This is a genomic window from Roseateles violae (assembly GCF_030410485.1).
Classification (GTDB): Bacteria; Pseudomonadota; Gammaproteobacteria; order Burkholderiales; family Burkholderiaceae_C; genus Roseateles_D; species Roseateles_D violae.
The window spans coordinates 1-57,671 of sequence record NZ_JAUHHC010000008.1 but is presented as its reverse complement, the minus strand read 5'-3'; the positions used below and the strand labels follow the sequence as shown (position 1 = coordinate 57,671).

Sequence of the window (57,671 nt, the reverse complement as noted above, 5' to 3'; positions counted from 1 at the left end):
GCGCGATGCTGGGCGCGCCGGAGCTGCCGGCCGGCAAGACCAAGTTCGACGAGACCTTCCAGAAGACCGTCGAGATCTACCGCGAGCAGTTGCGCGTGCGCGTGCCGGTCGAGCAGGCCAGCGGCGCCTTCACGCTCAGCGTGACCGGCCAGGGCTGCGCCGACAAGGGTCTGTGCTACCCACCGATGACCAGCCGCTACGAGGTCCGCCTGGTCGGCTTCGGCGGCAGCGCCGCGGTCAAGCGGCTGGAGGCCGTCGATCCGCTGTCGGCCGGCACGGCGCCGTCGGCGGTCGCCGAGGCCGCGGCGCCGCTGAGCGAATCGGGCCGCCTCGATGCCGCCCTGCAATCGGGCCGCTTCTGGACCATCGTCGGCGTGTTCTTCGTCGCCGGCCTGCTGCTGTCGCTGACGCCCTGCGTGCTGCCGATGCTGCCCATCCTGTCCTCCATCATCGTCGGCAGCGGCGGCAAGGCCACGCGCAGCCGCGGCCTGCTGCTGGCCGCCAGCTATTCCCTGGGCATGGCGCTGATCTACACCGCGTTGGGCGTCGCCGCCGGCCTGGCCGGCGAGGGCCTGGCCGCCGCGCTGCAGAAGCCCTGGGTGCTGACCCTGTTCGCCCTGGCGCTGGTGCTGTTCTCGCTGTCCATGTTCGGCGCCTACGAGCTGCAGCTGCCTTCGGGCCTGAGCGGTGGCCTGTCCAATGCCTCCCAACGCCTGCCTGCCGGCCGCATCGGCGGCGTGTTCCTGATGGGCGGCGTTTCGGCACTGATCGTCAGCCCCTGCGTCGCCGCGCCGCTGGCCGGCGCCCTGGTCTATCTGAGCCAGACCCGCGACGTGCTGCTGGGCGGCAGCGCGCTGTTTGCGCTGGCCTGCGGCATGAGCGTGCCGCTGTTGCTGCTCGGCGCCTCCGCCGGCGCGCTGTTGCCCAAGGCCGGTGCCTGGATGGAGGGCGTCAAGCAGTTCTTCGGCCTGTTGCTACTGGGCGTGGCGCTGTGGATGGTGCAGCCGCTGTTGCCGGCCGCGCTGGCGCAGGCGCTGTGGGGCGCGCTCTTGATCGCCATCGCCGCGCTGCTGGGCCTGTTCCGCGCTGCCGGCGGCCCCGGCGCGCAGGCCTGGCTCGGCAAGACGGTGGCCATCGTCGCGCTGGTCTATGGCCTGCTGCAACTGGTCGGGGCGGCCGCCGGCGGTACCGATCTGCTGAAGCCGCTGGCCGGTGTGATGCTGACCCAGGGCGGCGTGGCCAAGGGCGAGGCGGCCGGCGGCGGCGCCGAGTTGCGTTTCCAGACGGTGCGCAGCGTCGCCGAGCTCGACGCGGCGCTGGCCGGCGCCGGCCGGCCGGTGATGCTGGATTTCTACGCCGACTGGTGCGTGTCCTGCAAGGAGATGGAACGCTTCACCTTCAGCGATCCGGCGGTGCGCGAGCGCCTGGCCAAGGTGGTCCTGCTGAAGGCCGATGTGACGGCCAACAGCCCCGCGGATCGCGAACTGCTGAAGCGCTTCAAGCTGTTCGGCCCGCCGGGAACGATCTTCTTCGACGCGCATGGACGCGAGCTCGAGGGCGTGCGGGTGATCGGCTTCCAGGACGCGCCGCGCTTTCTTTCTTCGCTTTCCGCGGCGGGGATCTGACGAGCGACGTGAAAATGTACTATACTGCCAGCTTCAGTCGCGGGGTGGAGCAGTCTGGTAGCTCGTTGGGCTCATAACCCAAAGGTCGTAGGTTCAAATCCTGCCCCCGCAACCACCGAATAAAGTAATGAAATCAACGACTTAGGTCGTTAAGAAAGCCAGCCGAAAGGTTGGCTTTTTGCATTCTGTGCCCAATTTGTGCCCTTCTCGTGCCCAGGCCGTGCCCAGCAGGATTGAGAGATGCGCCGATCGACCATTGGGTTCCGTGCCCCTTGGCGAGATGTGGTGCAAATAAGCAACGGTCTATAAAGCTTGATGACCATTAGGCAGAAAGTTGGGCACGGTACTCGGTGCCCAAGCTGTGCCTATGCTGAGTTCCACCGGACCAGACAGCCGGCCAATGGGATCGCTGTACTGAGGCCTTGTCGCTGCCGCGCCGAAGTTGCGGTCGTTGCCGAGCGCGACGGCCCGTCCGGTTGCCTGAAGTGCCCGGACAACGGCGTAGCGCTTTGCAGCGATTCTGTTGAAAAACTCGATCGAGTAACGACGTTGAGCTGAGCCGATTTGGCGGCAACGAATCATCGCTCAGGCATGCATGACCTTCGGCGCCATGCCCGCGCAGTACTGCCAATCGACTTCGCTTAGAACCTGCGCTCACTACGCGACAAAGGGCGAGTCAGCGCCTTCGCCGGGCAAGAGAACCTCGTACCTGAAGGTACGCCTGCTCAGCGGGGATTAGCTGAACGGCGCCGCGTTCGAACTCGTCAATTCGGCGGCGAAGCTCGACATACCACGCTGACCCTCCGTCGGTGTCGTGAGGATCGAGGCGGGCCAGCAGTGCTTCGGCGAGCCGTACTCTTTCTTCCGGCTGAAGCGCCATTGCTTGGGCCAACAGTTCGGCGACGGGGTCGGACATGCGCTGTAAGGGGATTGCCCCGCTAGTCTAGGCCGACAAGTCAGATCGCGCAGCAGGTAGCGCCAGGCGGACCGGGGCGGAGGACTGGGGCATCGTGTACCGATGTATTGTCGGAAGCTTGCTCTGCAGCGACAGATGACGTCGGACACGAAACCCCAGCCGGCTGCTTTTTACGCACAAGCCGACGCTCACAGTTAGCTACCTGCGGCGAGTTGCGACCTCAGGCTCATTGCCTGGCCAAGCAACTGATCCATCTGCCGGTACTGAAGATCTCCGCTGCAGAGGTCCTTTGCTCTTCTCAGGTCCGACACCGCCAGGTCAACCTCTCGAATGGCAGAGTCAATCGAGACCCTCGAATCCGACCTGCGAGCAAGGGCGACGTGGATTTGCGCACTCTTCTCGTACCAGCGGTACACATCCCCGACGTCGTGGTCGATTGCCTTCTTCGTGACTTCCAGCGCGGACTCAAGGCTGCCGCGACCGTACTCGGCCTCGAACCAGAGCTCGAAAAGAAGTTGTTTGCGCTGCCCGAGCACATAAGACTCGGTGAAGGCCTTACTTGCTTGATCTCGAAGGGGCGGCCTTTGCTTGAGACTGAATCGGCCAATGGCCAGGAGGAGGTCAGCATTGGGCTTCGTAAGCTGCTTATCTGCCGAGACCACCGCCTCAAGAGCTGCCTTCGGGTCATCCTCCTTGAGGAACGCAATTGCTTGAGCAATAGCCAGGCCAACTATCCCGGATCGCTTCTGGATGCTGAGCCCGACCGCGTCAGTACGAGCCCTCTTTGCGGCGCCAACGAGAGCCGCGTGATCAATACCCAAGCTTTGTGCGAGCTCGAGGACAAGCAGTCCGGTGTTGGGCTCAACGGTATATCGAGCCTCCCGGCCGATTGAAGGGGCGCTCACCAAGAACAGTCCTGCGAGCTCTTGAAGCGCGTCGCCCAGCGTTTGCTCCGCGTAGTCCAGGATACGCAAAAGCTCGACGTAGCTAGCGCTCTTCACGTGGCTGATCACGTACAGGGTTCGCTTCGCTTCGCGACTGAGCTGCTGGATTTCACGTTGCAGCGCCGCCTTTCTTGCCTCCAAGCCCTTTTCGCCTCTCCATTGGTTGATGGCCTGGTCCAGAGTAAGGCCGCGCCGCTCAAGACGCAGCAGTGAGTCCGTAAAGAGCGGCGAGCCTCCACTTACCTCTCGGAGATGCTCGATCTTGGAATCTTTCACTGCAGGAAGGCAATAGCGGTCTCTGACGACCTTCACATACTCTTTGAACTCATCGCTCTCCAGGCCGTCCAGCTTCAAGACGTTGTCGGGGGAGTACGAGAAATTCACCCGCGTAGTCAGCAGCATTTTGGTTTTGGCCGGGGTGCGCATGCCGAGCTCAAGCGCGCGTTGCTGATCCTCTGGCGTCAAGGAGTCAACGTCGTCTATCACCAGGAAGCTGGGTATAGTTGAACAACTTTCCAGTGCAAGCTGAAGCAGTTCCCGCGCATCGAGTCCTTCGAAGTCCGAGTCGACGCAACCATGTGCTGTTGCGATCGCTTTTAGAAGTGAATTAGCGTCCTCGAAGTTGGTGTGGTAGTTCTCTCGATGAGCATCCTCAGCGGGAATGAACTGGCGCTTTTTAGCCGTCAACCAGACAACCTGCTCGAATGGCTTAACGCGGCGCGATGCAACTTCTTCGGCAAACCGATAGGCCAGGCTCGTCTTTCCAAGCCCTCCTTCGCCAGCGATCAGCCGCACGCGCGAGAAGTCATCCGCGAGCCATGTCCAGAGGTCACCAAGGACCTCTCGGCGTCCGACGAATTTAGAGCAAACCAGGACTCGATCTGGCAGATTGTGTTCGAGAGGATCTTCGTCAGAAAAGTCTGTGGCTGACAGCTCGATGGATGGCGGGCGCCTGGGCGAGTACAAGAAGTCGTAATCGTCCGGAAGCTGCGCTACTGCATTGCTCTCGATTCTTCGAAAGACGACGTCACCGCGCTTGAAGCACAGTTTGCCGGGCTTTTCCTCAGGGCCATTCTTCGTGAACTTGACCGGGCTCTCACCCACGGACCGCTTCGCGATCCAAACAATCTCCAAGCATTTGCCATCGAGCACCTTGGAACTCGCTTGGATCCTCAGCTCGCTGCCTGTGTATGCGCGGGCTAGGTCCCTCAGCTTGCCGATCTGGACACTTCCGGGAACAACGCCAATGAGCTCAAACGCGCGGTCCCTTTCGATCTCTCGAACGCCGAAAACCAAGAAGCCGCCGTAAGAATTGTGCAGCGCCACCAGGTCGCGTGCAGTCTTCGCATATTCAAGATCTGTGGTAGGCGCCTGTTGCTTGAAGTCGAGGACTTCGCACTCTTGAAGGGCAGTCGCATCAACCTGAACGGCGCTAAGGATTGATGAATCCAGTACGCCTGCAAGGACGCACTTGTGCAATCGAATCACGTTTTCGCTCATTTATTTGTTCCTCTTGCTGCTGACTTGGCGCGTTCAATCTGCCCGCTGTTATGCAGCCCCTTCCTTAGGGTCGTTTGACTTTTTATGGGCACAGTGTGGCATGCCGTTCAGGTGCCCTTGTGAGTGAAAATCCCGAGCCAGGCTCAAACGTGAGTGGCGCGCGCCTGCGGCCATGCCAGACGCCATTCTTGCCAGCACTTCTCAGCCGATTTGATTCGCCCCGGGGCTGGCTAGATACCGCTGCGCAGTCGACGCTATCGACGCAGTTCTGCACGTGAAGAGGTGATTCCGCCAGTTTTACCGTCTGGCTCGGAGCCGTCTGCCTCGCTACTTTCCGGGTCATCGAACACGAGATGCAATGCAAACGGGACCGACCGGGGCCGGGTAGCTCCTGCGAACATCACCATGAGCCGCTGCACCTCATGGCGGAAGAAGCCCGCCGGCGGTACATGCAGCTCCAGACGCGCGTTGAGCACATTGCCGTCGTCCGTGGGTATCGCCATACGCTCGACCTTGCCGCGCGCTTGGCGCAGCTGTTTGGCCAACACATCGGGAGTTGGGCCGGTGCCTGGCGCAGAGACCGATTCGGCCAGGCGTCGCAGCAGCGAGCGGATTGGCGGCCGATCGCCGATGGACAGCCGTTCGGCCACCCGACGCGAATCGAGGTCCACCGGGAACCTAATCTCAGCCAGGGCCTGTCGTACGGGCGCCCAGACGCGCTGCGACGGCACGCCAGCGGGTTGCGCGTCCATAAGGAGTTGCTCCCAGTGCGCCTCGGTGTCGACATGGATAACCGAGCCGGTCAGCGTTGCCAGATACATCGCGGACTCCAAGCTAAGGCCCTTGTAGATCTGGAACTGCGCGCCGGCGTCTCCAAGGGGTAGCGGTTGCAGCAACGTGTACGGATCGGCCTCGGCTTGGCGCTTGAAGTAGGCGATGACCCGATCCGTCATTGCGGCGTCGGCCTCCGGCATGTGCTTGGCGATGTAGTGTCGCAGTGATGCCTCTGGCAGCATCCAGATGAACCGGCGGTGCTCTTCCTCCCCGAGCTTCAGGAGGCTGTGGAGCCCACCCTTGGGAGGCTTCCAGCCGGCGGTGCGACGGGTCAGGACGTCACGGACATGCTTGCCGAGCGGCGCGCTGACCTCGCCGGGGTCGGGCACGAGATGAACGAGGCCGGCGCGTATGAACGGCTCCAGCTTCAGCAGCAGCAAGACGTTCTTGAGCGTCTGCATCTTGTGGCCGGCCGGTGAGTCGATGGGGCTGTACTCGGGCTTCATGCGCGTGCCCAGGAAAAATGGGTTAACGAGCACGATCTCGTCGACATAGGGCAACCAGCCCAGCACGGTGGCGTCGACCGTGCGCGGATCGGCGATGCCGATGTAGACGGAGCGCAGCCTCTTGGGATTCGGTCGCGGCAGCAGCAAGGCCAGATCCGTGTCCTCGGGCCACAGTGTCGAGAAGGCGACATGGATGCGCCGGACCTGGTCGTCGCTCAGGGTGCGGCGTACGTCCTCCCAGGACGCACGCTCATGCAGGCCCAGGATGCCCTGGATGGCATTGCAGAACATCATGTTGCGCTCGCGCAAGCCGTAGACCTCCCACGGCGGTCGCTCGGCGGCCGGCACCTGCTGACAACAGTCCTTGTACGCGTAGGCGCTGCCGCAGCCGCAAAAGTCGTTGGCCGCGATGTTCTTGCGCGGCGACCTGCGGATCAGGAACTCATGAGCCTTAGACGTGCGGCCATGTTCGTCCCAGTACCCGGAGCTGCCGTCCTTGTAGCCGACGTAGATCTCCCCGCCGAAGCGCCAGAGGTCCGCTGTGGGCCGAAGTACCTTGGCGATCTGTGCCCACGAGCCGCTGAAGTGCCGCTCCGGGTAGAGCCAGTCCTTGTTGGCTGCTGCGATGTAGCGCCTCGCGCGCGACTTGAGCAGGTGGTTGATCGCGATCACCTCGTCTCGGCTCAGGCGTCGGTCGCGGATGAACGCATCCGTGCGGGTCATGCCCACGCCGTGGTGCCTGGCGTTCGTGCGCAGCCGGGTCAAATCTTGCCGGTCGGGCTCATTGGCGTATTCCAGGTGGGTGAAGATCAAACAGGTGTTGGCGTCCAGCGCGAACACGGTCTGCGTGCCCAGAGACGCCACCATCGGGTCCAGCGGATATGCGCAATCCGGTGACATGGGGTCGGTCTGCGGGTTGTAGACCGTCACCGGGTGGTCTGTCACGATGAACTTTACATCTGAGGCCGCCGCAGAGACGATCTCCCGAACGCCCTCAGCCCACATCGTGCAGTGCATGAGCCGCAAGGCCTGCATCTCCACCATCAGGTCGATCTGGTCCAGTGGGCCGTAGCACGAACGGATCCAGTCCAGACCCTTAGGCGTGCGCAGCTTCTGCGCGGCCATGTGCTCGAAGAAGTCCTGGAAGGACTCATGCATCTCGTTGGCGTCGCCGCGCGCGAAAGCGCGTACGGCCTTGGCACCTTGGTCGTCGATGGCGCCGAACAGGTGCTTCTCGATGTCGTCGTTGACGATGGGGCCGAATTGCGTGGTGTACAGGTCGTACTCGACGAAGCAGTTCTTGGTGCCCCATTCGTGCAAAGCCGTGCGCGGCACCTGCCGCCCGTCGGCCAGCGTCTTGCGGTCCGGATCGAGGTTCAGGTGAAAGAGACGAGACTGACCCGGGGCGAGGAAGCCACGCTGGTACCACTGCGGGACGAAATGGTTGTTCCGGGTCTTGGGGTCGGTCATCCGCTCACTTGGGTGGTTCGGAGCGCTAATTGTGCAGCCTTCCTCAAGCGCCGGCCCGACACCGCCACTGAGACAATCTCCGCCGCTTTCAGCTGTACCTAGTCAACCAGCGCACCCCGGCAACCATAATCAACACCACCATCGTCGGGTGAAGTTCTTCTTCGACGGCAGGATGCCAGGAAAAAAAGGAAATACAGCGGATCGGCATGCTCTGATGGGACCGCCGCTCGACCCGAGCAAGTAAAACAAGGGGGATCAGATGGACGTGGCGTGGAAGAATGGCTTCGACATTCCCGTAGTGCTCGATAGGCTCTTCAGCCTCTCTAAGGAACATCACATCCATTCGCTTGATGCCGACTCGCTTGTCATCTTTACGGTGCTTCGGTCGATGCTGAATTTCCCCCAGGATTTTTCCTCGGAAACGCGTCTCGAGTTGGTCTCTAAAGGGTGCGAAGCGGCCGTCAAAGCCAAGGCGAAAGATCCAGAGGCTTTTATCCGTCACGTGCGCGCCGCCGTTAAGGTCTACGGAAAAAGGTCGTTAGTAACGCACGTGATGTACACATCGATCACCGTCACGAGTGACAGCTTGCTCACCAGCACCATGGTCGGCGATGTCTCCATCAAGTTTCTCAAGGCGATGCCCAAGGTCGTCAAAGCGCAGCGTCAACGGTTCTTTGACCGGAATGGCCACTGGCTAGCGGTAGCCCATGAACCCAAGATGAAGGCTGTTAGAGCCGAGGTCGAGGCCAGATCCATGGAGGACGCCGCCGAAAAGTGCTTGGCGGCCGTCGACCTCTTGCGCGGCATCTGGAATTTCCTCAAGACCCCTCCGTGGCGCATCACTTTCGGCGGGCCGAGGAAGCCCATCAATGCCGTTTTTCTGGGGCCGATTCATACATTCCACAACTCAGCGGGAGAACTTGAGTCCGAGCAGTTCTGGTACGAGCCATCGCTGCAACGCGACACGCCACTGCTGCAGTTGGACGCCAAGGCGGCGGAGACGTTGAAGACGGGCGCCAAGATCCGAGCCATGCTACGCAAGCACGCTTACCGGGACGCTATGGAGAGTGCCTTCGTACGGTATGCGCGAGCAATGGATTCCATCGACCTTGACATGACCATCCAGAAACTATGGAGCCTTCTTGAGTTCTTGACGGACACCGGTATGGCTTCTTATGACAAGACTATCCGGCGAGTCCGGTTCTTGTCTGGGGACGAGCGCTTTACGGGCCAGGTCCTTGAGCACCTCAGGCGCTACCGAAATCGTTCAGTTCATGGAGGCCACTCTGAGGGCGATGTCGAGTCCGAGGTTTATCAGGTTAAGCGATATGTGGACGCGATGATCCGGTATCACCTAGTGAATCAGTTCAAGTTTTCCAGCATGGCGCAAGCCTGCGAGATGCTTGATCTTCCGCCCGATGAGACACAGCTGAAGAGCAAATTGGGCGTGACCCTGAACGCCATGAAGTTCAGGAAGGTGCCGCGTTGACCCGTTGGCCGCCCCGTTCGATTTAATGGACGGACTCCGAGTGGCGCTTCACCGACTGGACACACGAATCTGATCCGGCCAGGTCGATTAAGAGCCCATCCAGTCACGAAATGCTCAAGGACCGGTATCGGCCATAGCAGTCAGACGCAAGAGAAATCTGGCCGGCCGCAACCAGCCTATACCGGCCCTGTACACCCCACGTTTGTCGTAGCGCCGGCTCAGTTGGCGTTGTCGGGCATTCGCTCAAGTAACTCGCCGACGCTAATTCCAAATAGATCGCACAACTTGTCTATGGCGTCTATATCCACTCGCACAGCAGTTTCGTCATAGAGCAGGGTAATCGTGTTGCGATGCAGCCCCGTTTCGCGCGCGACGTCAGCGATCTTCATCTTGCGCTCGCCCATCAGTCTGGACAAATGGCACTTGATCACGTCGTTCCCTAAGAAAAAAAGTCATTCAGAACGACAAAAAGCACTTGCAAATGTCTTTCTTTGCCCTAAGATGTCATTCAGAACGACAAAAGTACCGGTGGAATGGAAATTTGTCGTCCTCATTGTCGCAACTTTGGCAAGGAGAGAGAAGTGCCCGAAACCACCTATCTGACGACTGACGAGCTGTCGGCCCGAATCAAATACGACGTTAGGACAATCCGAGAGCGGCTAAAGGACAGTGTTCTCCTTGAGGGGATTCACTACATTCGCCCGTTTGGTGGCCGCAAGATTCTGTTCGTCTGGGAGACGATCGCAAGGGACATCGGCGCAGCCGCCGCCGTGGACCGTTCCGCAATCCCAATGGCCAATGGCGGAGTCCTCCATGGGTAGCATTCGAGCGCGAGTAGACAACAAATTGTTGTTCTTCGACTTCCGGTTCAATGGGCAACGGTGTCGAGAACAAACGATGCTGCTCGACTCTGCATCCAACCGCAAGCGCCTTCAAAAAGCCCTCGACAAGATCGAAGAGCAAATCGCCGCCGGCACGTTCGACTACGCCGCAACCTTCCCTGGCAGCAAGCACCTGTCAAAGATGGCTGCTCCGGCGAATGGGTCGTCTGCATTGCCCGGTGTGGCACCGACGACACCGCCGGCCGGCGATGCCAACGCGTCCCCGCCGACACCAACCTTCGCGGAGTTCACCAAGCAGTGGCTCGCCGAGCACCAGGTCGAGTGGCGCCGCTCGCACATCAAGATCTTGAAGTCGACCCTGGATGGCCATCTGATACCCGAGTTCGGCCAGAAGCAAATCGGCCGCATCACCAAGGCCGAGGTGCTGGCCTTTCGGGCCAAACTCGCCGAGCTGCCGGGCAGGGTGCGGGACAAGATGAGCAACAAGCGCATCAACGGCATCTTGTCGCCACTGCGCCAGATCCTCAACGATGCCGGTGAAGCGCACGGCTTCAGCTCGCCGATCGCCACGCTCAAGCCGCTCAAGAACCGCAAGGGTGATGTGCAGCCCTTCTCGCTCGACGAGGTGCAAAAGCTGCTGTCGACGGTGCGTGTCGACTACCGCGACTATTTCACTGTGCGCTTCTTCACCGGCATGCGCACCGGCGAATGCCACGGGCTCAAGTGGAAGTACATCGACTTCGAGAACCGCCTGATCCTGATCCGCGAAACCATCGTGCTCGGCGAGGACGAGTACACCAAGACCGATTCGAGTCAGCGCGACATCCAGATGACGCAAGTCGTCTACGAGGCGCTGAAGCGCCAGTACGAAGCGACCGGCAAGATGAGCGCCTATGTCTTCTGCAACAGCGAAGGCATGCCGCTCGACAACAAGAACTTCTCGGACCGCGTCTGGTATCCGATCCTGCGGCATCTCGGCTTCGAGCGCCGCCGGCCGTACCAAATGCGGCACACCGCCGCGACCCTGTGGCTGGCCTCCGGCGAAGCGCCCGAATGGATCGCCCGCCAACTCGGCCACGCCAGCACCGAGATGCTGTTCCGTGTCTACAGCCGCTTCGTGCCCAACCTGACCCGGCGCGATGGCTCGGCCATCGACCGGCTGCTGGCGACCCGCTTCTCCAGCGGCAATGCCGGCAGGGAGTCACCCCCGTCGGCGGCCAACGACTCGGCGCAGCCGGGACAGCCTCCGCCGAGCGCGCTGAAGCACGCGGCATAAAGCCGCCCCCTCTCATCCATCCATCAACGCGCGACCGCCAAGGCGGCCGTGCTGGGCGAACTCACGCCTGCCGTTTCGACAGGCCTTGAATGCCGCCCGCCAAGGAGAGCTTCATGACTGATTCCCAGAACCCCTTGGTGCATCTGCGCACCGAGATCCTTTGGCTCCATGTGCTCCTGGCATCGGGCCTGGATGCGCCCGGCCGTGGACACCTGGCGCGGGCGCCTCAAAGCCTATCTGCGCGCTCACGGGCTGATCGCCGCAATCGCGCCGTCGCGCATCGCCGTGCTGCCCTTCAACCGGCCGCTGGCGCCGTCCGATCGCGGCGTGGTCCTGGGCTGGCTGATCTGCCAGCGCGAAGTCGTCTTCGTTCGCATCGAATGCTGCCGCGCCGAGTGGATCGCGGACTTGCAAGACATGACACCGGTCGGAGGCCTGCAATGAGCGTCGCTGCTAAAGCACCCAAAGCAGCCAAGGGATTCTGGCTGTGGGTTGAACCGCGGCCGGACACCGACGTCACGGACGAGGTCCGCTTTGCCCGGGCCTTCGAAGACTACGTCGGAGGGCAGGGACTGTGCTTATCCGGCGGACCGCTGCTCAGTCAGATCACCGGACAGACCCGCAGCCTCTCGCTGCAGGACCAGGTGAACCTGATCGACTGGATGCTGCTCCAACCGCAGGTGAGGGCGGTGTCCGTCACGCCGCTCGCCGCAGAGCTCGAGCCCACCCTGAACTCCGATGTAGGCCTGCTGCGAGTTCCGGCCCTCGATCTCGGCGTCATCGCCGTCTGCCTGCTGTACCGCATGGGCCGCCTGAAGCCGGAGCAGTACATCGAGATCCTGGGCGGCTACGTCCGGCGAGTTCATTGAGGACCAGCCATGACCAATACCAGAATCACGCTACCCCTCGCGCGCAAGCCTGCTGCCGTTTACCTGCTGCAGCGCCTCGACCGACGCCGCTTCAAGCTCGGCTGGGCGGTGAACCCCATCCAGCGCCTGCGGAGCCTGCCGGAGTACGACGCCCAGCAACTGGACCTCGAGGCCTCGCGCGTCTTGTGGCTGCCGAGCGCTCGGCGCGCCTGGGACTTGGAGCGCGCCATGCATCGCACACTGGCGCCGTTCAAGACACCCGCGTCGCATCGCGGGGATGGGCATACCGAATGGTTCCAGGGATCTGCCACCATACCGGCGCTCGAGCTTCTCTCGCGGTTTCCCCACCCGCCGGGTGAGCGACCGGCGCTCCTTGTGCCGCTTCTGGTCTCTCCGGTCGCGCCCGAACCGGTGAGCCTGCAAGACACCTGGAGCGCGGTCGAAGACGTGCTGCTGCGTCTGCAGGTCTGCACGGAAGTCCAGGTCTGCTCGGGTGAGCCGCTGGCCTTGCGCGTCAAGGATTTCAAGGTGCGCGTGCAGGGGCCGCTCCAGGACTTGCGCTCGGCCGCGATGGACACGGAGCTATACCTCTGCCGCGAGGGCGAGAACCTGCGACCGATTGCCCGCCTGATCGACTACGAAGGCAACGACCTGCTGGTGATCTTGACGCCCCTGAATATTCTGCGTCGGTGGCCGGGTGGCGGCGATGTGGCGCTTCAGATCCAGGCATTCCTGGCGCGGCTCCCGGTCGGCGCTTAGGGCAGGCCATGAAATGGTGTCGGGACTACGCCCTTACGGTACCTGGCCCCTGGCCTGGGCAGTCATCGCGCAACGCGTCCTCGCGATGGGCGCGCCGAAGCCTTGGGTCTTGCAACGGGCGCGCTCGCGTCGAACAGGGCGGTGATATGAACGCCCAGGCTGTCGGCCAAGGCGTGAATGATAGTCAACGTTGGATTGGCCTGGCCGGTTTCGATGCGGCTCATATAGGTCCGGAACAGCCCGCACCGGCTCGCCAGGTCCTCCTGCGTCAGGTTCGCGGCCTGACGCAGCTCCCGGATTCGCTCGCCGAAGACTTGTTGCGGGTGTTTGCGCACCGCCGCACTGTCTCGAAAGTACACTCATTCATACACACACTAATTCGCACATTTGCTGCGTTATGTGGTCGGGCAGATGTGAGGGGTCAACTCTTTCGGAGGAACTCATGCTGAAACGATGGATGCGGGTCTTGGTGTTGGCCTGTGCGGCCGTGCTGCAGGCGGGGTGCGCAATTGATCGGTCGCCGCCGCCTGAGAACGACCTGGTGGCGCTGGGTCGCTACTTCGGAGAGCACCTCCAAGCAACCGGAGACGAACCCCGATTGGTGGACTACGACGTGATTCGTGGCGGCCGAATGCGGGGCAAGTACAAGGAGGAGGCTGGATATCGCACGGCGAGCGCCTGGTGGTGCCGCGACGACAAGGGCGGCGATCCTTGGCTGTACGTGAAGCGCGCCTATTCCGAAATCTGCCAACGTCGCGGTGGCGTCTATGACGACGGCTTTTGCTCCGCGCGCGACGAGCATGACCGGGTCCTGTTCATGGCCAAGGTGACGCGCTTCAACGATATGTGCCAGCAGGTCGAGGTCTTGGTCGCTGAGCCGACGACAGCGGTTGCAACGCCGGCCTACACCGCCTTCCTGCGCGACCGTGGCTTCAAGAATGCGAGTCAGCTGGCGGCCGCAAGCGCGGCGAAGGAGGCTGCCGCGCAAAGTGCCAGACAGCGCGCCGACGATGCCAGGGGCGCTGAGCAATCCCGGCTTGCGAGAGAATGGCCGATGATGCAGCGCCGCGGCACCACCGTGTGTCGAACCGCGAACGGCATCCGCTATGTTGCGTACGTCGAAGACGCAACGGCAGATAAGCTCAAGCTGCTAGTGAGCCGCGCCTACTTGGTCCGGGCCACGTCGTTGTCTCCCGGCGATTTCCGGCAAGAGGTGATCTGGTCGGACCCGATCAACTGGTCGCTCTGCGCAGAAAAGTAGTTGCGGATCGAGTCGTCGAACTCGACGAGGCCTTGCAACGATGCATTGAGATCAGCGATCGACTGCGGTGATGGGCAGGTCACTAATGAATTGCGTTCATTGCACGCGCGGCGCATGCACATGGTTGCCTGCCGTAAGCGGCTAGACTGCCCGGGCAACTGCATTGGAGCTACTACATGGCCAAGTCTCTATCCCGAATCATGATCCAGATCGAGAAACTTCAAAAGGAAGCTGCGCAGATCCAGTCGGTCGTCATTGCTCGCATCAGGAAGGAAATCGCTCAGTTCGGTCTGACAGCCGAGCACCTCTTCGGAACAATTGGCGGCGACATCGTTGGCGGCGGGCGTCGGACAAGGGCGAAGGCGACAAAGCCAAAAACGGCGCCTGGTGCGAAGTCGCCGAAGTTCGCAGACAACCAAGGCAATACATGGGGCGGCATGGGCAAGCGTCCTCAGTGGATTCGCGATGCTCTCGCCGCAGGCCGTTCGCTCGATGAGTTCTTGCTCGTCAAGAAGAAGGCGACTGCTGAAGAGAAGAGCACCTCGAAGCCGAGTCGCAAGACTGCCGCAGCGAAGAAGGCCGTGCCCAAGAAGGTTGGTGCCAAGAAGGCTGGTGCCAAGAAGACGTCCGCAGCGAAGGTTGCGGCGCGCCCAGGGGCCGCCGTGACTGGGAAGGCTCCTGCGACGAAGCGAGCTTTGGCGGCCAAAGTCGTCAAGGCTGTTGGCAAGGCCCCTTCAAAGAAGAAGATACCGGCCAAGAAGCGAGTCAAGACCGCTGCCGAGCCGGCATCGGCTGCCAGCATCAAGGCTGAGTCGCCGCAGGTCTGAGTGACTGCCGGCCAAGGTGCGAGACCACGCCCTAGGGAACCGGGCGATCAGCAGGGCAGAGCTTGACCGAAATGCCATAAAGCGCGAGCAAGCCCATCATGTGACTGATGGCGACGCCGGGTTCGCCGGCTTCAATCCGGCCAATCGTCTGGACATGAACGCCGAGTCGGGCGGCCGCTGAGGCCTGCCCCTCGCCGGCCTGCACGCGCGCCTGTTTGGCTGCCGCGCCCATCTCCTTGATCGCCTGCAAGGCGTCGTTGTCTATCTCCGCAGAAATTCGTTTGCCTTGGGCCATGAGGCGATTGTCAAGCAATTGAGCCGTGGAGGCAGCCGCCGTCAGCGGGACCAAGGACTCCGGGCATCCAGTTGCGCAAGAAACCTTGCCGCTAGATCTTTTGAGCGCGGGCTGCGGGCAGGCCCAGGCGCGCAAACGCTTCGAGCAACGGGGCGGTATCGGGGACGCTCTTGAAGCGCATGACCTTGTAGCCAGCCGCAGTCAACAGAGCGGCTCTTTTTGCATCCTGTGACTCGCGACCTCGGTGCGAGGCGTCGTCCAGCTCAACCACGGCGATGACTTCGAAGGCCTTCGAGCAGACGACGAAGTCGGCCATCTTTCGGTTGAACGTTGCGCGGGTTGGCCGGTCCTTGGTGTCGAGCAGTGCAGAGAACGCCACTTGGGCCAGTACGACCGAGTCTGGCATCGCTTGCGACAGCCGGAAATACATGGCTTGCTCTCGCTCGGTCAGCGGTGGCCGCTTCCACGCATTGCCCGTGGCTTTGCGCCCCTTCCGCCCTGTGGCAGCACGGCCCAGGATCAGGATGGCGACGAAGGCAATGGCGCACAGCGCGATCAATGTCAGCGGAAATTTCAAGGGAGGCATCCTGTGGATGTGCCTGGTTCGGCGGTGGGAGAGCATAGACACCGGGCGCGAAGAAAGTCCCGTCCAACTCCTCGCGTGCCGTGAATTCCTCGACGTCTTCCTGAGCCGCCGAGAACGAACCGGATGGAATCCTCGCCGTGTGCGCACCGGTCCGAGTTGCGGGCGCAGGATGTGAGTCAAGGCTCGCCCAGCCTCCTCATTCAAGTGGTTAGGGTGGCTTTCCGGCGGCACGGCCCTGCTGGTGGGACGTCGCGATCTTCAATAGGGGAGGTGCCGGTCCGACTGTGGAGCGTCGAAATCGAACAGTTCTTGGAAACCTGTTGGCGCGGCAGTAAGCTGGCCGGCAGCCATCGGCGAGCGCGCCGACCGGGCGGTCGCGGCGACAAGCGGCTGTCAGTGAGAGGCAGGTTCTGTCCGTTCAAGATCCAAGTACGGGTCAGTCGTATCGGAGCTTCACATGAGCAAGGAAGGCAAACAGGTCTTTGGGCTGATCGAGTTCGATCCGACCAGGAATGTATTCGTTGGCCGGATCGTCGGATTTCCGCATATTGAATTCGAAGCCAAGGCGTTCGGAGACGTCGAAAGAAGGCTTCGCGAAAGCGTTCTCGCCATGATCGAAAGTGATTCGTTGGTCATGGAAACCGAGTTCTGCGCGCTTGTTCATCTCGCAGGCGGCGCCCGAGACGTCGCAGATTTGCCGGCGTCCAACGGTTAGTGGCCCGACACGGCAGTGCGTGCGCATTTCACGCCGCGGCATTGCGTCCATGCGGCTGCATGGGGCGTAACGGGGGGACGTCGTGGCCCAAGCCTGCGGGAGGTAGGCTGACGACGTGCAGTTGGCTGGTGCACCGGTGTCCGCCAAAGCGCTCTAGCTCGCGCCTGTGCGGCTGCTACTGCGCGGCACTTGAGCGGCAGATGCGCGCATGCTGCCTTTGGCGCGATCGCTGTGATGCGCGACGAGAGCGATTGCCGCAATGAAGATGCTGGGTGTCAGGCCTAGTTGAGCCGATTCGCGATTGTCGAGATCGCCGCAACGTGAATGGCGGCTTGTGAATCTCGTGGTTTTCCGGTCGCGACCCATCTGCGACATCCGCCAAGCCGATCTCGATGCCGCAAAGCGGTCCTCCGCGGTCTAATGATTCGAGCTTGTTCCGAAGAGCTCCGCCGCCAATGCCTTGGCCCTCGACATTCCCTCATCGGTCAGGCGGACAGACTCTGCGCGCCCGTGAGGATCGCTGATCAGGCCTTGGCTATGTAGCGCTTCCATTACTGCGAAGTCATAGCGCTTCCACGCGCGGCCGCCGTCGAACTCGAAAACGCCGAGCAATGCGAGGACGGTTTCCTGCACCTTCAGTTCCGCGTATTCCATACAGACCTCGCTCAACGTTCGAGCTGAGCCGACCGCGACGGCAGGACGCGGAAGGCCGAGAGTGAAATGTTGGCCTGCAGCGGCATGCCGTTGCGGGTCGGATCGAGCGAATACGAAGGGACTTCCCACCTTCGGGCAAACGGCGTCAGTGCGCCAGGATTGGGGGTTCTCGAAGTCATCAATCTGCAGCCATATGAAAGGGGAAGTCCATGGACAAGATTACCCGAGTCGGGGTGGATTTGGCCAAGCGTGCTTACCAGGTCCACGCCGTGGATCGCGCCGAGCGGCCGGTGCTGGCGCGACCGATGTCGCCGCAGCGCTTTGAGCAGTGGGCCGCCACGCTGCCGACCGGCTGCGTGGTTGCCATGGAGAGTTGCTCCGGCGCTCATCACCTGGCCCGGCGGCTGCGGCTGATGGGGCTGGACGCTCGGTTGATCGCTGCTCACTTCATCACCTCATTCCGGGTTCAGGGTGCCAGCGGCAAGAACGACGCCAACGACGCCGCCGCCATCTGCGAAGCTGCCTCTCGCACCCGCACGCGCTGCGTGACGGTGAAGACGCCAGAGCAGCAGGGCTGGCAAGGCATCCATCGCTTGCGCGAGGGCTACAAGGAAGAGCGCACGGCCTGCATCAACCGCATCCGTGGCCTGCTGGCAGAGTTCGGCCTCGTGTTCCCACAGAGCCCTGATGCGCTGCGCCGCGTGCTCAGCGACGTGCTGGAGGATGCGAGCAACGAACTGCCCGGCGTGATGCGCTTGGGCCTGCAGCGCTCGCAAGCGCACTGGCGGGTGCTGGATGATGAGATCGCCTGGTGCGATCAGCAGGTGAAGCTGCATGTCCGCCAAGATCGTGCTGCGACTCGTGCAGCCCAGTTGCATGGCGTGGGCGAACTCACTGCCTCAGCCCTGGTGGCCGCAGTCGGCGACATGAGCCAGTTCAAGAGCGCACGCCAGTTCGGTGCCTGGCTCGGCCTCGTGCCCAGCCAGAACTCCAGCGGTGGCAAGCACCGGCTGGGTCGCATCACCAAACGCGGCGACGACTACCTGCGCACCTTGCTGATCCAGGGCGCCAAGTCTGCGTTGCTGGCCGCGCCTAAGCGCAGCGACCGCATCTCGCAATGGCTGCAGCAACTGCGCGAGCGCGTGGGCTGGCAGAAGGCTCTGGTGGCCCTGGCCAACAAGAACGCCCGCATTCTGTGGGCGGTGCTGACACGGGAGATCGACTTCGATCCCGAGCATGTCCCGCCCATCCCGCAATGCAAGCTGCCCATGCTGAAAGCGCCACTGCCGGTCTGAAATTGACGATCCAGATTCACTTCGCAGACCCACATTCGTAGAGGCAAAGCACAGGTCAGACCGGCAGCAGGTGAGCCCGATAACCCGTCCGTTGCACGCCCGGCACGCCGAGTCAACAACGCCGAGCGAATGGGGTCCTGCTGAGCGGTTCGTATCTGGGGCCGCGGCAGTGCGCCGCTTCAAGCCCGTCTGTAGATGTTCAGTCTGTTCCTCGTTGCGATGCCGCTCAAAAAAACACAAGTCTTGAATGTCGGAAACTACAAGGGTCAGGCGTTGCTATGACTTGATCGAATTGTGATTGACCCGGTGGGAAGTCCCTGTAGATCGGTTAGGCAATAGCGAACAGATCGATTTGGTGGCTGCCATGTGAAACACGGTCACTTACTCCCCCGAACCTTCTCGCGATCCTCTTTGTATGTTTCGTAGGACTTGCCGTTCTGGCGATGGCACTCGGAACGCTCGATCGACGTAGCGAATTGATCGCAGCGTCGCGAAGCGGAATCTTGACCAAGATCGTAGATGTATGACATGCAGCCGGAAAGACTCGCCACGAATACAAGAAATACAAGGCGATGAAAATTCATATAGATGATTCGATTGAATCGTGCGAGATGTGTCAAACGATAGAACTCGGAAGATTCACTCTGGAGTCGCCCGCTGAACGTGAGTGCTACTGGTACCGTTGCCTAACGAATGAAAGGGACTTCCCCGTCCTGAGGTAGCCGCAGTGCGGCAGTCGGCAACCAAGTGCCACGATGGGAAGTGCGCTCTCTCATCAACTCGCTCAGAAGGGGAAGTCCATGGCCATTTTGTACGTCGGCATCGATCTCGCCAAGAACGTGTTTGCCCTGCATGGGGTGGATGAGGCCGGCCGGGCCGCCCTAGTGCGCCCGAGCATCGCGCGCGCCAAGCTGCTGGAGCTGGTCGCCTCGCTGCCGCCCTGCGTGATCGGCATGGAGGCCTGCTCCGGTGCCCACCATTGGGCTCGGCTGTTCGTCGCGCATGGCCATACGGTGCGCCTGATGGCCCCGAAGTTCGTCATCCCCTACCGCCTCTCGGGCCGGCGAGGCAAGAACGACGCCGCGGACGCCGCCGCCATCTGCGAAGCACTGCAGCGGCCGAGCATGCGCTTCGTGCCGGTCAAGAGTCTGGAGCAGCAAGGACAGCTCAGCGTGCACCGGGTGCGCCAGGGCTTCATCGAGCAGCGCACCGGACGATCAACCGCATCCGCGGACTGCTCAGCGAGTTCGGCATCGTGCTGCCGCTCAAGGCCGCCACCGTGCGCCGCCAGGCCGCTGCGTGCCTGGAGGACCTGCCCGGCTGGGCCAACACCGCTATCGGCGACCTGCTCAGCGAGTTGCATCACCTGGACGAGCGCATCGCCGGCTACGACCGGCACATGGCCCAGATGGCTCGCGAGGACACACGAGCCCGACAGTTGATGCGCCTGGCTGGCATCGGCGAGACCACGGCCTCGGCGTTGGTGGCCATGATCGGCAATGGGCATGAGTTCAAGTGCGGCCGCCAGTTCGCCGCCTGGCTCGGGCTGACGCCGGGCCAGTACAGCTCAGGCGGCAAGAGCCGGCTCGGGCACATCACCAAGGCCGGCGATCCCTACCTGCGCTCGCTGCTGATCCCGGGCGCCCGCGCCGTGCTCGTCAGCGCGAAGAACAAGACCGACGGTGTCAGCCGATGGGCTGTGGCGCTGGCCGAGCGTCGCGGCTACTGGAAGGCGATCGTCGGCATCGCGGCCAAGAACGCCAGGATGTGCTGGGCGATGCTCAGCAACGGCGAGCAGTTCGCGATGCCAGCTTGATCACCAGGGCACTGAATTCAACGACTTCTTCCGCCGCGTGACGGCGTGCGTCGATGGAACAAGGTTGGACCTGCGCGGGGTGTGCCTGATCACTTCAAGGGGAAGGCAATGCTTCTTCCCGGCTAACGATTGAGGCCCCCGCGTGCGTCTTGCATCAGGGTCCGCAGCATGTGAAGCGCTGCACCGATGACCGTTTGTAGTTTCGCCAGTCCGCACCTTGTTCGTTGCCTTGATGCCAGCGCCGGTGGTTGGAGCCAAGTCTTGCCTGTCACACCAGCAGCTCGCGCTGCGAGCTACGGAATTCATTTGCTTGACTCTTGGGGAAGCCCTTGTAGTAGAGGTGACCGACACGTTGCGGCAAGGGGCCGCGCGGTGCACGATTTCCAACGGCGCCGTGCGGCCCCTTGCCGCAACGTGTCCGAGTCGACCGCCCTGTTAGGGCGCATGCTCGTTGCGAAGAGGAGGCTTCGGCTCACGATGACTCCCGGCCTTGCAGCTTGAGATAAGCATCTACCGTTCCGCTCTTCGCGGAAGCCACAGCTTCTGCCCAGTCCTGCCCGACTGCTGGGTCCACCGTCTGCCCATCGGCCAGGAGCGACATTGAGCCCAGAAGTCCGCCGAGCTCCTCGCAACCCAACTCGTACTGCCTGCTCAAAAAGGCGTACATCGCGAGGTAGGCCTGACGCGTCGTGAGAGAAGTGTCTTCCATGCGCTCTAACGTCAAAGCTCAGAGGCCGCCGGGGCGGTCCGATGGAGCGGTTGGTTAGAGCGCATGGCTCTCAGTAGAAACCAGAGCGCACCGCCTGAAGCAAGGCCGGTGACCAACGCCAACGATATGTTCAGCAACCAAGTGCGTTGGAAGTACATGGAATTGTCAGGCGCGAGGAAGAAGCACAGCCCCGGAATCGTGCTGGCGAGACCGCCGGCAGCGCACTGCCAAAGCGTTGGTTCGCGCCATAAACGCTTGACCAGCAAATACAGAGGCAAGCCGACAACCAGAGCGCAGGGGTAGCTGAAGCGCGGGCAATTGGCGCTGGGCAACGCCTGATCGGCCGGGCCGGGGCGGCCGAACCGGACGGCGGTCTCAGAAGCGCAGCGGCGAGAAGGGTGTGGTCGGCACGCAGCTGGGGCGACCCTCCATCAGCTCGGCCAGCAAGCGGCCGCTGACCGGCCCGAGCGTGAAGCCCTGATGCCCATGGCCGCAGTTCACCCACAGCCCGGGATGCTGCGGCAGCGCGCCGATGACCGGCTTCATGTCGGCGCTGCAGGGGCGGCTGCCCATCCAGGGCTGGGCTTCGACGGCCTGGCCCAGATCGAGCAGCTGGCGCGCCTCGCGCTCGGCACCGTGCAGCTGGCGCGGCGCCGGCGGCGCATCGATGCGGGCGATCTGGGCGCCGCTGGTGAGCCGCAGCCCGCGGCACTGCGGGGCCAGCACATAGCCGCGCTCGGCATCCAGGGCGGCGACGTTCAGCGTCGCGCCGCCGGCATAGTGGCGGTGATAGCCGCGCTTGACGAACAGCGGCCAGCGGTAGCCCAGGCGCCGCAGCGCCTCGCCGGACCAGGGGCCCAGGGCCAGCACGGCCTGGGCCGCGCTGACGCGACCCTCCTCCGTATCGACCTGCCAGCCCGGGCCCGCGGCCCTGAGGCTGAGCGCGTCGCCCTTCAGCAGCCGCCCACCCTTTTGACGGAACAGCGCCGCGTAGCGCTCGACCAGCGCGCCCGGATCGCTGACACACCAGGTGTCCAGCCAGTGCACGGCGCCGGCCAGTCGCGGCCGCAGGGCCGGCTCGGCCGCCGCCAGCGCGGGCCCGTCCAGCAGCGCGACGCCCAGCCCATGTTCGGCCCGCAGCCGCTCGGCCTGACGGCTTGCCGCCTCCAGCGCCGCCGCCGTGCGGAAGAGGAAGCGCAGACCGCTTTCGCGGACCAGATCGCGGGCCCCGGCCAGCTCGATCAACCGGTCATGCGCGGCGGTGGAATGGGCGATCAGCGTCGCATACTCGCGCGCCGTACGCTGGTGGCGCAGCGACGCCGATTCGCGCCAATAGCGCAGCAGCTGCGGCCAGGCCGCCAGCAGGCCGCTCAGCTGATAGTCCACATCGAGGCCCTGGCGCAGGGCCACCGACAGCAGCGTGCGCCAGTCGCGCGGCATCGGGTAGGGCTCGACCGCCTCGCGCTGGATCGCACCGGCATTGCCGTAAGAGGTCTCCTGGCCGGGGCCACGCCGGTCCAGCAGCACGACATCGTGGCCCCTGAGTTGTAGCTCCAGTGCCGTGCAGGTGCCGACCATGCCGGCGCCGAGAACCAAGACTTGCTGTCCCATATGAGTGTTGTTATCCCTTTGGATGGATGGTGCCGGCCCGCTGAGTGGGGCTTGAACGCCTACGCGCGGCCGCCGCTCACGGCGTCTTGCCGCGCGCCCGGCGCAGGTGGTCCGAGTACAGCAGCTCCAGGAAGCGCTGCACCGCGTTGGCCGCCAGCCCGGCACGGATCGAATGCGCGTCGTCGAAACCATGGTTGGCCCCATAGGCCTCGGCATACGCCACCGGCGCTTGGGAGCTGGCACGCAGGCGCTCGACGAAAAGCCGCGTGTCCTCGACGCGGGCCAGCGCATCATGCGTCCCGGTCAGCACGAAGAAGGGCGCCGCATCGGCGCCGATATGCGTGCTCGGGTACAGGTCCGCCTGCACCTTGGGGTCGTCGCGCGACTCGGGCGGCAGCACATGGTTGTAGAGGTGACGGCCCAGCAGATCGTCGGGATCGAGCCTGTCGGCGGCCAGGCCGGCATAGAACGGCACGGCGGCCTGGATGCGCGTGTCCGCCGACTCGAAGCCCGGCTGGTAGCGCGGCTGCCCCGCCGTCAGCGCCAGCAGCGCGCTGAGGTTGCCGCCGGCCGAGGCGCCGGTGGCGACGATGAAGCCGGGGTCGCCCCCGTACTCGGCGATGTGCTCGCGGATCCAGGCTACGGCCTTCTTCGCGTCGACCAGCGGCGCCGGCCAGCGCGCCGCGGGCACCAGGCGGTAATTCAGCGTCACGACGATCCAGCCCCGCCGGGCCAGCAGGTGCATCAGCGGCTTGCCGGCCATGTTCTTGCCGCCCCACATATAGCCGCCGCCATGCATCTCGATCAGCACTGGCCGCGGCGGAGCGCCCGCTGCTGCCGGCTCGGCCGAGCGCAGCAGATCGAGCCGGTTGCGTTCGCCATGCTCGCCATAGGCGATGTCGGCCATCGTCTCGATGCCCTGCTCATCGAAATCGAGGGGCCGGATCCAGTCGCGCCAGCTCAGTTGCTCGCGCAGCAGCCGGGCGCGCTCGGGCAGGATTGCCTGGCGGTATTCGGCGCCAAAGCTCTGCTGCAGGGCCGCTTCGAAGCGCGCGCCGTCGGCCCAGCCGCGCCCGATCGCGATGCTCAGCAGGCCGACGGAGAGCAGCGTCAAAGCCGCTCCGACCTGGCCGCTGGGCGTTGCCAGCGCACCGCTGGCCAGCAGCGAGGCCGACACCGCCAGCGCAATGAGCAGCAGCTGCGGGCCGAGCTCGCTGCCCGCGAGCGCCATGCTGTCGTAGTAACTGCGGATGATGCTTTGGCGCCCGGTCCAGCGGAACACCGCCATGCCGCTCAGCAACAGCCAGAGCGAACCGAAGGCGAGCCAGAGCCCACCGCTGAGCGTGGTCAGCTTCATGGCGCTGCTTGTTCTTGCCGGACCGGCCGGAGGCCAAACTGCTCGCCGATTCCCTTGGCACAGAGGGCGGCCAGACGGTCCATCAGGCCCGCCTGCTCCGGCGTGCCGGCCGTGTGGGCCGCGCTTTCGGCCTGTCCCCAGCTGACGGCCAGCGCCAGGTCATGGGTCGGGAAGTAGGCCGCGCCCATGCCCCAGTAGCCGCCATGGCCCCAGCAGGGCATGCCACCCCAGATCCTGCCGCGCAACAGCGCCGAGTGCAGAAAGGCGCCGTCGGCAAAGCCCACCGTCGGCGTCATCAGCGCCATGGCCAGCGTCTGCGCCCGCTCGAACAGTTCGCCGCGCAGCAGTGCGCGCAGGAAGACGGCAAGCTCGCGCGTGGTCGACACCAGGCCGCCGCCGCCGTAGAGATCGCAGGAGGCATCGATCTGCAGAGCATCCCAGGCGCCGATGTACTGGTGGGCGCGCGGCTGTCCCGCCGGTGCCGCTTCCAGCGTCTCGAAGTGGGTCTGATCCAGGCCCAGTCGGGAGAAGGCCAGCCGCTCCCGCATCGCCTGCGGCAGCGGCTGGCCCGAGGCGCGCTCGATGCTCTCGCCGAGCAGCAGATAGCCAGTGTCGCTGTAGCTGAAAAGCCGGCCCGGCTCGGCCAGCGGGCCGCCCAGCTGCATCGCCAGCTCGATCTGCTCGTGCCGGGTCCACCGTCGTTGCGGATCGGCCTGCAGGGCGCGAGCGTAAGCCTCGCTGCTGGCATGGTCGGGCAGCCCGGCCGTGTGCGTCAGCAGATCGAACAGGCCGATGCGCTCGGGCGCATAGCCGGCCGCCGCCAGCAGCTCGACGCTGCGGCGGCCCAGGCGATCGACGAGGCGGTCCTGCAGCGCCAGCCGGCCCTGCTCGACCAGGCGCAGCACGGTGGCGGCGGTAAAGACCTTGGTGACGCTGGCGATGCGGAACGCGTGTTCGGGGCGCAGAGGCTCGCCGTCGAATTGGACCCGGCCGCAGGCGCCGGACCATGCGAAGCCGCTCGACGGCGCCAACACGGTGGCGACGATGCCCGGCAGCGAGGGGTCCATCGACAGGCTGCGCTCGATCTCGGTTTGAAGATGATGTTCCAGTGACGACATGACAGTGTGCGAGCGCAGGCCGGCTAGCCAGCGCCTGCACGTTAATGAAAAGCCGGGGCTGCGGGTTTCGCCCAGGCGACAAACATTTATGCGCGCTCACCCAAGCCCTTGCTTTCGTGCAATCGTCTACGTCGGAGCGGCGGGCACGCGGCTGCCGCCCCACCGATAACTTATGAAATCGCGTCGCATGGTTTTCTTGCGAGGCGACTGTTCCTAGGATGGCCGTCACCGGCGCGCCGAAGCGCCAAGGGAACGGGGCGTACCGCGCCTGCATCGCCAGCCCTGACCCCCGATCAAACGGCATCAACCAGGAGACACGCCCATGTTTGAAGGCATATTCACTGCCGTCGTCACGCCCATGGAGGCCGACGGCAGTCTCATCCCGGACCAATGGTCGGCCCAGATCCGGCGACAGGTTGACGCCGGCATCCATGGGCTGATCATCGGCGGGACGACGGGCGAGTTCTACGCCCTGACCGTCCACGAGCGCATCGAGCAGTTCCAGCGCGCTTCGAAGCTGCTGGGCCGTGGCACGCCCTGGTTGGCCGGCGTCAATGCGATCACGACGGCAGAAGTGCTGGTCCTGGCGCGGGCCGCGCGCGAAGCCGGCGCCTCCGGCCTGCTGCTGGGCGCGCCGCCCTATGCATCGCCGACGCAGGACGAGCTGGCCGAGCATTGCATCGAGGTCGACAAGGTGGCGAACCTGCCCATCGTCCTCTACAACTACCCGGCCCGCACCAACGCCGACATGGGCGACGAGTTCATGAAGAAGATCGCCGGTCGCAGCAATTTCGTGGCGATCAAGGAGAGCACCGGCGACATGAAGCGGGCCCAGGCCCAGCTGCGCGACTTCCCGTCGATCAAGCTTTGTTGCGGTTCCGAGGATCTCGCGCTGGACTTCTTCGCGCTCGGCGCCAAGATGTGGATTTGCGCGACATCTAACTTCGCCCCTCAGCTGATTCTGGATCTCTATCGCAGCTGCGTGATCGAAGGTGATTTCCAGCGCGGCCGCGAAATCGCCGCGCGACTGGCGCCGCTGACAGACGCGCTCGAGCAGGGCGGCAAGTTCATCTCCGCGGTCAAGCATGCCTGTTCCCGGCTCGGCTATTGCGGGCCTTCGGTGCGGCGGCCGCTGCTGCCGCTCAATGCCCAGGAAGCGGACCTGCTGGAATCCCATCTGGCCAGGCTCTGAAGTCCGGCGCGTCGCGGGCCTCGCTGCGGTATGCCGCAGGGAGGCTGCACGCCTGCGCGGCTTAACGCCCAAGCCAGCCTGCCGCTCTCCGATTTCCCCAATGCGATCCAGCAAGGATTTCTCGACCATGACTTCCACCGTTTCGCAGTCCTCGATCGACGAGGCCGCCGCTAGCCTCTCGCTGCCCTCGCGCGCCTTCATCGACGGTCGTTATCTGTCACCGGGGCAGGGCGCCGTGCACGCCAACCTCAATCCGGCCACCGGCCAGCCTTTCGGCGAGATCGAGTTCTACGGCGCGCGCGAGGTGGACCTCGCCGTGCAGGCCGCGCGCCGCGCCTTCAATGGCGGCGCATGGTCGCGTTGCGCGCCCGAGCAGCGCAAGGAAGTGCTGCTTCGGCTTGCCGCGCTGGTGCGCGAACATGCGCTGGAATTGGCCGTCATGGAGTCGATGGACAGCGGCAAGCCGATCAAGGACTGTCTGCACGAGATCGGCACCGAGGTGCCGAACTTCTTCCAGTGGTACGGTGAGCTGACGGACAAGCTGTTCGGCAAGGTGGTGCCCACCGGCGAAGGCACGACGGCCCTGATCGTCAACGAGCCGATCGGCGTCGTCGGGGCGGTCGTGCCCTGGAACTTCCCCCTGCTGATGGCCACCTGGAAGCTGGCACCGGCGCTGGCCGCGGGCTGCAGCGTGATCCTGAAGCCGGCGGAGCAGACGCCGCTGAGCGCCCTGCGCCTGGCCGAACTGGCCACGATGGCCGGCTTGCCCGACGGCGTGCTGAACGTGATCCCGGGCCTGGGCCCCAAGGTGGGCGAGCCCATAGGCCGACATCCCGGCATCGACGCGGTGAGCTTCACCGGCTCGAACGAGGTCGGCGCACTCTTCCTGATGTATTCGGCGCAGAGCAATATGAAGCCGGTCGGCCTGGAGATGGGCGGCAAGAGTCCGCTGATCGTGCTGGAGGATGCCGCCATCTCCGAGGACCTGATCGAGCAGGCGATCAATGCGGCGTTCTGGAACGGGGGGCAGAACTGCTCGGCCAATATGCGGCAGATCGTCCACCAATCGCGCAAGGCCGAGTTCCTCGACAAGATCCTGGCCCGGGTTGCCGGTCTGCGGGTCGGCGACCCGCTGGACCTCACCACCGAGATCGGACCCATGGTCTCGCAGGAGCAGCGCCGCCGCGTGCTGGGCTATATCGCGCAAGGGCGAGCCGACGGCGCACGCATTCTTGCGGGCGGCGACGCTGACGATCGAAGCGGCTTCTTCGTCCGCCCGACGGTGTTCGACGAAATGCGTCCGGAAATGTCGATCGCGCGCGAGGAGATCTTCGGTCCGGTGCTCGGTGTCTTCGGCGTCAAGTCGGTGGAGGAGGGGCTGTCGCTGGCCACCGATACCAACTACGGGCTGCACGCGAGCGTCTTCACCAGCGACATCGACCGGGCGCTGATGTTCGCCAAGCGCCTGCCCTGCGGCACGGTCTCGATCAATGGCTTCAGCGAGGGCGATGTGAAGACGCCGTTCGGCGGCTACCGCCGTTCCGGCTCCTTGGCCCGCGACAAGGGGGTCGAAGCGCTGCTGCAGTACACCCAGGTCAAGACAGTGTGGATACGCGCGCGGCCGGTCATGTCCTGAGCCCGGCGCTTCCAGGGCGCGCATACAGTTTCGGTGATGCGCCACCAAATATCTGTCCGGCGACCGGCTAAGGTCGTGGCTTTGCTGCCCCAGGCGCGAAGACGCCCCGGGCAGGTCCATGGAGCTAAGGGATCGAGGGACGCTGAATGATGCTGATTGCCGGCTGGCTGCTGCTGCTGCTTGGTGTGCTGTGGGCCGTGATGGGGTTGGCCGCGAGCTTTCGCGGGCGAGGCCGGGGCTTCCTGCTGCTGTACTGGGACAGCGTCGCCCTCGTCGGGACCGAGCTGACGTTTCCGCTCGTCGCGCTGATGGCAGTATCGACCAGCGTGCTGCTGCTGCTGGGAGCCGCGTCCACATCGGTCGGCCGGGCCGGCCTGTGGCTGAGCGCCGCCGCTGCGCTGATGATGGCGATCACGTTTCTGCGCGCCTTCGGCGATCGCCGCGTGATGCAGCGCGCGCTCGACGACGGGCTCGGCGATGCGGGCCAGTACCGCATCCCGCCGGAGCGAGCGGCCTGGATCGATCGCGCAACCGATTGGCGACGGCTGCTGCGCCCGATCAACTACGACACCTACGGCATCACGACCCGCCGCGACCTGGCCTACGGCCCGCACGGGCGCTTCAACACCCTTGACGTCCTGGCGCCCGCCGAGCGGGGGACGGCGCCGCTGCCGGTCCTGCTGCATCTGCACGGCGGCGGGCTCATGATCGGCGAGAAGAACAACGAGGCGCTGCCGCTGCTGTTGCACATAGCGCGCGCGGGCTGGATCGTCGTCACGATCAATTACCGACTGGCACCGACCAGCAAGTACCCCGCGCAACTCGAGGACACCAAGCGCGCGATCGCCTGGATCCGCGAGCACGCCAAGGAACTCGGCGCCGATGCGAGCTTCATCGCCGCGACTGGCGGCTCGGCCGGCGCCACGCTGGCGGCCCTCGCCGCGCTCACGGCGAACGACCAGCGCTACCAGCCGGGCTTCGAAGCGGCCGACACCTCGGTCCAGGCCGCCGTGCCCTTCTACGGCTCCTACGACCTCGTCAGCGCTGGCGCCTTGCCGCATCTGGAGGCGCATGTCTTCCCGCGCAGCCGGGCGGAGGATCCGCAGCTGTGGCGCGATGCCTCGGCCAGCTGCCTGGTGCGGCGCGACGCGCCGCCCTTCCTGATCTTCCACGGCAGCCACGATGCGCTGGCGCCGGTCGAAGACGCGCGCGCCTTTGCCGCGGCGCTGCGTGCCGCCTCCGCGGCGCCGGCCATCTACGCCGAGCAGTCCGGCGCGAAGCATGGCTTCGATGGCCAGTACTCGCTGCGGGCCGAGGCGGCCGTCGCGGCCACCCATCGCTTTCTCGAATCGGTCTACGCCAAGTCGCGTGCATCGGTCGCCGCGGCCTAGACATTGCAATGAGCACACGTTCGGCCGAAGTCCTGCGCGCCTTGACCGCGCGCAGTTCCGAATTCGTCGCGATCCGCCGCGACATCCATCGTTATCCCGAACTCCCTTTCGATGAGCACCGCACCAGCGAGCTCGTCGCCCGGCGTCTGCAGGCCTGGGGTTACGAGGTCGAGCGAGGACTCGGCGGAACGGGTGTGGTCGGGCGGCTGGTGCGCGGCCACGGTCACCGCCGGCTCGGCCTCCGCGCCGACATGGACGCGCTGCCGATCGACGAGACCAGCGGCGTGCCGCACGCGAGCTGCCATGCCGGCGTGATGCACGCCTGCGGCCACGACGGCCATACCGCGATGCTGCTTGCGGCCGCTGAATACCTGGCACGCGAAGGCCGTTTCGAGGGCACGTTGAACCTGATCTTCCAGCCCGCGGAAGAGGCTGGCGGCGGCGCGCTTCGCATGATGGACGATGGCCTGTTCGACAAATACCCCTGCGACGCCGTCTTCGCGATGCACAACCTGCCGGGCTTGCCCAGCGGACGTCTTGTGTTTCGCGAGGGCGCGACCGGTGCTTCGTCGGACTACGCCAGCGTCACGCTCACCGGCGTCGGCGGCCATGGCGCGATGCCGCACAAGGCGACCGACCCGCTGGTGGCCGCCGCCAGCATCGTGATGGCCTTGCAGACCATCGTCTCGCGCAATATCGATCCGCTGCAAATGGCAGTGGTGACGGTGGGCGCGCTCAACGCGGGCCGTGCCAACAACGTGATACCGCAGCAGGCGCAGCTGGAGATCAGCGTACGGGCGCTCGACCGCGCGGTGCGTGAGCGATTGCGCGAGCGGGTGTTGGCACTGGTGCAGGCCCAGGCCGAGAGCTACGAAGTGAAGGCCGCCATCGACTGGCGCCCCGGCTACTCGGTGCTGGTCAACACGGCCGAGGAGACGCAGCTTGCGCGCGAGGTGGGGATCGCGTTGCTCGGCGCCGAGTCCGTCGAGCTGCAAGGGGCGGCGCTGCCGGGCAGCGAGGACTTCGCCTTCATGCTCGAGCGGGTGCCCGGCAGCTACCTCTTCATCGGCAACGGCGATCGCCCGGGCTCGTGCATGGTGCACCATCCCGGCTACGACTTCGACGACCACAACGTGGCCATCGGCGGTGCCTACTGGGTCTGCCTGGCCGAGCGCTTTCTCGGCGACGGCAACTCCTCCCGGCAGCGCTGAGGGGATGCGGCCATTGCCGGTGCCTGCGTGTCTCCGGCACTTTCGCCTCGACGAGGCGGCCGGCCATCCGCAGAACCGGGCGCGGGCCGTCTTCTCGACGGCGTCCGGCCCCGTCGAACCGCTAGCCTTGGCTCAGACGCTCCACGAACTCGGCTGCTCGGCGGCCACGGCATAGCGCTCGATCGCCTCGGCGCAGCGCCGCGCGTCGATCAGGCCCTGCCGCTGCAGCGCCGCCAGCGCCGCGATGGCAATGTGCGTGCGGCTGACCTCGAAGAACTCGCGCAGTTCCTGGCGGGTGTCGCTGCGCCCGTAGCCGTCCGTGCCGAGCACGGTCAGCGGCGCATCTACATAGGACGCGATCAGTTGCGGCCAGGCGCGCACATAGTCGCTCGCCGCGATCACCGGCGCCGCGCCGTCCAGGCAGTTGGCGACATGGCTCCGCCGCGGCGCCGCCTCGGGATGCAGGCGGTTCCAGCGCTCGACCTCGCGCGCGTCGCGGGCCAGCTCGCTGAAGCTGGTGGCGCTCCAGACCTCGGCGGCCACGCCCCAGTCGTCCCGCAGCTGCCGCGCCGCCTCGATGACTTCGCGCAGGATGGCGCCCGAGCCGACCAGTCGCACGCGCGGCCCCGGCGCCTCCAGCCGGTCGAGGCGGTACAAGCCCTTGATCACCGACTCGTGCAGCTCCGGCGCGAGGCTCGGCTGCGCGTAGCTCTCGTTCATCAAGGTGATGTAGTAGAAGACATCGTCCTGCGACTCCAGCATCTGGCGCGCCCCGTGATCGAGGATGACGGCCAGCTCGCCGGCAAAGCAGGGGTCGTAGACGCGGCAGCTCGGCACCATCGCCGCCTGTACGACGCTGGAGCCGTCCTGGTGCTGCAGCCCTTCGCCACCCAGGGTCGTGCGCCCCGAGGTGGCGCCGAGCAGGAAGCCGCGCGCGCGCTGGTCGGCGGCGGCCCAGATCAGATCGCCGACGCGCTGGAAGCCGAACATCGAGTAGTAGATGTAGAAGGGCAGCATCGCCAGCCCGTGCACCGAATAGCTGGTGGCGGCGGCGGTCCAGCTGCTCAGCGCGCCCGCCTCGCTGATGCCTTCCTCGAGAATCTGGCCGTCGCGCGCCTCCCGGTAGCTCAGCATCGAGCCGATGTCCTCGGGCTCGTAGGTCTGGCCGACGGCGGAGTAGATGCCCACCTGCTTGAAGAGATTGGCCATGCCGAAGGTGCGCGCCTCGTCGGCGACGATGGGCACGACGCGCGGCCCGAGCTCGCCGTCCTTGAGCAGGCCGGTGAGCATGCGCACGAAGGCCATGGTCGTGCTCATCTCCTTGCCTTGCGCGTTGATCGCAAAGGCGGCATAGCGCTCGATCGCCGGCACGGCCAGCGGCCCGGCGGCGGCACTGCGCTGCGGCAGGCAGCCGCCCAGGGCCGCCCGGCGCTGGCGCAGGTACTGCATCTCGGGGCTGTCTTCGGCCGGCTTGTAGAACTGCAGCGACGCCACCTGCTCGTCGTCCAGCGGCAGTGCGAAGCGGTCGCGGAAGGCCAGCAGGTCCTCGCGCTCGAGCTTCTTCTGCTGGTGCGTGGTCATGCGGCCCTGGCCCGCCGTGCCCATGCCATAGCCCTTCTTGGTCTGTGCGAGGATCACGGTCGGCCGGCCCGTCGTCGACGCGGCGGCGAGATAGGCGGCATGGATCTTCACCAGATCGTGACCGCCGCGCTTGAGCAGGTCGATCTGCTGATCGCTCAGCCCTTCGACCAAGCTCTTCAGCCCTTCGTCGCGGCCGAAGAAGAACTGGCGGTTGTAGGCGCCGTCCTTGGCCGCGAAGGTCTGCAACTGCCCGTCGACCAGCTCGCCGAAGGCCTGCTGCAGCGCGCCACTGTCGTCGCGGGCGAGCAGACCGTCCCAGTCGCTGCCCCACAGCAGCTTGATCACGCGCCAGCCGGCGCCGGCGAACAGGGTCTCGAGCTCGTCCACGATGCGGCCGTTGCCGCGCACCGGGCCGTCCAGGCGCTGCAGATTGCAGTTGACGACCCAGACCAGATTGTCCAGCCGCTCGCGCGCCGCCAGCGTCAGCGCGCTGGTGCTCTCGGGCTCGTCCATCTCGCCGTCGCCAAAGACGCCCCAGACCTTGCGTCGCGCGTTGTCCTTCAGGCCGCGGTGCTCCAGATACCGCATGAAGCGCGCCTGATGGATGGACGAGATCGGCCCCAGCCCCATCGAGCCGGTCGGGAACTGCCAGAACCCGGGCATCAGCCAGGGATGGGGATAGCTCGAGAGCCCCGAGCTGCCAACACGCCTGGCGGCCAGTTCCTGGCGGTAATGGGACAGCTGCTGCTCGCTCAGCCGCCCTTCCAGGAAGGCCCGCGCATAGACGCCGGGCGCGGAGTGCGGCTGGAAGAACACCAGGTCGGAACCGGGGCCGTCGTCGCCGCCGCGAAAAAAGTGGTTGAAGCCGACCTCGAACAGGTCCGCGGCGCTCGCATAGCTGGCGATATGGCCGCCCAGTTCTCCATAGGCCTGGTTGGCCCGCACCACCATGGCCAGCGCATTCCAGCGCATGATCGAAGCCAGCCGCTCCTCGATCGCCAGCTCGCCGGGAAATGGCGCCTGCTGATCGATGCCGATGGAATTGAGGTACGGCGTGCCGGCACCGGGCGTCCAGGCGATCGCCGGCGTCTTGGCCCGCTCTGCGAGGCGATCAAGCAGGTAGCGCAGCCGGGATGGGCCCGCGGCGGCGAGCACGGAGTCCAGGGCCGCGAGCCACTCGGCTGTTTCCTGCGGGTCCTCGTCGACGGGCGCGGCAAGAAGAGAAGGCGAGGCGCTGTCCATGCTCGTTACCGTCGCCGGCTAGCGGGCCGCGCGCGCCAGGCCCGGCCGATCCGGCGAAAACGCTTCCCGGCTGACGCCCTGGGCGCGGATGTCGGCCGGGATGTCTTCGCCCAGCACCAGGGCCGCGGCGGTGCGCGCCATCGCGGGGGCGGTCTGGATGCCGTAGCCGCCCTGGCCGGCCAGCCAGAAGAAGCCGTCGGCGCCGGCGTCGAAGCCCAGCACCGGCGACTTGTCCGCCACGAAGCTCCGCAGGCCGGCCCAGGGCGTCGTCACCTTCGTGACCTGCAGCGTCGTCGCCCGCTCGAAGCGATCGACGGCCAGCGCGATGTCCATCTCGTCGGGCGCGGCATCGCAAGGCGCCATCGGGTCCTCGTTGGCCGGCGACACCAGCAGCTGCCCGGCATCGGGCTTGAAGTAGAACTGCTCGGACGCATCGACGACGGCCGGCCAGTGCGTGATGTCGTGGCCCTTTGGGGCGGGGATCATGAAGGCCGTGCGCCGCTTGGGCACCAGCCCGACGGGCGCGACGCCCGCCGCTCGGGCGACCTCGTCGGCCCAGGCACCGGCGGCATTGATCAGCAGGGGCGCCTCGTGAACGCCGGCGCGCGAGCTCACGCTCCAGCAGCCCGGCTTGCGCTCGAGCCGGGTCTCGCGAGCGCCCAGGACGATGGCCACGCCCTTGCGCCTGGCCACCCGCAAATAGCTCTGGTGCAGGGCCGCCACCTCGAGGTCGAAGCAGTCCTCTTCCAGCATCGATCCCGCCACCCATTCCCGGTTCAGGATGGGCAGCTGTTGCAGCGTCTCGTCGGCATCGAGGCGACGCATATGCCGGGTGTCCGGGGCGCTGCCGAGCTGATCCAGCTGTTGCAGCCCCTGCTGGCCCGCCACGATCAGGCAGGGCCGATGAATCATCAGCGGCACATCGACGAAGCCCTCGGGCGGCGTCTCCAGGAAGCTGCGGCTGGCGCGGGTCAGACCGCGTATCGTCGCGTTGCCGTAGCTCGCGAAAAACATGGCCGCCGATCGGCCGGTCGCATGCCGGCCGGGCTGGTCTTCCAGCTCGAGCAGGGTGACCTTGCAGCGGGTCGACAGCTCGGCGGCCAGCGAGGCGCCGGCCATGCCGGCACCGAGAATGATTACGTCTGAGGTGTTTGTCATGGGATCCAAGCGTGTTTGCGTGAGCGCCAGCGCCAGCGTCAGGCCTCAGAGCGGCCGGCAGGCCTGTTCGAGCCAGCGTGCCGTCGCTGTGGGGAGCAGCGGGGCCAGCTGGCCGAAGACGCTGCGGTGATAGTTGTCGATCCAGCTTCTTTCGCGGCGGCTCAGTTCTTCCGATCGGATGAGGCGGCGATCGATAGGCACCAGCGTCAGCGGCTCGAAGGCGAGCCAGCCCTCGCGGCCATCCTGGCCTTGGCAAGCCACGGTCAGATACAGGTTCTCGGTGCGGATCCCGTAATGGCCGTGCTTGTAGTAGCCGGGCTCGTTGGAGATCACCAGGCCCCCGATGAAGGGCTCGTCCACCGGACGGGTACCGCCGTCCCGGCCGATGAAGACCGGGCCCTCGTGAACCGACAGGAAGCTGCCGACGCCGTGACCGGTGCCGGTGGCATAGTCGATGCCCGACTGCCACAGGAACTGGCGCGCCAGCGCATCGACCTGCCCGCCTGTCGTCCCCGGCGGCAGCCTGCAGCAGGCGATCGCGATATGGCCCTTCAGCACCTCGGTGAAACGCAGGCGCATCTCCTCGCTCGGCTCGCCGATCGCCACCGTGCGCGTGACATCGGTCGTGCCATCGGGATACTGGGCGCCGGAATCCAGCAGGTACAGCTCGCCGCGAGCCAGGCTGCGCTCCTGTCCGGGCTTGGCGCAGTAATGGGCGAATGCGCCGCTGGGTCCCGCCGCCGAAATGGTCGGAAAGCTGAGATCGCGAAACTCCGGCGCCTCGGCGCGCAGCGCCAGCAGCTTTTCGGAGGCCTCGATCTCGGTCACGGTGCCGGCAGCGACGGCCTCCTCCAGCCAGTGGTAGAACCTCACCAGCGCCACGCCGTCGCGACGATGGGCCTGCCTCATGCCGATGATCTCGGCCTCGTTCTTGGCGGCACGCGGTCTTTCGCAGGGATCGCGTTGCCAGACGATCTCGGCAAGCTTCAAGGCGTCGAAGATGGCGACCGAGCATCCGCTGGGGCTCGCCGAAACGCGCTTGCGCGCAAGTGCGGCCAGGCTGGCGACCAGGGCCTCGTAATCGAGCATGCTGACGCCGGGCCCGAGATGGGACAGCAGTTCGGGCGAGCTCTTGGCCCGATCGACGAACAGCGTCGCCGTCGCGTCGGCATGCAGCAGAGCGAATGCGCGAACCACCGGCGTGTGGGCCACGTCGCTGCCGCGGATATTGAACAGCCAGGCCACCGAGTCCAGGGCGGTGATAACCGTCGCGTCGAGGCCCTGCTGACGCATCGCCTGGGCGATTGCCTCCCGCTTCGCTTGCGAGCTTTGGCCCGCATACTGCAGCGGATGCGGCGCAACGGCGGCGGCCGACATTTCAGGCCTGTCGGTCCAGAGCGCATCAACGAGGTTCGATGTGCAGGGGCGCAGCAGCACCCCGCGCTGCAGGCGCGACTGCATCGCGCTGAGCCATACCTGCGAGTGCAGCCAGGGATCGAACAGCACGGTCGAGCCATCGGGCGCATGGCGGTTCAACCAGTCGGAGAAATCGTGCCGGGGCGACAGCAGGCAGTCATACAGCGCGCTGTCGACCTCCCGGCCGACCTGCTCGACATAGCGGCCGTCGGTGAAGATTGCCGCCGCGTCTTCCAACACGACGGCGGTCGCCGCCGAACCTCTAAAACCGGTCAACCAGCGCAGCCGCTGCGCATGCTCCGGCACGTATTCGCTCATGTGCTCGTCGCTGATCGGCACCACGACACCGCTGGCACCCCGCTCGCGCATCAAGGTGCGCAGGCTTTGCAGCCGCTCGGCGGCAGTGGACGGATTCGATCGCGAGGGGCTTGCGGGATTGGGCATGCGATCGACTCTATCGACCGTCGACAAGGCGGCAATGGCCGCTCACCATCGATTTTTATGAGATCGCACGAAGCCGCAGGAGAACAGTAGTACAGTCCAGCCCGAGGCAATCGCATACATTTTGCGAAATCGATATGAAGACCAAGGCGACAGGCCGCCCGCTCTCATGGTGGGACCAGTTGGTGCAACCCGATGGCACCGAGCGCTTTTCCGAGATGCTCGAGCAACTCGATTTTGACGACCCGGCCTACCTGGCCGGCGCCGAACGAGGGGTCTTCAAGCGCTTTGCCCGGCGGGGCGTTCGTGTCTTCTTCGGTGGCATCGGGGGGAGCGGCTCCACCGATATTTGCCGCTATGACGGCGGCGTGGAGATCAGCGTCAACAACTGCGTGCTGCCGACGCTGCGCCGCCGCGTCACCGACGCCGACGAGGCGCTGATCTTTCTGCGCGCCACCCTTTGCTGCGACACCATCTATCGGGTCGAAGGCATGGCGCCGATGGTCTTCAATCGTCCGGAGCTGACCATGGTGTGCCTGCCCAAGGGGGTCAAGCTGACCATCGACGGGCGGGGCGGCTGCCGTCAGCAAGGCATCCTCGGCATCTTCCCTCCGTCCGCGCTGTCCGAGATCTTCGAGCTGTCGCCGCAGGATCTGCCGCCGCTGCTGCGGGCCGCCACGCTGGGCGAAGGTTCGCCGGGCCGCATCATCGCCTTGCCGCTGGACCACCGCGTGGCGAATCTGGTAGCGGACACGATAGACACGACGCTCGAAGGCGAGATGCGTGCGCTTCAGTACGCCGGCCGCCTGGCCGAACTGGTCGCTTATGCGCTGGATGCCGTCAAGCGCGATCCGGGCGTCCAGTCCAAGGGCCGGGGCGTCATGCGCTGGCGCGACGCCGATCTGGCCCAGTTGGCGCTCGAAAGGCTCAGTAAGGACTACCGCCAACCGCCGCGCTTCGACGTGTTGGCAAAGGACCTGGGTACCAACGCCAACAAGCTCCAGGCCTCGTTCAAGGGCGTGTTTGGCATGACGATGGCGCAGTATTGCCTGGAGCGCCGCATGCGCGAGGCCCAGCAGCTGCTGCTCGAAGGCAAGCTCAGCGTCGCCGAGATTGCCGACCGCGTCGGCTATGCCCACCAGAGCAACTTCTCGGCCGCCTTCACCGCCCATGTGGGCGACTCGCCGCGCGGCTACCGAAGGCATCGCGCCCCCATCAGTCTGGAGCTCGATCTGAGCTGAGCCGGTGGCTCTGCGGGTTTTCCAGCGGGCCAGTGCAATCGCATACGTTTTAAGTGCAGGGCGCCAATGCCGGTCCTCGCGCCGCTCGTAGGCTGTCGTCAGCCCGATTCTTGCGTTCATCCGCCCGAGTCGCGGCCGCCCTGCACAACATCACGCGCTCGGTGCTCGCGCCAAGCCCAACCCAACGAGAGAAGACATGTCCGTCGCCACCCCAACCGCGCCGTTCGACGCCAGCCCGCCCGCTGCGCTCGAGTCCACCCCCAAGGCCGCGTGGTACGCGCTCTTCGTGTTGACCATGGTGACGCTGTTCGCCTTCGTCGATCGCACCATCTTTGTGCTGCTGGCCGAGCCGATCAAGACCCGCCTCTCGATTTCGGACTTCCAGCTCGGCCTGCTGCAGGGCACCGGCATCGCGCTGTTCGCCAGTCTCGCGTCCTACCCGCTGGGCTGGCTGTCCGACCGCTTCGACCGGCGCGTCGTGCTCGGCGGCTGCGTGATCGTCTGGAGCCTGGCGGTGGTGGCTTGCGCGCTGTCGCAAACCTTCGAGCAGCTCTTCATCGCCAGCGCGATGGTCGGCGCCGGCGAGGCGGGTCTGGTGCCCGTCGTCTTCTCGATGATCCCGGATCTGTTTCCGGTCAAGCGACGCCAGCTCGCGAATTCGATCTTCGCGATCGCCGCGGCCTCCGCCGGCGGTCTTGCGCTGGCGATCAGCGGCCAGTTGGTCGCCCATGTCGATGCAGTGCGCCCGCTGCTGCCGGCGGCCCTGCAGGCCTGGGACGGCTGGCGGCTGAGCCTGCTGGGCGCGGCGTTGCCCGCGCCCTTGATGCTGCTGCTGATCGCGACCGTGAGGCTGCGCAAGCGCACCGCGGATTCGACGCCGGCTGCTGCAGTTGCCGCGGCCCAGCCGGACGAGCACGCGTCGGTGCGCCTGCTGCCCTTCATCCGCGAGAACTTCAGAACGGTGGTGTTCTTCCAGCTCGGCATCGCGACGGCCACGCTGGGCTTCGGCTCGATGGGCGCCTGGGTCAGCGTGATCCTGATGCGCGTGTACCACCGGACCGCGGAGCAGATCGGCTCGATCGTCGGCCCACTCACACTGTTGTCGACCGGTCTGGCCTTCCTGCTGAGCATCTACGTTGCGCGCCGCTTCGGCGAGCGCCATGGCGAAGCCCTGCCAGTGCGCGCGCTCTGGCTGTCATACCTCGTGGCGGCCCTCGCGAATCTCTCGCTGCTGTTCATCGACACGGTGGAACCGCTGTACGTCATCTCGACGCTGACCGGCATGCTGACCGGCGCGGCCGGCATGATGTATCCGACCGCCATCCAGAACATGGCACCGGCCCAATTGCGCGGGCGCCTGATCTCGATCCAGAGTGTCTGCTCGCTGATCTTCGGCGCGATCGCGGCGCCGGTCGTCGGGCTGGTGTCGGACGGCCTCGGCGATTCGCCGCGCAGCATCCTGATCGCGGCGATCAGCGTCTCGGTGCCGGCCTTGCTGCTCAGCGCCACGCTGCTGAGAGCCAGCGAGTCCACCTTCGCGAGGACGGTGGCGGCCGCACGACGCATCGAGGAGGCCGCTGCGCACTGATGCGCGCTTGCGGGCGCGGCATCGCGCCTGCACGCGTTGTTCGCATAAGTTTTTGACGGGAGTACGAACTCCCGGCCCGCCTTCGAAGCTTAGCCTTCCCAACAGGTTGCGATTCCGCGATCCGGTCGTTGCGCAAAGTCGATCAGCGAACCGTACACAAAAATGGAGACTGTTTCATGAGAGTGCCCGTCAAAGCCCACGGACGACATGCGCCGCGCGCTGTATTCGTCTGCACGGTAATTGCCGCCGCGATCGGCAGCGCCTATGCACAGACTGCCCCGGCGCCATCCAGCCCGGCGAGCGCTGCGGAGTCCGCCGGCTCGGCCAGCGCAACGGCCCGCCCGGGGAGCGAGGCGATCCAGGTGCTCGAAACCGTGACCGTGTCCGCCACGCGCCGCGCCGAACTGGTGCGCGATGTGCCGCTGGCCATCACCTCGCTGCCGGCCGAACGCCTGCAGGAGGTCGGCGCTAAGAGCCTGAACGACTACCTGCAGTCGGTGCCCGGCGTGGTGCTGCAGAACTCCAGCCTGCTGGACAACGGCGGCTTCATCATCATCCGCGGCATGACCACCGGCATCGACTCGCGCTCGCCGACCACCGTCTACATCGACGAGACGCCGCTGGCGGACGGCACGCCGTTCGACATCAATCTGCTTGACGTGAGCCGCTTCGAGGTGCTGCGCGGTCCGCAGGGAACTCTCTACGGCTCTTCGGCCATGGGCGGCATCGTCAAGTACCTGACCCAACAGCCGGATACCTCCGAGCTGTACGGCCGCGTCAACCTCGGCCTGTCCGGCACTGCGCACGGCGGCACCAACGGCATCGCCAGCGCCGTGATCAACGCGCCGCTCCGCGAGGACTTCGCCGCGCTGAGGGTCGCCGCGTTCGGGTCGCGCGACGGGGGCTATGTCGACGCCACCGGCGCAGCTGGCGGCAAGGATGTGAACAGCAAGAAAGCACGCGGCGGCCGGGTCGACCTGTCGCTGACGCCGACCAAGGAGTTCAGCGTCCGCCTGAACGCGATGACTCAGACGCGCGAGAGCGATGGCGGCAACCGCGTTGTCTACGACCTTAAGACGCAAAAGCCCCTGGCCGGCGACCTGGTCTATACCGAGCTGGGCGTCAAGGAGCCGCGCGAGGGCTCGCGCGACCTGTACTCGGCCACCCTCGAATACGACTTCGGCTGGGCACGCCTGAGCTCCGTCACGTCCCATCAGACCGTCAAGGACATCAGCCGGGTCGACCTGACGCCGCTGGGCACGCTGTTGCTTGGCGCGACCAACGCCTACGCCGATTCGGACGTGCGCAACCGCAAGACGACACAGGAATTCCGGCTGGTCTCGCAGACGCCCGGGGCGATTCAATGGCTGGTCGGCGCGTTCTTCGACCGTTTCGATCTGAGCACCCAGTCGACCGTCTCCGCCACCGGCGGCCCGATCCCCGGCGCACTGACGATCGATGGTGCCGAGCGCGACTATCGCGAATCGGCGCTGTACGGCAACGTTACCTGGAATGCCACCCAGGATCTGGCGCTGACCGCCGGCCTGCGCCTGGCGCGCTACAAGCAGAAGGACACGGTCAAGCAGGACGGCCTGCTGGTCGGTCCGCAGCCGCAGCGCACCGTCGAATTCAGCGAGTCGCCGGAAACCTATCTGCTGGCCGCCAAGTACCGCCTGACCCCGCGCAGCAACCTCTATGCGCGCGCAGCCAGCGGCTATCGCCCCGGCGGCGTCAACAACAACGCCGTCGACCCGCTCACCGGTCAGCCGATTCCGGGCGTGCCCTCGAGCTATGGCACCGACAGTGTGTGGAGCTACGAGGCGGGCTACAAGCTGAGCCTGCCGGACAGCGGCACGAGCTTCGAGGTGGCGCTCTTCCAGACCGATTGGAATGACCTCCAGCAGTCCACCACGGTCAACTCGGTGACCTTCGGCACCAACCTGGGCAAGGCGCGCATTCGCGGCATCGAGTTCTCCGGCGGTCTGCAGCCGCTTCGTCACCTCACGCTCGGCGGCTCGGTCTCCCTGCTCGATCCCAAGCTGCTGACCGACTCGCCTGGGCTGCAGGCCAAGTCGGGCGATCGCTTGCCCAATACGCCCAAGGTGGCGGCCACGCTGGGCGCCCGCTATGCGTTCGAGGTGGCCGGTCATCCCGCGTTCAGCGGACTGGGCGTCACCTACCAGGGCGAGCGCAATTCCGGCTTCCCGGATTCCGTCGCGCCGCCCAACTACAAGCTGCCCTCGTTCACGCAGGTCGATCTCTCGGGCGGGGTCTCCTTCGGCAAGGTCGGCGTCAACCTCTACATTCGCAACCTGACCGACAAACGGGGACAGCTCGGCGCCAGCACCGGCGACGCGCCAGCCCTGGGCCGCACCTATGTGTTCGTGACCGATCCACGCACCATCGGCCTCGACGTGTCGGTCCCGTTCTGAGCCGGCATGCGGTAGCGCGCGGCCGGCCGTCGGGCTCGGCCTCTCGCCACCGCACCCTCCATCGATATCTCTACAGACGCATTAGCGCGCATCCCAGACATGAACAACAGCGACACTGCCGCGCCGCCCCCCCCGGAGTCTGAACGCCAGCCCGTCAGCCTTGAAGCGCTCGAGGGCATCTTCTCCGCCGCCAACCGCAGCAACCAGCCGGGCCTGGTCGTCGGCATCTCGCATCGCGGCCGCAGCATCTACCGCCGCGGCTTCGGCCTCGCGAGCCTGGAATACGGGATCGCCAACACGCCGGAAACGCGCATGCGCATCGCCTCGGTGAGCAAGCAGTTCACCTGCTTCGGCGCCCTGCTGCTGGCCGAGGAGGGCAAGCTCGACCTCGACGCGCCGGTCGACAAGCTGCTGCCGGAGCTGCCGCGCCTCGAGGGCTATCCGACGCTGCGCCAGTTCATGACGCACACCTCGGGCCTGCATGATTCCTGGGACATGCACTTCATGGCGCGCGGCCTGGTCGCCCCGGGGCCTGGCATCGAACTGCGCTCGGCGCGGCGGCAGACGGCCGTCAATTTCGCGCCGGGGCAGAGCCAGCTCTACTCGAACACCGGCTACGGGCTGCTGTCCATCGCGATCGAGCGCGCCAGCGGCATGAGCTTCGAGAAGTTCATGAAGACGCGGGTGTTCGAGCCGCTGGGCATGCGCGATACCGAGTCGATCCCCAGCGACTTCATGATCGTGCCGCGCCTGGCGACGATGCACCAACTGCTGCCGGACGGATCCTGGCGCCGCGGCATCGGCTCCAGCGAGGACAACCAGGGCGCCGGCGCCGGGGTATCGACCGTCGACGACCTGCTGTGCTGGCTCGCGCAGCTGCGCGGCCATCAACGCAAGGTGGGCAGCGACCGCACCTGGCAGGCGATGACCGAGGTCGTGACCCTGGCCAACGGCTTCCGCACCGCCTATGCCTGCGGCCTGGTCCGCAACCAGTACCGCGGCGTCGAGGTGATGCACCATGGTGGCAGCCTGATCGGCGTGGCCTCGCAGCTGATCACCGTGCCGGCGCATGAGCTGGACATCGCCATCATCGGCAACTGCGAGCTGTTCAATCCGGTCGAGCTGGCCAACCAGGTCATCGATCTGGTCCTGGGCGACGCGCTGACCGAAGCCCGGCCGGCCTTCGCCGACAGCGAGGGCCTTTCCCACCTGTTCGGCACCCGCTGGCATTCGCCTACGGGCATGCTGATCGGCTTCGAGGACGTCGGCGGCAAGCTGGGCTTCTCCTTCTTCCATTCGCCGCCGATTCCGATGCTGGAGCGCCATGGCGACGAGCTGCGGCTGGGCGGTGGCGGCGCCGGCCCCTATGTGCTGAAGCTCTCCGAGCTGGCACCCGCCGCGGACGGCACGGCCCGCGAGGAGTTGACGATGTTCGATGCGGGCACGGCGATTCGCTTCAAGCGCCTGCCCGCGCAGCGTCCGTCCTCGCTGGAGGCCGGCAAGGACCTGATCGGCAGCTACCGCGTCGCCGATCTCGATGCGACGGCGCGCGTCGAGGCCGAGGGCGAGCAGCTGCTGCTGCACATCGACACCAACGTCGGCACGCGCTCGTCGGTGCTGGAGGCGCTGTCCGACCACGTGTTCGGCGTCGCGGTTCGCGATCCGGTGTTTCCGGCGCGCTATGCGATGACGGTCGACCGCAGCCGCACGGGCCGGCCCGCCTTCGAGCTGGATGGCGGACGCACCCGCCATGTGCGCTTCGAGCCGATCGACGCGCCGCGCGGTTAAAAAACGGCCGCTCCCGCGCGCGGGAGCGGCCCGCAGCGCTCAGCGCTCGACGAAGGCCGGATCGAAGGGCCGGCGCGAGAACACCTCCTCCACCCTGGAGGCGAAGTGGCTCAGCGGCTCGGTCGGGTAGTGCGGATCGAAGGAAGGCTGGTCCCAGCGCTCGCAGAAGCGCTGGCAGGACGCGGCCCAGCGATGGTCCTGGTAGGCCAGGTGGCCGGTCGGATCCTGGTCGATCAGGTGCGCGAAGTACTGCATCTGGAACAGGCCGTGCATCTCGATCACCCAAGTGACTTCCTTGCGCACATAGGGCCGGATCACGCTGGCCGCCAGCTGCGAATGGTTGGCCGTGCCCAGCGCGTCGCCGATGTCGTGGATCAGGGCGGCCACCACCATCTCGATATCGGCGCCGTCGCGCTCGGCGCGCGTGGCCGTCTGCAGTGAATGTCCCAGGCGGCTCACCTGGTAGCCCTGGATGGATCCCTCGCCATCGAGCTCTTCGAGTGCCTTCAGGATGCGGCGCGGCAGGCCGGCGTGGTACTCGATCTCGAGCCGGTGGAGATACTGGAATTCTTCGCGGGTGGCGTCTTTGAGCTGGGTGAAGCTCACGGTGCGCAGGGGCGTGGTCATGGTGCGATCTGGATTTAAGAGGTGGTGGGGATGCCGGGCCGCGGCGGCTCACAGCCCAGCAGGTGGCGGACGAAGAAGTCCTGCGTCCTGCGCATCACATAGGGAACGCTGCCGAGGATGTGGCCCGCATTCGGCACGAGCAGCAGGTCGAAGTTGCGATCGGCCCGGATGAGGGCATCGACAAGCCGCAGCGTCATGCTCGGGTGACAGTTGTCGTCCATATCGCCATGGATCAGCAGCAGCTCGCCGCGGATCCTGTCGACGATGTTGTTGTTGTCCTGCCTGGCGTAGAGCTCCGCATCCCAGGCGCCCTGGAACATCTCGCCCCAGTAGGGGATGTAGGCCGAGCTGTCGTGGCTGCCGCACAGCGCGGCGCCGCAACGGTAGAAGTCGCCGTGATCGGCCAGCGCGCGCACGGTCGCGAAGCCGCCGCCCGAACCGCCCGCAATGCCGACGCGCCCCTCGTCGAGCCAGGCATGCTTGCGCGCGAGCGCGCGGATCGCGTTGACATGATCGGGCAGGCCGCAGACCTCCATGCGCCCATGCGCGGCCAGCTGGAAGCGGTGCGAGCGGTAGGGCGTGCCCGGCGCATCGATGATGACGACCGCAAAGCCCAGGCAGGCCAGGCGCTCGGGCAGGCTGCCGTACAGCGCCGTGTCCCAGCCATGCGGGGCGGCAATGGTCTGCGGCGCCGCGTAGATCAGGTCGATGACCGGATAAGACCGCGCCGGATCGAAGCCCAGCGGCCGGTACAGCACGCCCCACACTTCTTCATCGCCGTCCAGCGCCGGCACGCTGAACGGCTCGGGCAGCGGCAGGCCCTGTGGCCGGCTGTGCCCGACCTCGGCGCGCTCCAGCGTCATCAGGATCTCGCCCGTGGCCGCGGACCGTAGCACCGAGATCGGTGCTTGCGTGACCGTCGAGTACACGTCGACGAAGTAGCTCGCGCAAGGACTCAGGCCGCGCCGCAGCGGCGGCTCACCGTTGCCCGCATGCGGCGCCTCGAGGGCGCGGTGATCGGCCGGCTCGGGCGTCAGACAGCGTGGCGCCGAGCCCTGCAAATCGACGCGGTAGACGAGCCGGTAATACGGGTCCACACCGGGCTCTCGCCCGCCGGCCGTGAACAGGACCTCGCCCGTGGCTTCGTCGACATGCAGCAACTCTCGCACCTGCCATGGGCCCTGGGTGAGCTGGCGCGCCGGTGCGCCAGGCTGCAATAACCACAGATGGCCCCAGCCGTCGCGTTGCGACCACCACAGCAAACGACCGTCGGAGAAGACATGAAAGATCGGTGTCTCGGCGAGTGTCGGCGCGGCCCGCACAACGGCGGGGCCGGTCTCGAACTGCAGCCGTTCGGCGCGGCCGTCGCTCGCGTCGACCCGCCACAGGCTGATGCTGGTGTGCAGACGATCGTTGTCGACGATGTAGAAATGCCGGCCGTCGGCCGACCAGCGTCCCTGGCCTTCGATGAAGGCGCGGTGCGCAAAGGTCTGCAGCACGTCGATCTGCGCGCGCACGCGAGCACCGTCGAGGCTGACGAACCACACCTCTGCCCGCTCTCGTTGCTCGTCCCCGTCATGCGCCATCGGAAACGGATAGCTGTACAGCGCGGGACGCGAGCCCTCGGCCGGCACCGACTGCACCAGGTGCATCAGGCCAACCTTGCGGCGGTCGATACGCACGATCGCGAGGCGTCGACCGTCGGGCGACCACAGCGCATGCGGCTTCAACGGCGGACCGAAGGCCTGGCGCGAGGCCTGCGTCGTGTAATCGACGAAGTCGCCCCATCCATATCCCGCGACACCGTCGGTCGTCAGGCCTTGAGCGGCCGGTTCATCCGCCGCCCTCAGCAGCAGGTTCGGTCCCTTCAACGCAACGGCCCAGCGGCCATCGGGCGATGCCAGCTCATCGGGGGTGAATGCGTCACCCTCTCGCCTGAGCTGTCCGCTCCCGCGCAGCCATCGCCAGCGACCGCCTGCATACTCGAATCTGAGCAGATCGCCCTGCGCGTCGAACTCCAGCCGGGTCGGCTGCAGATCGGAGAGCGCGATCTGGCGATCGAGTATCGACGTCAGTGCAGCGGCCAGCGCCGCCGGATCGAACAAGGCCGAGGAAGCGCGGGCCTGCACGTCGACTAGCAGATGTTCGCGTCCGAGCGCCGTCGTGCGCTCGTACCAGAAATACCGCCCATCGGCGGACCAGTGAGGCGTCACGGGACCATGCCGGAGCGGCTCTCGGCGCCCGGGCGCCATCGAAGCAGCCGCGCGATAACGCTGCTCGAGTTCTTCCCAATCTAACGAACGTTCCACGGAGCCTCCACGCGTGGCCAAAAATTCAGATCGCGGCGACGATAGTCGATATGCTCGATGTCATCGCGCAGCAGTCCAGGCGTCGACACGTAGTGGACCTGCTTTGCGATCGGCGCGAAGTCGGCGTAGAAGTGCTGCGAGGACTTCACGAATACCGCCTTCCGGGTCCGCAGGTCGATGCCAAGACCGCCGAAGATGTCGGTGCCCATCACCTGCTGGCGCTTCGAGATCAGCACGATGTCGGTGCCATTGGCGGCCTGCACCCAGGCGCTCGGGCCGCAATCGTGGCGCGCCCCAAGGCCGGTCTGGAAGTGATCCTCGCGCAGCTTCCTGACGGTGACCGTCACGTCGACAGGATCGCCCGAGGCCGGACCGAGCTTGCCGCCGATGCGCAGCGGCAGGCTGGCGCCCTCGCCCGCCGCGAACGCGATCTGCACCGCGACCGGATCCCAGATCGCGGCGATCGCGACGTTGGCCACGCGCGCATCGATCACGCCGCGCAGCACGAAGGTGCTGTCGCCCGGCGCGCCGCCACCTGCGTTGTCGGCCGTGTCGGCGAACACCAGCGGCCCCTGCGTTGAGGTGGAGATGATCTTCAGCGCATCGGGCAGCAGCAGCGGGCGCGGGCGGGTCTGCTCCCGCATGTCGCGGATCTCGCCGGTCAGCGAACGCGCCAGCGCGCGGCCATTGCTGCCGTCCACATCGATTCGGCGATCCGTCACGACCCACAGCTTCGCGCCGGTGTCCGGCGTGTCGCCATAGGGAAAGCCATGGCCGAAGCTGATGCTGAGCACGCCGTCGCGGCCTTCGAGGCCCTGCATCCGCTTGACGAAGGCGCGCATCGGCTCGCGCGTCGTGTGCCAGAAGCTCAGCATGCGCAGGTCCTCGACCGCGGTGACCGGCTCGACTTCACGCCGCGCAGTCGCGAGCGTCAGGTCCCAGACCTCGCGCAGGCGTTCCTCGATGTCGGTGTGCGGATATTCCTTGTACGCGACGATCACGTCGGCGTTGCGGCACATGCGTTCGGTGAGGTGGCAGTGCAGGTCGAGCTCGACGCCGATCGGCACCAACTCGCCGACGATCGCGCGCACCGCCTCGATCAGATCGCCTTCGCAATCCTCGTAGCCTTGCGCGACCATTGCGCCGTGCAGCGGAAGGATGACCGCATCGACCGGCATCGCGCGGCGCAGGCCCTCGAGCAGCTCCTCGCGCAACGATTCGTAGACCTGCCTGACGGTGCTGCCGCCGGGGGTCGCGTAAATCCCGAGCCCCTGCACATACTCGTGGCCCTGCTGCGCGGCCCAGCGCCGCATGGCATCGAAGAAGGGGCTGGTCTCGTTGGCCGGCGTGGCGTCGCCGCGGCCGATGACGCCGAACTCCTCGAACGCCGCCATGCCGGTCGGAGTCGGGGAGAAGGTGTTGGTTTCCGTCGCGATGGTCGCGGCAAAGATCTTCATGGATTCAGGAGTGGGGATCGGCCGCACGGGGCCAGTAGCGGAGGCTGCGATTGCGGTAGGCGATCTCCTCGAACCTCGAGGTCAGCGCGCCGGGCGAGTCTACATAGAGGGTGGCCTTGGCCAAGGGAGAGAACGCGGCGTAGAAGTGCTGCGTGCCCTTGATCACGATGAGGCGCTTGTCCTGCAGCGTGATGCCGATGCCGGTGAAGGCGTCGGTGCCGTAGATCTGGCCGCGCAGCGAGCACAGCAGCAGGTGGATGCCGCCCTCGGACTCGACCCACACGCTGCGGCCCATCGGCCAGCTGGCGCCGAACACGTCCTGCTGGTGCTCGTCCCTGATTGCGCGCACGGTGACCTGCAGGTCGACCGGCAGGCCCGAGGCGGGGCCGCACTTGCCGCCGACGCGCAGCTCCAGCCGCGCACCGACGCCGGCGTCCACGCACATCTGGATCGCGCCGAGATCCCAGAACGCGCCGATTGCCACGTCGCGGACACCGCGCTCCACCAGCGCGCGTAGCAGGAAGCTGCTGTCCGACATCGCGCCGCCGCCGGGGTTGTCGGCCGTGTCGGCCAGCACGACGGGGCCACCGTCGATCGCCAGGGCCTGGTCGAGCGCGGCCTCGATCTCCAGACCGGGCTGGCGGGTCGCGTCGCGCAGCGCCCAGAACTCGCGCCCGAGCTGATCGGTCAGGCGCTGCGCCAGCGCGGCATCGCCGTCGGTGACGACCCACAGGCGCGCACCGCAGTCGGCCACATCGCCCCAGGGGAAACCATGGCCCAGCGACACCGAGAGCACGCCGGGCTGGCGTTCGACCGCCTTCATGCGATCGACGAAGTCGCGCATCGGCCCGCTCGAGGTGCGCCAGAGGCCCACCATCTTGCAGTCGTGCATTGCGGTGACCGGCCGAACCTCGCCGCGCGCCGTCGCGAGCAGCAGGTCGAGCAGCTCGTCGGCGCGCTCACGCACGTCGGTGTGCGGGTATTCCTTGTAGGCGATGAGCGCATCCGCCGACTCCAGCATCTGCGGCGTCAGATGGCAGTGCAGGTCGAGCTCGGCGCCCACCGGCACGCGCTCGCCGACGATCTGCCGCACGCGGGCGAGGATGTCGCCCTCGCAGTCGTCGTAGCCGTCGGCGGCCATCGCGCCGTGCAGGAACAGAAAGACCGCATCGACCGGCATCGCCTGCCGCAGGTCCTCGAGCAGCTCGTCGCGTAAGGCCTCATAGGTTTCGCGCACGATCCGGCCGGCCGGCTCCGCGAACGCGCACAGGCCGGGGACCAGTTCGTGGCCGCGCCGCTCGCAGCTGGACTTGAGATGGCGCAGCGCCGCGACGCCCTCAGGTGCCTGCAGGCTGTCCTTTGCGTGGAACAGGCCGAAGGCCTCGAAGGCCGCCATGCCCGTCGGGGCCGGCGCGAAGGTGTTGGTCTCGGCGGCGATCGAGGCGGAAAAAATCTTCATGCGACGCGGCCGCTCTGCTGGCCCTTCTTGCGCCTCGGGGCCGAGCCCACGCGCTTGAACCACAGATGGCGGGTGCGCATGCTGTTGATGTAGAAGCCGGCGATCTCGCCGTCGCGGGTCTCGGCCACGAGCGAATAGTCGGCGCTGGTCGAATCACCCAGCACCTTGAGACCGAAGACCTTGGCCGACGTCGCCGTTGCCGACATGCGCACGGCGCCGAAGCCGCCCGCCAGCTTGACCAGCAGCTGCTCGCCGTCGAAGGCTATCGTCGCCTCGGCATCCAGATGCTCGCAGCGGTAGCGGCCGACGAGCGGCCGGCCGGCGGTCTGCGTGGACGGCACCTTGCGCGGCACCAGCGTGAACTTCACCGGCGATCCGGACTCGAGCACCAGCAGCTGCTTGGGCGGCTCGCCGCCCTTGCCCTTGAGCTCGTCCACCGACAGCACATAGGGGCCGATCACGGTGTCCTCGAAGGCCACACGAAGCGTCCTGCCCTCGTCGCGCAGCAGCGCTCCCGCGGGCGAGTGCGACATCGAGATGCCGAGCTTGCCTGCGCAGTCCTCGAAACCGATCACCAGGCCGGTCGCGTTGACGTATTTGGTGCCGAACAGCGGGCTATAAGGCTTGCTCTCGGCCATCTTGGGCGGCTCGCCCGAGACGGCCTGCGGCAGCAGCGCGTCGATGATGCGCTTGGCCTGCGCGTCGGGGCTGACCAGGGCGCCGTTGTTCAGGATGATGATGTCCAGCTCATGCGCCGGCACGGTCAGCATCTGGCACAGGCCACCGATGACGGCCCCCGAGTGGTAGATCACCTCGACCCCGCGGTAGTCATGCCGGAACAGGCCCAGGCCGTAGCTGCTCACCAGGCCGTTCTTCAGCGTCGTCGGCGCCCACAGCTGCGCCCAGTCGGTGGCCGCGGCAACCGTCTTGCGCGGCGCGCGCAGATGCGCCAGCCACTTCAGCATGTCGTCGATGGTCGAGACGATCGCACCCTCGCCCTTGATCTCCTCGCTCATGAAGATGCCGCGGCGCCAGGACTTGTCCGGCCGCGCGGTATGCAGCGTGGCCATGCGGGGGATCACGCCCATGTCGCCGGGGATCGACTCCGTCTCGCTCATGCCCAGCGGCTCGAAGATGCGCTCGCGCAGGAACTGCTCGAAGGGCATGCCGGCGGCCCGCTCGATCGCGATCGACAGCAGGTGGTAGCCGCCGTTGCAGTACATCTGCCCCTCGCCGGGCGCGAAGTTGGCGTCGGTCTGCAGCAGCTGCATTTCCAGCGCCCGGCCCGGGGGCTGCAGCGTCAGGCCGGCGGCGATGGTCACCAGGTCCACATAGTCGCGCAAGCCGCCCGTGTGGTTCATCAGCTGGCGCAGCGTCGGCACGCCGCGCGGCGTCGGCAGCTCGGGGATGTAGCGCGTGATCGGTGCATCGACGTCGAGCTTGCCGTCCTCGGCCAGCACAAAGGCCGCGACGCAGGCGAAATGCTTGCTCGAACTGCCGATGCGCATGCGCGTGGCAGGGGTGTTCGCGACGCCATGTTCGAGGCTGGCCAGTCCGAAGGCGCGCCGGTAGATCGTCTTGCCGTGCTGGGCCACGCCGACCACCATGCCCGGCGAGTCGCTGCGATTCCAGTTCTGGAAGATCTCGTCCAGCGCCGCGACGCCCGAAGCGGCCGGCTGGCCGGCGGCGGCGCGCTTCGCCCGTTTCGCCGGCTTCACGGCCGCCGACGCCGCCGCGGTCTCTTCGCGGCCGAAGCGGTGATTCGAGGATGCGCTTGCCTTCTTGGTCTTCATCGTTGTCTGTCTTCCTGAGTTGCCCATGGTCCGCAGCGGCGGCGATAGCGAAGGCTACGCCAGACCGGGCAGCGGACCTATCGCCGAACCGACAAAAACATATGCGAACCGCGACGCACCATAAAAAAACGGTTGACTGCGCTATCTGGACCGATATTTCGCCCACCTAAAGTGCCGACGCGGCCAAGCTTGAGACCGGTGCTCGGGCTTTTCCGCCTGCGACCAGCCCTTTACTTCACCGACAGCACACCATGACCCAAGCCTCGCGCGCCCACGGCCCAGCGATCAGTTCGATCAGCCTGCTCGAACGCGCCAACGGCAGCAGCGTCCTCCCGCCGCCCGAGCCGATGCCGGCCGCCGACCTGCGGCTGATGCTTGCCATGCGTGACGGCACCCGGCTGGACACCCAGGTCTGGCTGCCGCAGGACCGCGGCCAGGACGCCCGCGTGGCGGCCATCCTGCTGCGAACGCCGTACAAGGAATCGGTGATGGGCTTCAAGCGGCTGGGCGTGCTGCGCTATGTCGACGCGGGCTACGCGGTGGTGATTCAGACCATACGCGGCATCGGCATCAGCGAAGGCAAGTTCAGCTTCAATGCGCCGCACGAGCGCTGCGACGGCTACGACACGGTCGAGTGGATTGCCAGCCAGCCCTGGTGCAGCGGCCAGGTCGGCATGGATGGCAGCAGCTATGTCGCGATGACGCAGGTCGCCGCGGCGCTGGCCCGCCCGCCGCATCTGCGCTGCATCGTGCCGACCGTGCCGACCATGGACTTCTTCCGCGAGGTGCCGTATTGCGGCGGCGTGTTCGCGCGCTCCCATACGCTGAACTGGCTGAGAATCCTGCAGGTGGAATCGCTCAATGAGCTGAAGGCCGGCTTCATGTCCACCATGCCGGTGCTGGCCAGGCCCGATGTGCTTGAACGCATGCTCAGGCGGCCGGCCCGCGATGCGGGCGCCGACGATCTGAGCGGCGATTTTCTGGAGCACTACGAGACGGTGCTGCGGCATCCGACCTTCGACGACTGGTTCCAGGAGCGCAGCTTCGCCGCGCAGGAGCTGGCGGGCATCGACATCCCGATCCTGCTGATCAATGGCAACTTCGATGCCAGCGTCGGCAGCCTCACGCTGTGGCGCGGCATCGAGGCGGCCGAGCAGCACCGGCCCCGTCACCGGCTGCTGATCGGCCCCTGGGATCACGGGCAAAGCTATGCGGGCGGCGCCGAATCGCATGGACCGTACCAGTTCGGAACGAGCGCGCAGCTCGACCTGGTGGACTTCCGCCTGGCCTTCTTCGATCAGCATCTGCGCGCGCGCGGCAGCGGCCCCGAGATGGCCGAGCGCGTCCGTCTGTTCGTCACCGGCGCCAACGAATGGCGCGATTTCGCGAGCTTTCCGCCGGCCCAGGCGAGGCTGCGCGAGTTCCATCTTTCCAGCGGCGGACGCGCCAACTCGGCGCGCGGCGACGGGCGATTGGTCGCGGAGTCGGTCGCAGAGGCTCAAGCCTCGGATGTGTTCGTCGACGATCCGCAACTGCCCTTCGTCGGCGCGATTGCGGCGGGCCTCGAGCCCAAGCTGCTGCTGGACATGCGGGAGCGGGAACAGCACCACGAAACCCTGGTCTACGACGCCGGAGCGCTGGATGCGCCGCTGACCATCCTCGGCGAGGCCCGGGCCGAGCTGTTCGTCTCGGCCGACGTGCCCGATGCGGACGTGATCGTCTGGCTGGTGGAGCACCGGGCCGACGGACGCTCGATCCGGCTGGCCCAGGGGCAGCTGCGGCTGCGCTACCACGCGGGCTTCGATGCCGAGCGCTTCATCGAGCCGGGCGCGACCGTGCGCATCACGGTGCCGCTGACCTATGTGGCGCATCGCCTGCCGGCCGGCAGCCGGCTGCGCCTGCTGATCTCCGGCTCCAACTTTCCCTGGGCCGATCCCAATCCGCATGTGGCCGAGCCCATCGGTTCGGCCGCCAGCTGCCGCAAGGCGGTGCAGCAGGTCCATCACGACGTGCAGCGGCCTTCGCGCCTGCTGCTTCCCATCCTCGAAGCCTGAGACAAGACCATGCCCCATTCCCTGCCCCTGGCCCGCTTCATCGATTCGCACACCGGCGGTGAACCGACCCGCCTGCTCGTCAGCGGCGGCCCGGACCTGGGTGGCGGCTCGATGGCCGCCCGCCTGGCCGTTCTGCGCGAACGGCACGATCGGTGGCGCCGTGCGCTGGTCAACGAGCCGCGCGGCAGCGAGGTGCTGGTCGGCGGCATCGTCTGCGAGCCCCAGGACCCGGCCAACGTCTGCGGCATCCTGTTCTTCAACAACGTCGGCTATCTGGGCATGTGCGGCCACGGCACGATAGGACTGATCGAAACGCTGCACCACCTCGGCCGCATCGCGCCGGGCAGCCATCGCATCGAGACGCCGGTGGGCCTCGTGACCGCCACGCTGCACGAGGGTGGGGAGGTCAGCGTGGAGAACGTGCCCTCCTACCGCCATCTGCGCGAGGTCGCGGCGGACGTGCCCGGCATCGGCACGCTGCACGGCGACATCGCCTGGGGCGGCAACTGGTTCTTTCTCTGCGCCGATCACGGCCTGGCGGTCGACCAGACGCAGATCGAATCGCTGACCGGGGTCGCCCAGGCGATTCGCGAGGCGCTCCGGCGCCAGGGCATACGCGGTGCGGACGGCGCCGAAATCGATCACGTCGAACTGCTGGGGCCGCCCGGCTCGCCCGCGCACGATGGCCGCGCCTTCGTGCTCTGCCCCGGCGGCGCCTACGACCGCTCGCCCTGCGGCACCGGCACCAGCGCGAAGCTGGCCTGCCTGGCGGCCGAAGGACTGCTGCAGCCGGGCCAGACCTGGCATCAGGAGAGCGTCATCGGCAGCGTCTTCAAGGCGCACTATGCGAAGCTGGACGGCGAGGCCGCCGGTCGGGTGACGATACGGCCGACGATTCGCGGGCGCGCCCATGTGACGCTGGACGCCCAGCTGCTCGTCGATGCGGCCGACCCCTTCGCCTGGGGCCTGTGACGTGCGCCAACCCTTGGAGATGACGCCGCCCGCCGCCTTGCCGGCCGACATGTCCTCGACCCCCGCCGGTGCGCGGGTGCGGCAGCTCTATGAAGCCTGGTGGCAGCCGGGCACCGAGCAGCTGCACGGCGCCAGCGAGCTGGTCGCCCTGGACGGGCAGATCTGGTTCACCGGCAGCGCGATGCCCGGCGCGCTGGAGGCAGGGCCGGCGAAGCGGGTGTACCGGCTCGACGGCGAGGGCCGCTGCGATTCCTTGCCCGCGGGCACGCGGCTCGCACAGCCCTCGGCCCCGCTGCGGCTGCTGGCCCTGGTTCAAGCCCGGCCCGGCGGCGGCGATGCCGTCGAGCTGCTGAGCCTGGACGGCACGGAACGCCGGGAATCCTGGCTGGCCGGCGGTGTCGTCGAGCAGCTGCGCTGGTCCGCCGACGGCACGCAGCTGCTGATCCTGGTCGCGGGCCTGTCGGCCGACGTCTCGGGGCGCGAGGGCGGCCATTCGATGAAGTCCTCCGCCGGCCCGGCCTGGCTGCCCGATGTGGCCAGCCCGACGGGCGCCGATCGCTGGCGCAGCCTCTGGATCTGGGCGCCGGAGCGCGGTGCGCCGCGGCGCATCACCGAGGCGCCGTTCAATCCCTGGGAAGCGGCCTGGTGCGGTCCCAGCGACCTGCTGTGCGTTGCCAGCCATGACCACGGCGAAGGCAGCTGGTACGAGGCGGGCCTGTACCGACTGGGACCCGCCAGTTCCGAGCCGGTCCGCATCCGCCAGCCGGCCGAGCAGATCGGCTGTCCCGCAGGGTCGGCCGATGGCGAGTGGATGGCCTGGATCGAGGCCGTCTCCAGCGATCGCGGCCTGGTCTGCGGCCGCCTGCACCTGCAGCGCGCCGGCGCGCCGGCCCTGGCGCTGGACACCGAGGGTGTCGAGCTGACCGATATCCAGTGGCGCGACGAGCGGCGCCTGCTGTGCACGGGGCTGCGGGGGCTGGAGACCGTGGTCGGCAATCTCGACATCGGCAGCGGGGAGTTCGACATCGTCTGGTGCTCGGGCACGGCGACGCTGTCCGGCTGGCAGCCGGTGGCCATCCCCTGCGGGCGGGACGGCGCGCTGGCCGTCGTCGAAGCCTATGCCACGCCGCCGGCGATCGCGTGGCTGGAGCGCGGATCCGCGCGGCCGCTGCTGGCCATGGGTCCGGCCAGGCCGCCGGACGCCGGCACGATACGCCCGCTGCGCTGGCAGGCCAGCGACGGACTGGAGATCGAAGGCTGGCTGGTGGAGCCGACCGAGGCGCCGGCCGGGCCCGCGCCGCTCTTCGTCGATGTGCACGGCGGCCCCATCTGGGCCCACCGGCCGCGCTGGGCGGCCGGTCTGCGGGCCACGCCGGTCCTGGCCCGTCAGGGCTACCGGGTGCTGCTGCCCAACCCGCGCGGCTCCTGCGGCCGCGGCCAGGACTTTGCCCGCCGCGTCGTCGGCGATATGGGCGGCGCCGATGCCGACGACCTGATCACGGGTGTGCAGGCCCTGGTCGCCCAGGGCCTGGCGGACCCGGCGCGCGTGGCGATCAGCGGGACCAGCTACGGCGGCTTCCTGGCCGCCTGGCTGCCCACCGTCTGCAGCACGTTCCAGGCCTCGATTCCGATCTCGCCGGTGACCAACTGGTATTCGCAGCACTTCGGTTCGCAGGTGCCCTGGTTCGCGAGCGCCTTCCTGCGCAGCGCGCCGGGCCGGGCGGACGGTCCCTACCATGCGCTGAGCCCGCTGTTCCATGCGGACCGGATCCAGGCGCCGACGCTGGTGCTGGCCGGCCTGCGCGACAAGAACGCGCCGGCCTCGCAGGCCCTCGAGTTCTACAACGCCCTGGTCGAGGCGCGCGTCCCTTCCGAGCTGGCCATGTACCCGCTGGCCAGCCACAGCCTGCGCGGCTTTCCCGATTACCTTGACAGTGCCGCGCGCATCGTGGCCTGGCTGGAGTGCCATCTGTGATGAATCATCAAGCCCTGAGCGAACTTCGACGACAAGCGCTCGCCGCCGAGCTGAAGGGACTGCCGCAGCGGGCGGTCGGCAAGTCCATCGACGAGCTGGGCGGGCTCGGGCTGTCGGTCACGCGCGGCGACATGCTGTTCCCGGTGGCCGTGCTGAAGGAATCCGCGCTGGCCCACAACAGCGCCTGGATGAACGCCTTCCTGCGGCGCGCCGGCGTCAGCCTCTGTCCGCACGGCAAGACGACGATGGCCCCGCAGCTCTTCGCCCGGCAGCTGGCGGACGGCTGCTGGGGCATCACGGCGGCGACGGCCAGCCATCTGCGCACTTACCGCAAGTACGGCGTGCCGCGCATCCTGCTCGCCAACCAGCTGGTGGACCGCGCCGGCATCGAGCTGCTGCTCGACGAGCTGGCCGCCGACCCGGCCTTTGACGCCTATGTGCTGATCGATTCGATCGCCGGCCTGCGCCTGCTCGCGGCCGAGGCCGCCCGGCGCGGCCTGCAGCGTCCGGTGCAGGTGCTGCTGGAGGTCGGTGCCGAAGGCGGCCGCACCGGCGTCAGAACGCTGGAGCAGGGGCTGGAACTCGGCCGCGCGATCCGCGACGCGCAAGCCTTCATCGCGCTGCGCGGCGTCGAGACCTTCGAGGGCATCTTCGGTGGCCCGGACCAGGCGCAGATCGAGCTGCGGGTGCTCGCGATGCTGGACCTGGTCGCCGCGCTGGCCAGGACCGGCGTCGAGGAGGACTGGTTTGCGCCGGGCGAGCTCATCCTCAGCGCCGGCGGATCGGCCTTCTTCGACATGGCCGCGAAGGTCCTCGCGGCGGTCGATGCGCGCCGCGAGCTGCGCATCGTGCTGCGAAGCGGCTGCTATCTGACCCACGACGCCCTGTTCTACGAGCGCATGCAGGCCCGCATGCGGCAACGCAGCACGGCGCTCTACGGTCCGGGTCCGGGCTTGCGCAGCGCGCTCGAAGTCTGGACCGTGGTGCAGTCCATCCCCGAACCGGGGCGCGCCATCTGCGCGATGGGCAAGCGCGACGTCTCCTTCGACATGGACATGCCGCTGGCGCTGCACTGGCTGCGCCCCGATGTCCACGCAGACCCGCAGGCCGCGCCGGCGGGTCTGCGCATCACGGCGCTCAATGATCAGCATGCCTATGTCGACACCAGCGCCTGCGAGCTCGAGCTGCAGGTGGGAGACCGGCTGGGCTTCGGCATCAGCCACCCCTGCACGACCTTCGACAAATGGCCGCTGCTCTACCTGGTGGACGACGACTATCGCGTGCTTTCCGGCGTGCGCACCTTCTTCTGAGGCGGTGTCTCAGCCCAGGGCCGCGAGCAGCTCGGGCACGGCCGTGAACAGATCGGCCTCAAGGCCGTAGTCGGCCACCGAGAAGATCGGCGCCTCGGGATCCTTGTTGATCGCGACGATCACCTTCGAATCCTTCATGCCGGCCAGGTGCTGGATCGCGCCCGAGATGCCGGCGGCGATGTAG

Annotated in this window: 43 protein-coding genes, 1 tRNA gene and 2 pseudogenes (1 of these 46 running past the window's edge); 24 read left to right on the top strand and 22 right to left on the bottom strand. The window is 66.5% G+C overall.

Annotation, left to right across the window (positions count from 1 at the left end; all coding sequences use genetic code 11):
- A protein-coding gene (gene dsbD / locus QWJ38_RS23330; RefSeq protein ID WP_290361540.1) for a protein-disulfide reductase DsbD crosses the window boundary here: on the top strand, positions 1-1,625 show its 3' portion. Its footprint begins 199 nt before the window's first position; the window shows 1,625 of its 1,824 coding nt (coding positions 200-1,824); its start codon lies off the left edge, out of view; its stop codon occupies positions 1,623-1,625.
- Positions 1,626-1,663: 38 nt separating this feature from the next.
- Positions 1,664-1,740: transfer RNA gene (locus QWJ38_RS23325), tRNA-Met, on the top strand.
- A gap of 561 nt (positions 1,741-2,301) precedes the next feature.
- Here QWJ38_RS23325 and QWJ38_RS23320 read toward each other — a convergent pair.
- The 3 genes from QWJ38_RS23320 to QWJ38_RS23310 all read right to left on the bottom strand — a co-directional run bounded on the left by QWJ38_RS23320 (position 2,302) and on the right by QWJ38_RS23310 (position 7,735).
- Complete coding sequence (locus tag QWJ38_RS23320; RefSeq protein ID WP_290361539.1) at positions 2,302-2,541, bottom strand: addiction module protein; 240 nt, start codon at positions 2,539-2,541, stop codon at positions 2,302-2,304.
- Between the two features lie 194 nt (positions 2,542-2,735).
- On the bottom strand, positions 2,736-4,985 hold the full coding sequence (locus QWJ38_RS23315) for an ATP-binding protein (RefSeq protein WP_290361538.1): 2,250 nt from the start codon (positions 4,983-4,985) through the stop codon (positions 2,736-2,738).
- A gap of 254 nt (positions 4,986-5,239) precedes the next feature.
- Positions 5,240-7,735 carry a DUF4238 domain-containing protein gene (locus QWJ38_RS23310; RefSeq protein WP_290361537.1) on the bottom strand — a complete coding sequence of 832 codons (2,496 nt, stop codon included), beginning with the start codon at positions 7,733-7,735 and terminating at the stop codon, positions 5,240-5,242.
- A 259-nt stretch (positions 7,736-7,994) separates the two neighbouring features.
- On the opposite strand from QWJ38_RS23310, the gene QWJ38_RS23305 reads away from it, so the two are divergent.
- Entirely contained in the window at positions 7,995-9,224 is a 1,230-nt protein-coding gene (locus QWJ38_RS23305) for a hypothetical protein (protein ID WP_290361536.1), read from the top strand.
- 218 nt (positions 9,225-9,442) lie between these two features.
- Here the strand turns inward: QWJ38_RS23305 and QWJ38_RS23300 are convergent, their stop codons facing one another.
- Positions 9,443-9,655 carry a helix-turn-helix domain-containing protein gene (locus QWJ38_RS23300; RefSeq protein WP_290361535.1) on the bottom strand — a complete coding sequence of 71 codons (213 nt, stop codon included), beginning with the start codon at positions 9,653-9,655 and terminating at the stop codon, positions 9,443-9,445.
- Positions 9,656-9,805: 150 nt separating this feature from the next.
- Between QWJ38_RS23300 and QWJ38_RS23295 the strand changes: the two genes are divergently transcribed.
- The 5 genes from QWJ38_RS23295 to QWJ38_RS23275 all read left to right on the top strand — a co-directional run bounded on the left by QWJ38_RS23295 (position 9,806) and on the right by QWJ38_RS23275 (position 12,970).
- On the top strand, positions 9,806-10,045 hold the full coding sequence (locus QWJ38_RS23295) for a hypothetical protein (protein WP_290361534.1): 240 nt from the start codon (positions 9,806-9,808) through the stop codon (positions 10,043-10,045).
- Positions 10,038-11,342 carry an Arm DNA-binding domain-containing protein gene (locus QWJ38_RS23290; RefSeq protein WP_290361533.1) on the top strand — a complete coding sequence of 435 codons (1,305 nt, stop codon included), beginning with the start codon at positions 10,038-10,040 and terminating at the stop codon, positions 11,340-11,342. Before QWJ38_RS23295 ends, QWJ38_RS23290 begins: the two co-directional genes overlap by 8 nt.
- A 204-nt stretch (positions 11,343-11,546) precedes the next feature.
- Positions 11,547-11,786, top strand: a complete 240-nt coding sequence (locus QWJ38_RS23285; protein WP_290361532.1) for a hypothetical protein — start codon at positions 11,547-11,549, stop codon at positions 11,784-11,786.
- The gene (locus QWJ38_RS23280; protein WP_290361531.1) at positions 11,783-12,211 is read left to right on the top strand and encodes a hypothetical protein; all 429 of its coding nucleotides are present in this window, start codon (positions 11,783-11,785) and stop codon (positions 12,209-12,211) included. The genes QWJ38_RS23285 and QWJ38_RS23280 overlap by 4 nt, the downstream gene beginning before the upstream one ends.
- 9 nt (positions 12,212-12,220) lie before the next feature.
- Positions 12,221-12,970 carry a GIY-YIG nuclease family protein gene (locus QWJ38_RS23275; RefSeq protein WP_290361530.1) on the top strand — a complete coding sequence of 250 codons (750 nt, stop codon included), beginning with the start codon at positions 12,221-12,223 and terminating at the stop codon, positions 12,968-12,970.
- A gap of 62 nt (positions 12,971-13,032) precedes the next feature.
- Here the strand turns inward: QWJ38_RS23275 and QWJ38_RS23270 are convergent, their stop codons facing one another.
- Positions 13,033-13,305: a helix-turn-helix domain-containing protein gene (locus QWJ38_RS23270; RefSeq protein ID WP_290361529.1), complete on the bottom strand. Its 273-nt coding sequence runs from the start codon at positions 13,303-13,305 to the stop codon at positions 13,033-13,035.
- Between the two features lie 107 nt (positions 13,306-13,412).
- Here QWJ38_RS23270 and QWJ38_RS23265 point away from each other — a divergent pair, with 107 nt between their 5' ends.
- Both QWJ38_RS23265 and QWJ38_RS23260 read left to right on the top strand, forming a co-directional pair.
- Complete coding sequence (locus QWJ38_RS23265; protein WP_290361528.1) at positions 13,413-14,231, top strand: hypothetical protein; 819 nt, start codon at positions 13,413-13,415, stop codon at positions 14,229-14,231.
- Between the two features lie 176 nt (positions 14,232-14,407).
- A complete protein-coding gene (locus tag QWJ38_RS23260; RefSeq protein WP_290361527.1) occupies positions 14,408-15,058 on the top strand; it encodes an H-NS histone family protein in 651 nt (216 codons plus the stop codon).
- A 31-nt stretch (positions 15,059-15,089) separates the two neighbouring features.
- Here QWJ38_RS23260 and QWJ38_RS23255 read toward each other — a convergent pair whose 3' ends face one another.
- The 4 genes from QWJ38_RS23255 to QWJ38_RS23240 form a co-directional block, all read right to left on the bottom strand.
- Positions 15,090-15,353, bottom strand: a complete 264-nt coding sequence (locus QWJ38_RS23255) for a helix-turn-helix transcriptional regulator (RefSeq protein WP_290361526.1) — start codon at positions 15,351-15,353, stop codon at positions 15,090-15,092.
- A 91-nt stretch (positions 15,354-15,444) separates the two neighbouring features.
- Positions 15,445-15,930, bottom strand: coding sequence for a DUF2726 domain-containing protein (locus QWJ38_RS23250; RefSeq protein ID WP_290361525.1), 486 nt, complete (start codon positions 15,928-15,930; stop codon positions 15,445-15,447).
- Positions 15,931-16,375: 445 nt separating this feature from the next.
- Entirely contained in the window at positions 16,376-16,705 is a 330-nt protein-coding gene (locus tag QWJ38_RS23245) for a hypothetical protein (protein ID WP_290361524.1), read from the bottom strand.
- A 366-nt stretch (positions 16,706-17,071) separates the two neighbouring features.
- On the bottom strand, positions 17,072-17,308 hold the full coding sequence (locus tag QWJ38_RS23240; RefSeq protein WP_290361523.1) for a DUF6429 family protein: 237 nt from the start codon (positions 17,306-17,308) through the stop codon (positions 17,072-17,074).
- A gap of 209 nt (positions 17,309-17,517) precedes the next feature.
- Here QWJ38_RS23240 and QWJ38_RS23235 point away from each other — a divergent pair, with 209 nt between their 5' ends.
- Both QWJ38_RS23235 and QWJ38_RS23230 read left to right on the top strand, forming a co-directional pair.
- Positions 17,518-18,603: an IS110 family RNA-guided transposase gene (locus QWJ38_RS23235; protein ID WP_290361522.1), complete on the top strand. Its 1,086-nt coding sequence runs from the start codon at positions 17,518-17,520 to the stop codon at positions 18,601-18,603.
- Positions 18,604-19,403: 800 nt separating this feature from the next.
- Positions 19,404-20,419 (top strand): annotated as a pseudogene (locus tag QWJ38_RS23230) (IS110 family RNA-guided transposase).
- A 472-nt stretch (positions 20,420-20,891) separates the two neighbouring features.
- On the opposite strand, the gene QWJ38_RS23225 reads toward QWJ38_RS23230, so the two are convergent.
- The 4 genes from QWJ38_RS23225 to QWJ38_RS23210 all read right to left on the bottom strand — a co-directional run bounded on the left by QWJ38_RS23225 (position 20,892) and on the right by QWJ38_RS23210 (position 25,214).
- Positions 20,892-21,128: a hypothetical protein gene (locus tag QWJ38_RS23225; RefSeq protein ID WP_290361521.1), complete on the bottom strand. Its 237-nt coding sequence runs from the start codon at positions 21,126-21,128 to the stop codon at positions 20,892-20,894.
- A 375-nt stretch (positions 21,129-21,503) separates the two neighbouring features.
- Positions 21,504-22,739 (bottom strand): NAD(P)/FAD-dependent oxidoreductase, encoded by a 1,236-nt coding sequence (locus tag QWJ38_RS23220; RefSeq protein ID WP_290361520.1) that lies wholly within the window; start codon positions 22,737-22,739, stop codon positions 21,504-21,506.
- 76 nt (positions 22,740-22,815) lie between these two features.
- A complete protein-coding gene (locus QWJ38_RS23215) occupies positions 22,816-24,096 on the bottom strand; it encodes an alpha/beta hydrolase (protein ID WP_290361519.1) in 1,281 nt (426 codons plus the stop codon).
- Positions 24,093-25,214, bottom strand: coding sequence for a serine hydrolase domain-containing protein (locus QWJ38_RS23210; protein ID WP_290361518.1), 1,122 nt, complete (start codon positions 25,212-25,214; stop codon positions 24,093-24,095). The genes QWJ38_RS23215 and QWJ38_RS23210 overlap by 4 nt, the downstream gene beginning before the upstream one ends.
- A 322-nt stretch (positions 25,215-25,536) precedes the next feature.
- Here QWJ38_RS23210 and QWJ38_RS23205 point away from each other — a divergent pair, with 322 nt between their 5' ends.
- The 4 genes from QWJ38_RS23205 to QWJ38_RS23190 all read left to right on the top strand — a co-directional run bounded on the left by QWJ38_RS23205 (position 25,537) and on the right by QWJ38_RS23190 (position 30,644).
- Complete coding sequence (locus QWJ38_RS23205) at positions 25,537-26,406, top strand: dihydrodipicolinate synthase family protein (protein ID WP_290361517.1); 870 nt, start codon at positions 25,537-25,539, stop codon at positions 26,404-26,406.
- A 127-nt stretch (positions 26,407-26,533) separates the two neighbouring features.
- On the top strand, positions 26,534-28,042 hold the full coding sequence (locus QWJ38_RS23200; RefSeq protein ID WP_290361516.1) for an aldehyde dehydrogenase: 1,509 nt from the start codon (positions 26,534-26,536) through the stop codon (positions 28,040-28,042).
- A 146-nt stretch (positions 28,043-28,188) separates the two neighbouring features.
- On the top strand, positions 28,189-29,433 hold the full coding sequence (locus QWJ38_RS23195) for an alpha/beta hydrolase (RefSeq protein ID WP_290361515.1): 1,245 nt from the start codon (positions 28,189-28,191) through the stop codon (positions 29,431-29,433).
- Positions 29,434-29,441: 8 nt separating this feature from the next.
- Complete coding sequence (locus QWJ38_RS23190; protein ID WP_290361514.1) at positions 29,442-30,644, top strand: M20 aminoacylase family protein; 1,203 nt, start codon at positions 29,442-29,444, stop codon at positions 30,642-30,644.
- 132 nt (positions 30,645-30,776) lie between these two features.
- On the opposite strand, the gene mdeB is transcribed toward QWJ38_RS23190, so the two are convergent.
- From mdeB to QWJ38_RS23175, 3 genes are read right to left on the bottom strand one after another with little or no spacing between them, the layout of a single operon-like run.
- On the bottom strand, positions 30,777-33,467 hold the full coding sequence (gene mdeB / locus QWJ38_RS23185; protein ID WP_290361513.1) for an alpha-ketoglutarate dehydrogenase: 2,691 nt from the start codon (positions 33,465-33,467) through the stop codon (positions 30,777-30,779).
- A gap of 18 nt (positions 33,468-33,485) precedes the next feature.
- Positions 33,486-34,625: an NAD(P)/FAD-dependent oxidoreductase gene (locus QWJ38_RS23180; protein WP_290361512.1), complete on the bottom strand. Its 1,140-nt coding sequence runs from the start codon at positions 34,623-34,625 to the stop codon at positions 33,486-33,488.
- A 45-nt stretch (positions 34,626-34,670) separates the two neighbouring features.
- Complete coding sequence (locus QWJ38_RS23175) at positions 34,671-36,485, bottom strand: aminopeptidase P family protein (protein ID WP_290361511.1); 1,815 nt, start codon at positions 36,483-36,485, stop codon at positions 34,671-34,673.
- On the opposite strand from QWJ38_RS23175, the gene QWJ38_RS23170 reads away from it, so the two are divergent.
- The 4 genes from QWJ38_RS23170 (at position 36,470) to QWJ38_RS23155 (ending at position 43,531) form a co-directional block, all read left to right on the top strand.
- A complete protein-coding gene (locus QWJ38_RS23170) occupies positions 36,470-37,723 on the top strand; it encodes a helix-turn-helix domain-containing protein (protein ID WP_290361510.1) in 1,254 nt (417 codons plus the stop codon). The genes QWJ38_RS23175 and QWJ38_RS23170 overlap by 16 nt on opposite strands.
- 196 nt (positions 37,724-37,919) lie before the next feature.
- Complete coding sequence (locus QWJ38_RS23165; protein WP_290361509.1) at positions 37,920-39,311, top strand: MFS transporter; 1,392 nt, start codon at positions 37,920-37,922, stop codon at positions 39,309-39,311.
- Positions 39,312-39,439: 128 nt separating this feature from the next.
- Positions 39,440-41,743, top strand: a complete 2,304-nt coding sequence (locus QWJ38_RS23160) for a TonB-dependent receptor (protein WP_290361508.1) — start codon at positions 39,440-39,442, stop codon at positions 41,741-41,743.
- Between the two features lie 99 nt (positions 41,744-41,842).
- On the top strand, positions 41,843-43,531 hold the full coding sequence (locus QWJ38_RS23155; RefSeq protein WP_290361507.1) for a serine hydrolase domain-containing protein: 1,689 nt from the start codon (positions 41,843-41,845) through the stop codon (positions 43,529-43,531).
- A gap of 39 nt (positions 43,532-43,570) precedes the next feature.
- On the opposite strand, the gene QWJ38_RS23150 is transcribed toward QWJ38_RS23155, so the two are convergent.
- Genes QWJ38_RS23150 through QWJ38_RS23130 form a run of 5 tightly spaced genes read right to left on the bottom strand, consistent with a single transcriptional unit; the run spans position 43,571 to position 51,176 of the window.
- Positions 43,571-44,158 (bottom strand): HD domain-containing protein, encoded by a 588-nt coding sequence (locus QWJ38_RS23150; protein WP_290361506.1) that lies wholly within the window; start codon positions 44,156-44,158, stop codon positions 43,571-43,573.
- 14 nt (positions 44,159-44,172) lie between these two features.
- Positions 44,173-46,467: a S9 family peptidase gene (locus tag QWJ38_RS23145; protein ID WP_290361505.1), complete on the bottom strand. Its 2,295-nt coding sequence runs from the start codon at positions 46,465-46,467 to the stop codon at positions 44,173-44,175.
- Positions 46,452-47,924 (bottom strand): M81 family metallopeptidase, encoded by a 1,473-nt coding sequence (locus QWJ38_RS23140; protein ID WP_290361504.1) that lies wholly within the window; start codon positions 47,922-47,924, stop codon positions 46,452-46,454. The genes QWJ38_RS23145 and QWJ38_RS23140 overlap by 16 nt, the downstream gene beginning before the upstream one ends.
- 4 nt (positions 47,925-47,928) lie before the next feature.
- A complete protein-coding gene (locus QWJ38_RS23135; protein ID WP_290361503.1) occupies positions 47,929-49,383 on the bottom strand; it encodes a M81 family metallopeptidase in 1,455 nt (484 codons plus the stop codon).
- Complete coding sequence (locus QWJ38_RS23130; protein WP_290361502.1) at positions 49,380-51,176, bottom strand: serine hydrolase domain-containing protein; 1,797 nt, start codon at positions 51,174-51,176, stop codon at positions 49,380-49,382. Before QWJ38_RS23130 ends, QWJ38_RS23135 begins: the two co-directional genes overlap by 4 nt.
- A gap of 251 nt (positions 51,177-51,427) precedes the next feature.
- Here QWJ38_RS23130 and QWJ38_RS23125 point away from each other — a divergent pair, with 251 nt between their 5' ends.
- Genes QWJ38_RS23125 through QWJ38_RS23110 form a run of 4 tightly spaced genes read left to right on the top strand, consistent with a single transcriptional unit; the run spans position 51,428 to position 57,487 of the window.
- Positions 51,428-53,230: a CocE/NonD family hydrolase gene (locus QWJ38_RS23125; protein WP_290361501.1), complete on the top strand. Its 1,803-nt coding sequence runs from the start codon at positions 51,428-51,430 to the stop codon at positions 53,228-53,230.
- Positions 53,231-53,251: 21 nt separating this feature from the next.
- Positions 53,252-54,202 (top strand): 4-hydroxyproline epimerase, encoded by a 951-nt coding sequence (locus QWJ38_RS23120; RefSeq protein ID WP_290361566.1) that lies wholly within the window; start codon positions 53,252-53,254, stop codon positions 54,200-54,202.
- 19 nt (positions 54,203-54,221) lie between these two features.
- Positions 54,222-56,177 (top strand): S9 family peptidase, encoded by a 1,956-nt coding sequence (locus QWJ38_RS23115; protein WP_290361500.1) that lies wholly within the window; start codon positions 54,222-54,224, stop codon positions 56,175-56,177.
- On the top strand, positions 56,177-57,487 hold the full coding sequence (locus tag QWJ38_RS23110) for an alanine racemase (RefSeq protein WP_290361499.1): 1,311 nt from the start codon (positions 56,177-56,179) through the stop codon (positions 57,485-57,487). Before QWJ38_RS23115 ends, QWJ38_RS23110 begins: the two co-directional genes overlap by 1 nt.
- A 9-nt stretch (positions 57,488-57,496) precedes the next feature.
- Here the strand turns inward: QWJ38_RS23110 and QWJ38_RS23105 are convergent.
- A pseudogene (locus QWJ38_RS23105) lies at positions 57,497-57,671 on the bottom strand (FAD-binding protein); the annotation flags it as partial.

Bases quoted from the DNA above. Each gene is read 5' to 3' on its own strand.
- QWJ38_RS23320 (WP_290361539.1), bottom strand. From the start codon at position 2,541: ATGTCCGACCCCGTCGCCGAACTGTTGGCCCAAGCAATGGCGCTTCAG.
- QWJ38_RS23315 (WP_290361538.1), bottom strand. From the start codon at position 4,985: ATGAGCGAAAACGTGATTCGATTGCACAAGTGCGTCCTTGCAGGCGTA.
- QWJ38_RS23310 (WP_290361537.1), bottom strand. From the start codon at position 7,735: ATGACCGACCCCAAGACCCGGAACAACCATTTCGTCCCGCAGTGGTAC.
- QWJ38_RS23305 (WP_290361536.1), top strand. From the start codon at position 7,995: ATGGACGTGGCGTGGAAGAATGGCTTCGACATTCCCGTAGTGCTCGAT.
- QWJ38_RS23290 (WP_290361533.1), top strand. From the start codon at position 10,038: ATGGGTAGCATTCGAGCGCGAGTAGACAACAAATTGTTGTTCTTCGAC.
- QWJ38_RS23280 (WP_290361531.1), top strand. From the start codon at position 11,783: ATGAGCGTCGCTGCTAAAGCACCCAAAGCAGCCAAGGGATTCTGGCTG.
- QWJ38_RS23275 (WP_290361530.1), top strand. From the start codon at position 12,221: ATGACCAATACCAGAATCACGCTACCCCTCGCGCGCAAGCCTGCTGCC.
- QWJ38_RS23265 (WP_290361528.1), top strand. From the start codon at position 13,413: ATGCTGAAACGATGGATGCGGGTCTTGGTGTTGGCCTGTGCGGCCGTG.
- QWJ38_RS23260 (WP_290361527.1), top strand. From the start codon at position 14,408: ATGGCCAAGTCTCTATCCCGAATCATGATCCAGATCGAGAAACTTCAA.
- QWJ38_RS23255 (WP_290361526.1), bottom strand. From the start codon at position 15,353: ATGGCCCAAGGCAAACGAATTTCTGCGGAGATAGACAACGACGCCTTG.
- QWJ38_RS23245 (WP_290361524.1), bottom strand. From the start codon at position 16,705: ATGGACGCAATGCCGCGGCGTGAAATGCGCACGCACTGCCGTGTCGGG.
- QWJ38_RS23240 (WP_290361523.1), bottom strand. From the start codon at position 17,308: ATGGAATACGCGGAACTGAAGGTGCAGGAAACCGTCCTCGCATTGCTC.
- QWJ38_RS23235 (WP_290361522.1), top strand. From the start codon at position 17,518: ATGGACAAGATTACCCGAGTCGGGGTGGATTTGGCCAAGCGTGCTTAC.
- QWJ38_RS23225 (WP_290361521.1), bottom strand. From the start codon at position 21,128: ATGGAAGACACTTCTCTCACGACGCGTCAGGCCTACCTCGCGATGTAC.
- QWJ38_RS23220 (WP_290361520.1), bottom strand. From the start codon at position 22,739: ATGGGACAGCAAGTCTTGGTTCTCGGCGCCGGCATGGTCGGCACCTGC.
- QWJ38_RS23215 (WP_290361519.1), bottom strand. From the start codon at position 24,096: ATGAAGCTGACCACGCTCAGCGGTGGGCTCTGGCTCGCCTTCGGTTCG.
- QWJ38_RS23210 (WP_290361518.1), bottom strand. From the start codon at position 25,214: ATGTCGTCACTGGAACATCATCTTCAAACCGAGATCGAGCGCAGCCTG.
- QWJ38_RS23205 (WP_290361517.1), top strand. From the start codon at position 25,537: ATGTTTGAAGGCATATTCACTGCCGTCGTCACGCCCATGGAGGCCGAC.
- QWJ38_RS23200 (WP_290361516.1), top strand. From the start codon at position 26,534: ATGACTTCCACCGTTTCGCAGTCCTCGATCGACGAGGCCGCCGCTAGC.
- QWJ38_RS23195 (WP_290361515.1), top strand. From the start codon at position 28,189: ATGATGCTGATTGCCGGCTGGCTGCTGCTGCTGCTTGGTGTGCTGTGG.
- QWJ38_RS23190 (WP_290361514.1), top strand. From the start codon at position 29,442: ATGAGCACACGTTCGGCCGAAGTCCTGCGCGCCTTGACCGCGCGCAGT.
- mdeB (WP_290361513.1), bottom strand. From the start codon at position 33,467: ATGGACAGCGCCTCGCCTTCTCTTCTTGCCGCGCCCGTCGACGAGGAC.
- QWJ38_RS23180 (WP_290361512.1), bottom strand. From the start codon at position 34,625: ATGACAAACACCTCAGACGTAATCATTCTCGGTGCCGGCATGGCCGGC.
- QWJ38_RS23175 (WP_290361511.1), bottom strand. From the start codon at position 36,485: ATGCCCAATCCCGCAAGCCCCTCGCGATCGAATCCGTCCACTGCCGCC.
- QWJ38_RS23165 (WP_290361509.1), top strand. From the start codon at position 37,920: ATGTCCGTCGCCACCCCAACCGCGCCGTTCGACGCCAGCCCGCCCGCT.
- QWJ38_RS23155 (WP_290361507.1), top strand. From the start codon at position 41,843: ATGAACAACAGCGACACTGCCGCGCCGCCCCCCCCGGAGTCTGAACGC.
- QWJ38_RS23150 (WP_290361506.1), bottom strand. From the start codon at position 44,158: ATGACCACGCCCCTGCGCACCGTGAGCTTCACCCAGCTCAAAGACGCC.
- QWJ38_RS23140 (WP_290361504.1), bottom strand. From the start codon at position 47,924: ATGAAGATCTTTGCCGCGACCATCGCGACGGAAACCAACACCTTCTCC.
- QWJ38_RS23135 (WP_290361503.1), bottom strand. From the start codon at position 49,383: ATGAAGATTTTTTCCGCCTCGATCGCCGCCGAGACCAACACCTTCGCG.
- QWJ38_RS23130 (WP_290361502.1), bottom strand. From the start codon at position 51,176: ATGAAGACCAAGAAGGCAAGCGCATCCTCGAATCACCGCTTCGGCCGC.
- QWJ38_RS23125 (WP_290361501.1), top strand. From the start codon at position 51,428: ATGACCCAAGCCTCGCGCGCCCACGGCCCAGCGATCAGTTCGATCAGC.
- QWJ38_RS23115 (WP_290361500.1), top strand. From the start codon at position 54,222: ATGACGCCGCCCGCCGCCTTGCCGGCCGACATGTCCTCGACCCCCGCC.
- QWJ38_RS23110 (WP_290361499.1), top strand. From the start codon at position 56,177: ATGAATCATCAAGCCCTGAGCGAACTTCGACGACAAGCGCTCGCCGCC.